General features: G+C 40.9%; 40 protein-coding genes and 1 other annotated feature. Of the genes, 26 read left to right on the top strand and 14 right to left on the bottom strand.

Annotation, left to right across the window (positions count from 1 at the left end; all coding sequences use genetic code 11):
* Positions 1-47 precede the first annotated feature (47 nt).
* On the bottom strand, positions 48-782 hold the full coding sequence (locus BA1_RS10130) for an alpha/beta fold hydrolase (protein WP_008358453.1): 735 nt from the start codon (positions 780-782) through the stop codon (positions 48-50).
* A 189-nt stretch (positions 783-971) separates the two neighbouring features.
* Between BA1_RS10130 and BA1_RS10125 the strand changes: the two genes are divergently transcribed.
* The 5 genes from BA1_RS10125 to BA1_RS10105 all read left to right on the top strand — a co-directional run bounded on the left by BA1_RS10125 (position 972) and on the right by BA1_RS10105 (position 5,528).
* Positions 972-1,820 (top strand): YitT family protein, encoded by an 849-nt coding sequence (locus BA1_RS10125; RefSeq protein WP_008358451.1) that lies wholly within the window; start codon positions 972-974, stop codon positions 1,818-1,820.
* Between the two features lie 49 nt (positions 1,821-1,869).
* Complete coding sequence (gene cccB / locus BA1_RS10120; RefSeq protein WP_008358449.1) at positions 1,870-2,199, top strand: cytochrome c551; 330 nt, start codon at positions 1,870-1,872, stop codon at positions 2,197-2,199.
* 381 nt (positions 2,200-2,580) lie between these two features.
* On the top strand, positions 2,581-3,267 hold the full coding sequence (gene ftsE, locus BA1_RS10115; RefSeq protein WP_008358447.1) for a cell division ATP-binding protein FtsE: 687 nt from the start codon (positions 2,581-2,583) through the stop codon (positions 3,265-3,267).
* Positions 3,260-4,150: a permease-like cell division protein FtsX gene (ftsX, locus tag BA1_RS10110; RefSeq protein WP_008358446.1), complete on the top strand. Its 891-nt coding sequence runs from the start codon at positions 3,260-3,262 to the stop codon at positions 4,148-4,150. Before ftsE ends, ftsX begins: the two co-directional genes overlap by 8 nt.
* Before the next feature lie 115 nt (positions 4,151-4,265).
* The gene (locus tag BA1_RS10105; RefSeq protein WP_008358444.1) at positions 4,266-5,528 is read left to right on the top strand and encodes a murein hydrolase activator EnvC family protein; all 1,263 of its coding nucleotides are present in this window, start codon (positions 4,266-4,268) and stop codon (positions 5,526-5,528) included.
* 48 nt (positions 5,529-5,576) lie between these two features.
* On the opposite strand, the gene BA1_RS10100 is transcribed toward BA1_RS10105, so the two are convergent.
* Entirely contained in the window at positions 5,577-6,317 is a 741-nt protein-coding gene (locus BA1_RS10100) for a sulfite exporter TauE/SafE family protein (RefSeq protein WP_008358441.1), read from the bottom strand.
* Between the two features lie 153 nt (positions 6,318-6,470).
* On the opposite strand from BA1_RS10100, the gene ctpB reads away from it, so the two are divergent.
* From ctpB to BA1_RS10070, 6 genes are all read left to right on the top strand, one after another.
* The gene (ctpB, locus tag BA1_RS10095) at positions 6,471-7,919 is read left to right on the top strand and encodes a carboxy-terminal processing protease CtpB (protein WP_008358438.1); all 1,449 of its coding nucleotides are present in this window, start codon (positions 6,471-6,473) and stop codon (positions 7,917-7,919) included.
* 344 nt (positions 7,920-8,263) lie between these two features.
* A complete protein-coding gene (locus BA1_RS10090; RefSeq protein WP_007500014.1) occupies positions 8,264-8,617 on the top strand; it encodes a swarming motility protein SwrAA in 354 nt (117 codons plus the stop codon).
* A 68-nt stretch (positions 8,618-8,685) separates the two neighbouring features.
* The gene (locus tag BA1_RS10085; protein WP_034739052.1) at positions 8,686-9,873 is read left to right on the top strand and encodes a PDZ domain-containing protein; all 1,188 of its coding nucleotides are present in this window, start codon (positions 8,686-8,688) and stop codon (positions 9,871-9,873) included.
* Positions 9,874-10,233: 360 nt separating this feature from the next.
* Positions 10,234-11,499, top strand: coding sequence for a pectate lyase family protein (locus tag BA1_RS10080; RefSeq protein WP_008358433.1), 1,266 nt, complete (start codon positions 10,234-10,236; stop codon positions 11,497-11,499).
* 440 nt (positions 11,500-11,939) lie between these two features.
* A complete protein-coding gene (locus tag BA1_RS10075; RefSeq protein ID WP_008358431.1) occupies positions 11,940-12,614 on the top strand; it encodes an NAD(P)H-dependent oxidoreductase in 675 nt (224 codons plus the stop codon).
* A 90-nt stretch (positions 12,615-12,704) separates the two neighbouring features.
* Positions 12,705-12,929, top strand: a binding site (T-box leader).
* 75 nt (positions 12,930-13,004) lie between these two features.
* Positions 13,005-14,354, top strand: a complete 1,350-nt coding sequence (locus BA1_RS10070; protein ID WP_008358429.1) for an amino acid permease — start codon at positions 13,005-13,007, stop codon at positions 14,352-14,354.
* 47 nt (positions 14,355-14,401) lie between these two features.
* On the opposite strand, the gene BA1_RS10065 is transcribed toward BA1_RS10070, so the two are convergent.
* The 8 genes from BA1_RS10065 to BA1_RS10030 form a co-directional block, all read right to left on the bottom strand.
* Positions 14,402-15,394, bottom strand: coding sequence for a glycosyltransferase family 2 protein (locus BA1_RS10065; protein WP_008358427.1), 993 nt, complete (start codon positions 15,392-15,394; stop codon positions 14,402-14,404).
* 29 nt (positions 15,395-15,423) lie between these two features.
* Complete coding sequence (locus tag BA1_RS10060; protein ID WP_008358425.1) at positions 15,424-17,568, bottom strand: ArnT family glycosyltransferase; 2,145 nt, start codon at positions 17,566-17,568, stop codon at positions 15,424-15,426.
* Positions 17,569-17,758: 190 nt separating this feature from the next.
* The gene (locus BA1_RS10055; protein WP_008358423.1) at positions 17,759-19,174 is read right to left on the bottom strand and encodes a HAMP domain-containing sensor histidine kinase; all 1,416 of its coding nucleotides are present in this window, start codon (positions 19,172-19,174) and stop codon (positions 17,759-17,761) included.
* Entirely contained in the window at positions 19,171-19,857 is a 687-nt protein-coding gene (locus BA1_RS10050; RefSeq protein WP_008358421.1) for a response regulator transcription factor, read from the bottom strand. Before BA1_RS10050 ends, BA1_RS10055 begins: the two co-directional genes overlap by 4 nt.
* Positions 19,854-20,837, bottom strand: a complete 984-nt coding sequence (locus BA1_RS10045) for a YncE family protein (RefSeq protein ID WP_008358419.1) — start codon at positions 20,835-20,837, stop codon at positions 19,854-19,856. The genes BA1_RS10050 and BA1_RS10045 overlap by 4 nt, the downstream gene beginning before the upstream one ends.
* Before the next feature lie 275 nt (positions 20,838-21,112).
* Positions 21,113-22,447 (bottom strand): MFS transporter, encoded by a 1,335-nt coding sequence (locus BA1_RS10040; protein WP_034739057.1) that lies wholly within the window; start codon positions 22,445-22,447, stop codon positions 21,113-21,115.
* Between the two features lie 41 nt (positions 22,448-22,488).
* A complete protein-coding gene (locus BA1_RS10035) occupies positions 22,489-23,061 on the bottom strand; it encodes a TetR/AcrR family transcriptional regulator (RefSeq protein ID WP_008358414.1) in 573 nt (190 codons plus the stop codon).
* 90 nt (positions 23,062-23,151) lie between these two features.
* Positions 23,152-25,683 (bottom strand): PEP/pyruvate-binding domain-containing protein, encoded by a 2,532-nt coding sequence (locus BA1_RS10030; protein ID WP_008358412.1) that lies wholly within the window; start codon positions 25,681-25,683, stop codon positions 23,152-23,154.
* Positions 25,684-25,966: 283 nt separating this feature from the next.
* On the opposite strand from BA1_RS10030, the gene BA1_RS10025 reads away from it, so the two are divergent.
* The 3 genes from BA1_RS10025 (at position 25,967) to uvrA (ending at position 31,373) form a co-directional block, all read left to right on the top strand.
* On the top strand, positions 25,967-26,212 hold the full coding sequence (locus BA1_RS10025) for a CsbA family protein (RefSeq protein ID WP_008358409.1): 246 nt from the start codon (positions 25,967-25,969) through the stop codon (positions 26,210-26,212).
* A gap of 291 nt (positions 26,213-26,503) precedes the next feature.
* Positions 26,504-28,489: an excinuclease ABC subunit UvrB gene (gene uvrB, locus BA1_RS10015; RefSeq protein ID WP_008358403.1), complete on the top strand. Its 1,986-nt coding sequence runs from the start codon at positions 26,504-26,506 to the stop codon at positions 28,487-28,489.
* Positions 28,490-28,496: 7 nt separating this feature from the next.
* The gene (gene uvrA, locus BA1_RS10010; RefSeq protein WP_008358401.1) at positions 28,497-31,373 is read left to right on the top strand and encodes an excinuclease ABC subunit UvrA; all 2,877 of its coding nucleotides are present in this window, start codon (positions 28,497-28,499) and stop codon (positions 31,371-31,373) included.
* A gap of 32 nt (positions 31,374-31,405) precedes the next feature.
* Here the strand turns inward: uvrA and BA1_RS10005 are convergent, their stop codons facing one another.
* Complete coding sequence (locus BA1_RS10005; protein ID WP_008358394.1) at positions 31,406-31,636, bottom strand: hypothetical protein; 231 nt, start codon at positions 31,634-31,636, stop codon at positions 31,406-31,408.
* 195 nt (positions 31,637-31,831) lie between these two features.
* Here BA1_RS10005 and BA1_RS10000 point away from each other — a divergent pair, with 195 nt between their 5' ends.
* The 5 genes from BA1_RS10000 (at position 31,832) to BA1_RS09980 (ending at position 37,807) form a co-directional block, all read left to right on the top strand.
* Positions 31,832-32,167: a magnetosome magnetite crystal formation protein family gene (locus BA1_RS10000; RefSeq protein ID WP_008358389.1), complete on the top strand. Its 336-nt coding sequence runs from the start codon at positions 31,832-31,834 to the stop codon at positions 32,165-32,167.
* Between the two features lie 11 nt (positions 32,168-32,178).
* Entirely contained in the window at positions 32,179-33,270 is a 1,092-nt protein-coding gene (locus tag BA1_RS09995) for a DUF4097 family beta strand repeat-containing protein (RefSeq protein WP_008358388.1), read from the top strand.
* Between the two features lie 6 nt (positions 33,271-33,276).
* The gene (locus BA1_RS09990; RefSeq protein ID WP_008358386.1) at positions 33,277-33,471 is read left to right on the top strand and encodes a PspC domain-containing protein; all 195 of its coding nucleotides are present in this window, start codon (positions 33,277-33,279) and stop codon (positions 33,469-33,471) included.
* Positions 33,472-33,858 (top strand): phage holin family protein, encoded by a 387-nt coding sequence (locus tag BA1_RS09985; protein ID WP_008358383.1) that lies wholly within the window; start codon positions 33,472-33,474, stop codon positions 33,856-33,858. It abuts the gene before it with no gap.
* Positions 33,859-33,952: 94 nt separating this feature from the next.
* Complete coding sequence (locus BA1_RS09980; RefSeq protein ID WP_008358381.1) at positions 33,953-37,807, top strand: lamin tail domain-containing metallophosphoesterase family protein; 3,855 nt, start codon at positions 33,953-33,955, stop codon at positions 37,805-37,807.
* 31 nt (positions 37,808-37,838) lie between these two features.
* Here BA1_RS09980 and BA1_RS09975 read toward each other — a convergent pair whose 3' ends face one another.
* From BA1_RS09975 to nagA, 3 genes are read right to left on the bottom strand one after another with little or no spacing between them, the layout of a single operon-like run.
* Positions 37,839-38,564 carry a GntR family transcriptional regulator gene (locus BA1_RS09975; RefSeq protein WP_008358378.1) on the bottom strand — a complete coding sequence of 242 codons (726 nt, stop codon included), beginning with the start codon at positions 38,562-38,564 and terminating at the stop codon, positions 37,839-37,841.
* 18 nt (positions 38,565-38,582) lie between these two features.
* Positions 38,583-39,308 carry a glucosamine-6-phosphate deaminase gene (gene nagB, locus BA1_RS09970; RefSeq protein ID WP_008358377.1) on the bottom strand — a complete coding sequence of 242 codons (726 nt, stop codon included), beginning with the start codon at positions 39,306-39,308 and terminating at the stop codon, positions 38,583-38,585.
* Positions 39,295-40,497 carry an N-acetylglucosamine-6-phosphate deacetylase gene (gene nagA / locus BA1_RS09965; RefSeq protein ID WP_008358376.1) on the bottom strand — a complete coding sequence of 401 codons (1,203 nt, stop codon included), beginning with the start codon at positions 40,495-40,497 and terminating at the stop codon, positions 39,295-39,297. Before nagA ends, nagB begins: the two co-directional genes overlap by 14 nt.
* Positions 40,498-40,674: 177 nt before the next feature.
* Here nagA and hprK point away from each other — a divergent pair, with 177 nt between their 5' ends.
* From hprK to BA1_RS09930, 7 genes are all read left to right on the top strand, one after another.
* Positions 40,675-41,607 carry an HPr(Ser) kinase/phosphatase gene (gene hprK / locus BA1_RS09960; protein ID WP_008358375.1) on the top strand — a complete coding sequence of 311 codons (933 nt, stop codon included), beginning with the start codon at positions 40,675-40,677 and terminating at the stop codon, positions 41,605-41,607.
* A gap of 11 nt (positions 41,608-41,618) precedes the next feature.
* Positions 41,619-42,443, top strand: a complete 825-nt coding sequence (gene lgt, locus BA1_RS09955) for a prolipoprotein diacylglyceryl transferase (protein ID WP_008358374.1) — start codon at positions 41,619-41,621, stop codon at positions 42,441-42,443.
* Between the two features lie 16 nt (positions 42,444-42,459).
* Positions 42,460-43,404 carry a nucleoside recognition domain-containing protein gene (locus BA1_RS09950; protein ID WP_008358373.1) on the top strand — a complete coding sequence of 315 codons (945 nt, stop codon included), beginning with the start codon at positions 42,460-42,462 and terminating at the stop codon, positions 43,402-43,404.
* Positions 43,401-44,051 (top strand): pyrophosphatase PpaX, encoded by a 651-nt coding sequence (gene ppaX, locus BA1_RS09945; protein ID WP_008358372.1) that lies wholly within the window; start codon positions 43,401-43,403, stop codon positions 44,049-44,051. Before BA1_RS09950 ends, ppaX begins: the two co-directional genes overlap by 4 nt.
* Before the next feature lies 1 nt (position 44,052).
* Positions 44,053-44,571 carry an acyltransferase gene (locus BA1_RS09940; protein WP_008358371.1) on the top strand — a complete coding sequence of 173 codons (519 nt, stop codon included), beginning with the start codon at positions 44,053-44,055 and terminating at the stop codon, positions 44,569-44,571.
* A gap of 69 nt (positions 44,572-44,640) precedes the next feature.
* The gene (locus BA1_RS09935) at positions 44,641-45,069 is read left to right on the top strand and encodes an Rrf2 family transcriptional regulator (RefSeq protein WP_008358369.1); all 429 of its coding nucleotides are present in this window, start codon (positions 44,641-44,643) and stop codon (positions 45,067-45,069) included.
* 87 nt (positions 45,070-45,156) lie between these two features.
* Positions 45,157-45,798: an NAD(P)-dependent oxidoreductase gene (locus BA1_RS09930; RefSeq protein WP_008358367.1), complete on the top strand. Its 642-nt coding sequence runs from the start codon at positions 45,157-45,159 to the stop codon at positions 45,796-45,798.
* Positions 45,799-45,893: the final 95 nt, after the last annotated feature.

The raw sequence follows: 45,893 nt of genomic DNA, 5'->3' as shown, positions 1-45,893 counted from the left end.
AAAATAAAGTTCATTTTAGCCCTTTGTCAACAATCCGAAAGCTCCCATTATGGGAGCTTTTTTGCTGGCTTTAACCATTCAAGCATCGTCTGAATGATATCTTTTTGTTGTGTCAGTGCTGGAATGTTTGCAAGCTGATCACCTTTTTGTTTGCCATACATGCCAAATTGCGCGTGGTTCCCGCCTTTTATCTCATGGTACACCGTTTGAGACGGCAGCAGCTTTTTCGATTCTTTGATTTTCTCTTGTGTCGCTAGCCCGTCCTTTTCGCCTGAAATAGATAGTACTTGAAAGGAAGCCTGTTTCAAGTCATCTGATGCTGGATAGGAGGCAAGGAAAAAGAGGCCGTCAAGCTTGCTCTGATTTTTCTCTGCGTACATAGCGGCAGCTGTCCCGCCTAGTGAATGCCCGCCAATGTACCAATGCTTAATGGCTGGATGATCCTTGATGATATCTTCTGCTTTCTTTGTATGGAAGATCGCAAAGGAAAATGGCATGTCTGGGACAAAGACCGAATAGCCTTTCTTCATCAGCGCATTCCCGAGATAGGCGTACGCAAGAGGTTCAACCTTTGCACCTGGGTACAGGATGATGCCAGTATCGCTTTTAGCTGCTTCAAATGCATAAACCCCGTTTTGATGATCAACCTGCTCGATGTTCACCTGCTTTTTTAATGCTTCAGATGGTCCATATGTAAAGCGGCTCCATGTATAGAAAGCACCAAAGGCTAAAATCAGCAGTGCGAGTAATGTGATACCAGTGATTTTTAATATTTTCTTCATCGCATGTCCCTTCTTTCTCATGTACATATTAAATATATCATCATTTCCTCTCATGCCAAGTAATGAGTACGCTGATCCGGCTGTGTGATAAAGTATTAATCCATTAGCACTGCATTTGGCTGTTATTTACAATCCAAATAAGAGGGCTTAAAATAGGTGTGCATTCAGAAGTAACGGAGGAAGAAAGACATGAAGCAGGGACATTCTCAATTTTGGATTGAAGCGAAAAACTATCTGTTTATTTTCATAGGGTCAGCCATCGTGGCTATTGGGTTTAATACGTTATTATTACCGAATCAGATTGCCGCTGGAGGTGTGAGTGGCATTAGTACCATTATGCAGTCATTCGGTTTCGAAGCAGCATATGTACAATGGGGCCTCAATATTCCGCTGTTTATCGCCGGCTTTTATTTATTGGGCGGAACATTTGGGGTGAAGACACTTGTTGGGTCTGTTTTTTTACCTTTGATGGTATTCTTAACGAGACATATTGCCCCTGTGACCCATGAAGCGCTGCTCGCAGCGATATTTGGCGGAGTGGTGATTGGAATCGGAATAGGGCTCGTGTTCCTCGGGAATGGTTCAACGGGTGGAACGGCACTCGCTGCCAAAATCATCAATAAATACACAGGACTGACGTTAGGTACATGTTTAGCAATGATGGATGGCCTCATTGTACTGGCTGCGATGACTGTGTTTGGTATCGAAGAAGGATTGTACGCTGTGATTGGCGTGTTTATTTCTAGTAAAACGATTGATGTGGTACAGGCTGGCTTCAGTCATTCGAAAATGGCCATGATTATTACTGGGCATGAGGATGAGGTGAGAAAGGCGGTTTTTGATCAAATTGATCGTGGTGTAACGAAGATCTCAGCAGTAGGGGGATACACCGACCATGAACGGCCGATTCTCATGTGTGTTGTAGGGCAGTCACAATTCACAAAGTTGAAACAAGTGGTCAAAGCAATCGATGCATCAGCATTTGTCATTGTCATGGATGCCAAAGAGGTGCTTGGTGAGGGTTTTAAAAGGGCGTAAACAAGGATATAATAAGCGTTGACCAAATGATCGTAAGGGAGGGAAATAGATGAAAAAGAGTGGATTAACGCTTTTATTTGCGGCCATGCTATTTGTACTTGCGGCCTGTGGAGGAAATTCAAGCAGCAGTGACAAAGAAGGCAGTAAAAGTGCATCAACTGTGAGCAGTGGTGAAGAGGTTTATCAGCAGAACTGTATTGGCTGTCATGGAAAAGACTTATCTGGTGGAGGCGGTCCAAGCCTGAAAGAAGTCGGGAAGAAATATAATGAAAGCCAAATTGCAGAAATTGCACAGAACGGTAAAGGGTCTATGCCAAGCGGGATGGTAGATGAAAAACAAGCAAAAGAAGTCGCCAAATGGCTTGCAGAGAAAAAATAAAAACTTTGTCTAATCGACAAGGTTTTTTTATTTTCTATATGTAGAAAAAGACTTTTAAACAGTATGAAAACGCATTATATTAAATTTTATTTAAAAAATAAGGGTAAAAAGGCATGTTTTTTGGTTTTGTTTGTTCGATTTACCTTTTATTTATAAGTTTTGAAATATAAATGTAATACCATTGCGTCGAATCATGACGTATAATTGGAGTTGTTGAAATTTAGACGATTCAATTTTTTCATCTTTTTGGATGAAAAGGACATAAATTGCTTTTGCGTATCGAAAGGTATGTGCGTGACCATACATAACGTTTTTGATGAGAAGTGTCAAAACATCATGATAAGCTGTTTGTCAGCGAATAAGAAAAGATTAGGTGATTACATGATTGAAATGAAGGAAGTCTACAAGATCTATCCTAATGGTGTAAAGGCGATCAATGGAATCAATGTCTCTATCCATCCAGGAGAGTTTGTGTATGTTGTTGGTCCGAGTGGCGCTGGTAAATCTACTTTCATCAAAATGATGTATCGTGAAGAGAAGCCAACCAAAGGGAAAATTTTAATTAATAACAAAGATTTAGGCTCTATTAAGGAAAAAGAAATTCCTTACGTGAGAAGAGAAATAGGCGTAGTATTCCAAGATTTCAAACTTCTTCCAACTCTCACAGTGTTTGAGAACGTGGCATTTGCCCTTGAAGTCATTGGTGAACAGCCTAGTATCATTAGGAAAAAAGTGCTTGATGTACTCGATTTAGTGCAATTAAAGCATAAAGCGCGCCAATTCCCTGACCAGTTGTCTGGCGGTGAACAGCAGCGAGTGTCTATCGCTAGATCAATCGTCAATCATCCTGAGGTTGTCATTGCAGACGAGCCGACAGGAAACCTTGATCCAGATACTTCATGGGAAATCATGAAGACACTCGAAGAGATTAATAACCGCGGAACAACAGTCGTCATGGCGACACACAACAAAGAGATTGTAAACAGCATGAAGAAACGCGTCATCGCAATCGAAGACGGGATGATTGTGCGTGACGAAGCAAGAGGGGAGTACGGAATTTATGATTAAAACTCTCTCGCGGCATTTACGTGAGAGCTTCCGTTCACTTGGAAGAAACACGTGGATGACATTTGCCTCAATTAGTGCGGTCACTGTCACATTGATTTTAGTTGGGGTTTTTCTTGTCATTATGCTCAACTTGAATAACATGGCATCGAACGCTGAAAAAGAAGTAGAAGTAAAAGTATTAATTGAATTAACAGCGAATCAAAAGCAGCAGGATGAATTAAAAGCAGAAATTGAGAAGATTCCTGAAATCAGTGATGTGAAATACTCATCTAAGGATGATGAACTGAAAGCACTGATTAAAAGCTTTGGTGAAAATGGACAATCCATGGGATTGGTTGATCAAGAAAACCCATTAAATGATGCGTTTATTGTGAAAACAACAGACCCTCACGATACACCAAAAGTAGCGAAGAAGTTAGAAAACCTAAAAGGGACGTATAAAGTCACTTATGGAAAAGAAGAGGTCAGCCGACTCTTTAATGTTGTCGGTGTGGCACGTAACGTCGGCATCGCGCTCATTATTGGGCTTTTATTCACAGCGATGTTCTTGATTTCCAATACGATCAAAATTACGATTTTTGCTAGACGTAAAGAAATTGAGATTATGAAGCTAGTAGGTGCAACGAACTGGTTTATCCGCTGGCCATTCTTCATTGAAGGATTACTGCTTGGTGTATTTGGTTCCATTATACCAATCGCTCTATTGCTTGGCACGTATCAATATGTTGTCGGCTGGGTAGCGCCAAGGGTACAAGGTTCATTTATTTCAATGCTTCCATACAATCCGTTTGTCTATCAAGTATCACTGATCCTTCTATTGATCGGTGCCGTTATCGGTGTGTGGGGAAGTTTAACGTCCATCCGTAAATTCTTGAAAGTATAAATCTATTTTATTTTGATGGCAGCACTCGAGGATTCTATAGAAGATGTGACCGGTTGATCCAATTCATCCGGTCGAATCTTTATGCAGGCAGTTGTCATGGGAGGGGAATATCGTTTTGAAAAGAAAGCTGATAATGGCTGGAATGGCAGCGTTTATTGGAACAACGTGGCTATACATTCCAGGGAACGAGAATCGTGCATTCGCATACGAAGACCTAGATCAAAAACGTCAACAAATCGAAGAGAAAACATCGAAGACTGAATCAACCTTGAAGAAAAAGAAATCAGATCTGGCAAAGCTTGAAAAGAAAGAATCAAAGCTGAAACAAGAGATTGAAAAGATTGACCAAAAAGTAAGTGCTGCAACTGAAAAAGTCGCTGAAAAAGAAAAAGAAGTCAAAAAGACGAAACAAGAGATCAAAAAACTGAAAAAAGACATTGAAGTCATCAATGAGCGAATTGAAAAAAGAAAAGCGATTTTCAAAGACCGCATTCGTTCTATGCAAAAAAGCGGCGGTACGATCAACTATTTAGATGTGCTGCTAGGTGCTCGCAGCTTCAGTGATTTTGTGAGTCGTGTTGGAGCTGTCACTACCATTGTCGAAGCAGATAAAGACATGATTACAGAACACGAAAATGATTTAAAGCTTGTGGAGCAAAAAGAAGCAGAGCTAAATAAACAGCTAAGTGGACTTGAAGCATCTCTGAAAGAGCTTGAGGCGCTGAAAAAGGATTTATCTAAACAGCAAAAAGCAAAAGCAAAAGTCCTTGGTCATGTAACGGAAGAAAAAGAACATGCACATGATGAACTGGGCAAGCTTGAAAATGAAAAAGAAATTTTAGCGAATCAGAAAGCGGCTGTAAAGTCTGAAGAGGCACGCCGTCAAAAAGAAGAAGCGAAAAAAGCACAACAAGCAGCTGCTGAAAAAAATGCACCTGCATCAAATGGCGGATCTGATCAAGTGTCAGATACACCAGCAAGCAGCTCAGGTTTCATTAAGCCGGCTGCAGGCCGATTCTCATCAGGCTTTGGCGGACGTTCTAGTGGACAGCACTACGGATTAGATATTGCGGCAAAAGGCACAGTATCTGTTGTGGCAGCAGCATCTGGAACAGTTACGAACTCAAGCTATTCGCCGAGCTATGGGAATGTTGTATTCATTACGCATAACATCAATGGACAGACGTATCAAACGGTATACGCTCACCTGTCAACAAGAAGTGTTTCAACAGGCCAGAGAGTCAAGCAAGGGCAATTCCTTGGATATATGGGGAACACAGGCCGGTCATATGGTCAGCACCTTCATTTTGAAATTCATAAAGGGTTATGGAATGGCGCAAAATCAAATGCTGTCAATCCAGCTCAATATATTCGCTAACAAAAAGCCGATAACACTCTGTTATCGGCTTTTTTCATCTAGATAAAATTAAAATAACAGCAGTAATCCGGCGATAATAGGTGTTAAAAGCACAGCGGATTTCAGTAGAAGTTTCGGTGCGAGGCGTGTGAATTTCGCCCCAATAAAAGCCCCTAATACTGTACCAATTAAGATTTGAATGAGCAGGATAAAGTCAACATACCCCTCTGAAATATAGCCAATTCCACCGCCAATAGAGATTGGAATAATGACAAGCATGGTCGTCCCAACAGCTTGTCTAATAGACAGCCTCAGCAAAATCAAAAGTCCCACTTGGATAAATGGTGCTGACCCGATACCGAACATGCCTGACAGCATACCTGATACAAGGCCTAAAATAATGCCCCTTATGAGCAATTGACGTGAAGAAAGCGGCTGTTGCTCTGCTTCTTCATTCAGGACAAATAATTTGATCATCATAAAAACAGCAGATAAAAAGAGCATACCAGCTGTTAAATAGTGCAGGCTTTCCTCAGGAATAAAAGGAGCAACCTTTGCTCCCGCAAAAGAAGCAATACAAGCTAAAGCACCGACAATCAACCCGGATTTCAGCTGAATATTCCCTTCCCGGTAGTGGCTGTATGCACCAGATAAAGTCGTAAATGCCATAGCAGCTAAAGATGTCCCGAGTGCTGTATGGATTGGTACATCAAAGAGTAACGTAAGCAATGCGATGACAAAACCAGCTCCGCCAGCTCCGACAAACCCTAGTAAAATTCCTAATAAAAGCATAGTCAAAATAATATACATAGCGAAGACTCCTTCTCGATCATACCAAAATAAAAATTACACCTAATGAAATGATTAGTCAAGCCTTCCGGGGAGAATGTCTTTACATGAAATCCCTTCTTCTGGCATATAATAACTCAGGTCATCAGGAAGAGTTGAAGAAGGAGGCAAAATATGAAAAAACAAATTGCATCTATCATGGCAAGTGTCGTTCTTATCATGAGTGCAGGGGTGATGACGTATAAAGACGGAACTCATGCGGAGTCACCGAAAGCGGCTGTTGCAGTGGCTGGACAAGCTCAATCAAATGATCGGGCGAAGGAAAACGGAATGGAGAAAATTGAGAAAGCCTATGACCTCATTTCGAATGAATATGTGGAGGAAGTGGATCGTCAAAAGCTGCTTGAAGGCGCCATCCAGGGCATGCTTTCAACTTTAAATGATCCGTATTCAGTATACATGGACAAGCAAACCGCAAAACAATTTTCTGATTCGCTTGATTCCTCTTTTGAGGGAATTGGCGCAGAAGTTGGGATGGATGAAGGGAAGATCATTATCGTCTCTGCCTTTAAAAAATCCCCCGCGGCTAAGGCAGGTCTTAAACCGAAAGATGAAATTATCAGCATTGACGGTGAGACGATGAAAGAAAAAAGCCTCAACGATGCTGTGCTGAAAATAAGAGGAAAAAAAGGAACGTCTGTCGCCTTGAAAATTAGACGAAATGGGATTGAGAAAGAGCTAACGTTCCATATCAAACGAGAAGAAATTCCGCTTGAAACAGTGACTGCTTCAATGAAAGAGGTCAATGGTCATAAAACGGGCTATATTGCGATCTCCAGCTTTTCTGAAGATACTGCGAAGGATTTCACTGCAAGCTTGAATCAGCTCGAGAAAAAGGGCATGGAAGGTCTTGTACTGGACGTGAGAGGAAATCCAGGCGGCTATCTGCAAAGTGTGGAAGACATTTTGAAGCATTTTATCACAAAGGATCAGCCTTATATTCAGATTGCAGAACGGAACGGCGATCGAAAACGATATTTTTCAAAGCGAAAAGAACCAAAACCTTATCCGGTCAATGTCTTGATTGATAAAGGAAGTGCATCGGCCTCTGAGATTCTTGCTGGTGCGATGAAAGAAGCAGGAAAGTATGAAGTGGTGGGGGACGTTTCCTTCGGGAAAGGAACTGTGCAGCAGGCAGTTCCGATGGGAGATGGAAGTAACATTAAATTAACGCTGTATAAGTGGCTGACACCAAAAGGCAATTGGATTCACAAAAAAGGCGTCGTGCCGACGATTGCGATTCATCAGCCAGATTACTTCACAGTTGGCCCGCTTCAGCTAAAAGAACCACTTCAGCTTGATATGAACAATGAAGAGGTCAGACAAGCTCAGACGCTGCTAAAAGGCTTGTCTTTCGATCCAGGCAGAGTAGATGGATATTTCGACGAAGAAACGAAAAAAGCCGTACTTGCTTTTCAAAGCACATACAATCTTGATAAATCAGGTGTCATTGATTTGAAGACAGCGAAAATGATGAACAAAATGGTAGATGAAGTGAAATCCTATGAAAAGAATGATCTTCAACTGCAAACTGCACTAAAAGCACTATATCTCAAAAAATAAAGAGGCGAATAAATGCCTCTTTTTTTTGGTTCATAAGTGTCACGAACATGTAATAATTTATTCTTAAAAATAAATTATATCGAGAAATATATTCATTTATTTTACAAAAAACATAACATTCCTTCGAATTTACCCGATAACATATTTATATAAGAGACTTTCTGTTGATTTAAACATGTCATGAAAATGAAACTTTTGAAAGTTGTATGTTACATAAATAATTCTTACAATAAAAAGTAGCACTCATTTTAAATTTTTTATTTTTTGCGGATATTCAGCTTAAGCATTAAGCTGTACCGAGGTTTGCGCTTTTCTTAAAAGAACTAGTAAATGGGGGTACACAATTGAAAAGGGCAAGTATTGTGAGAGAAAAAAAATATTACGAGTTGGTAGAGGAGCTTAAGAGTCGTACGAAAGATGTGACGTTTTCCGCTACAAAGGCATTAAGTCTGCTCATGCTGTTAAGCAGGTACTTGGTCAATTACACAACGGTAGAATCAGTCGACGAAATCGATGAAGACTGTGCTGAGATATACTTCAATTATTTAATGGATAATCATAAGAGACTTGGTATAAACTTAACCGACATCAAGAGGTCCATGCAGCTTCTCGGCGGCATACTAGATGTAGATGTGAATCACTATTTAAAGGATTTTTCACTGTCAAATGTCACACTTTGGATGAATCAGGAGAAATAAACCTGATGTCAAGCATCGATTTATTTGATAGAATAAGAGAAAATGCTTGACTTGGGCGGTGAACGATAATGAGCTCGGAGTGGATGGGAGCCGGATTAAAAGCGGTCGGTCTGTTTTTAATCCATCCTCTTTTTTATTTCATGATATTAATCAGCCTATTGTATGGCTACATCCGCGTAAAGCGGGAGAGAAAAGCGTTTCAAACAAGAATAGAAGATGTTTACGATGAACTAAAATTTACATATTCAAAGGGATGGATTCTAGGTATTTGTCTATCTGTCATTTCAGTAGGCTTAGGGATATCCCTCCCGCCTGGATTCATCGTGCTGATTGCAGCAATGACCATCGTTTTCTCTTTATTCTTTAAGGCGAGTGCGCTTTCGTCTGCATACACACTCGGTTTCAGTTTTGTTGCGGCATTTGGACTAATGTTCTTCCAAGTGAACCATTCTTGGCTGCCGCAGCTTTCAATGATGAATGCTTCAGCCGTAGTCATCCTGTTAGGGCTCCTATTAATGACCGAGGGAATTCTAGCATATCGAACGGCGCATTTACGTACATCGCCTGCAATGGTGATGAGTGCGAGAGGACTTCTGATTGGCCAGCAGCGGGCAAACCGTCTGTGGCTTTTACCGCTTGTTTTGCTGATGCCAGCAGGTGAATTCACTTCTACCCTGCCATGGTGGCCGGTGCTTCAAGTGCACGACCAAAGCTTTTCATTTATTCTGATTCCGTATATCATCGGCTTCGGCCAGCGAATTCAAGGCTCGCTGCCAATTGTCAGTATTCAAATTACGGCACGACGAATTCTGATGCTTGGACTCGCTGTTGCCTTACTAGGTGCTGCAAGTATTTGGTTTGAGCCTATTGCCCTGGGAGCTGTTGTAATAGCGATTGTTGGAAGAGCCTTTCTTTCATGGAAGCAGAGGGTCAATGACAATGCTGCACCGTTCTTCTTCTCTAAGCGGAATCAAGGACTGATGGTGCTTGGCATCATTCCCAATACCCCTGCAGCTGATTTAAAGCTTGAGATCGGGGAAATGATTACAAAGGTAAATGGAATCGAGGTCAAAACCGTTTCAGAATTTTATGAAGCACTTCAAACCAATCGTGCTTTGACAAAGCTTGAGATCATTGGCCTAAATGGTCAGACAAGGTTTGAGAAACGAGCTTCTTACGAAGGGGAGCATCATCAGCTTGGTATCTTGTTTGTGAAGGATGACCCGCAGCAAGAACCAACGGCGATTTCATCTTAAAATAGCTAAAAGCTGCTAGAGATAGCAGCTTTTTTTGATGGCTTCAAAAGGAAACAATAAATAAAAAAAGTATTTATTGTAAAATATATTGTAATTTTTTGAAAATATGTAATAATGATGTTTATAAAAATAGAGAGAGGTGAGAGGCTGAAGATATCATAAGTGAACATAGTGCCGTCTGCACGAGGGTGCTATATTTGTCAGTATATGAACGGGGGTGCATGAATAAACGCTGTTCTGTATCATCATTTGTTTTCTTCAAACACCAATGAGAAAGCAGTAGATGCAGGATTGCACAACTCTCTGCTGCTAAAAAATTAAATTATGTTCACGTGTGCAAAAAATAATAGGGAGAAAAAAATGAAAAAAATAATGTTAGTTATGATGTTATTGTCTTTATTCAGCTTTGAGAACATAGCTTTTGGAGCAGACATCGGACGTGAAACGCTTGCTAAAAATGATGGATGGGGCTCAAAGTCAACTGGAGTTACTGGAGGGTCCGCTGCTAAAGCTGCAAATGTTTATACTGTATCTAATCGAAACACTCTTGTGAATGCTTTAGGTTCTAAAACCAATACAACACCAAAAATAATCTACATTCAGGGAACCATTGATTTAAATGTGGATGATAAGCTCAAAAAACTTGGGTTAAACGATTATAAAGACCCAAAATATGATTTTGACAAATACTTAAAACAATATGATCCGAAAACATGGGGGAAGAAGGAGCCGACTGGTACATTAGAAGAGGCACGTAAACGCTCTCAATTGAATCAGAAAGCACGTGTTCAAATTGATATTCCGTCAAATACGACAATCGTTGGTGTGGGGAATAACGCAAAAGTAATCGGAGGCGTTTTTCTTATCAAAAGTAATAATGTAATCTTAAGAAATATTCAATTTCAAGATGCATATGATTTCTTCCCATCGTGGGATCCTACGGACGGTAAAAACGGAAATTGGAATTCAGAGTACGATAACGTTTCTATTAATGGGGGAACGAAAGTATGGATTGATCATTGTACTTTTAATGATGGCTCTAGACAAGATCATACATTCCCTTCATATTACGGAAGGAAATATCAACATCATGATGGCTTGTTAGATATCACAAACCAAGCGGATTACATTACGTTATCTTATAATCATTTCCATCATCATGATAAGGCTATGACCATTGGCTCTAATGATAAAAATACTATTGATGATGGGAAATTAAGAGTGACACTTCACCATAATCGGTTTGAAAATATCGTACAGCGGGCACCGAGAGTCAGGTATGGAAAAGTTCATATTTACAATAACTACTATAAAGGTAGTTTAAGCACGAAAGAGTATCCTTTCAGTTATGCTTGGGGCATTGGAAAGAGTTCGAAAATCTATGCAGAGAACAATGTGATCGATGTACCCAATTTGACATCTAAGAACGTAATTAGTATTCTTTCGGGTTCTGAATTGCGGGATTCAGATACTCTATTAAATGGTTCTTTAACACAGAAAATTGGTGCGAATCAAGGATTAAAAACAAGTGTTGGTTGGACGCCTACTTTATTTTTATCCAAAGATTCAGTGACGAAAGTAAAATCAAACGTTCTATCAAAAGCTGGTGTAGGTAAAATCAACTGAAAAACGTGACCCTGACTGGTATAGTCAGGGTTTTTCATATTGATAATTTGTTCTTCATAATGTTCGATGATCTTTCCAAGCCCCATTTCCCCTCTGCATCTTCTTGCAGAAAAGGGTGTCACATAGCTGACGATCTCAGAAAATCGCCAGCAACACAATGATATCTTTTTTATCGATTGGATAGTAGAGACTTAATTCCCTTTTTTGGAAGTGGTCATTCTGGTGTTTTTTTCCCTCTTTTTTTTATTTGTTCAACTTATGTTTTAAATGAAGATATGCTGAACGTGACAATGATAGAAATTGATTGAAAGGCAGTTTACTTGAATGCAGTTGTTATATCTTTTAACATAAACGATATGACATCACACCAAAGGGTGATTATTTTTCAAATATAATGGTAAAAAATAATATGCCAAAAATCATGTGAAAGGATGAACGATATGAGAGACAAAGAATTACTAAAAAAGGAAATCATTGAAGCATATAAGTTCCGCCATGCGACAAAAGAGTTCGATCCATCGAAAAAAATTCCTGAGGATGATTTTGCATTTATTTTAGAAACAGGAAGACTTTCTCCAAGCTCTGTAGGCTTTGAGCCATGGAAGTTCCTCGTTGTGCAGAATGAAGCTTTTAGAGAAAAATTAAAAAAATATACTTGGGGCGCGCAAAAACAGCTTCCCACTGCCAGTCATTTTGTGATCATCCTGGCAAGAACAGATGCCCGCTATGATTCCGCTTATGCAGAATATATCAACAAGCAAATCAAAGGCATGACAGATGAAACGTTTGAAATGGTCAAGGAACGCTACAAAGAGTTCCAAGAAAACGACCTTCATTTACTTGAAAATGACCGTACATTATTTGATTGGGCGTCAAAGCAGACGTATATTGCCCTTGGAAATATGATGACAGCTGCAGCACAGATCGGTATTGATTCATGCCCAGTTGAAGGATTTAGCTACGATGAAATACATCGTATCCTAGAAGAAGAAGGTTTACTTGAGGATGGTCAATACGACATTTCTGTGATGGTAGCCTTTGGTTATCGTGTCACTGAACCGAAGCGCGGCAAAACGCGCCGTCCGATGGATGAAGTAGCCGTTTGGATTCGTTAATCGCCGTTTGTCTGAAAAAGGATGTTGACAATTGCGTGGTTAGTCAGTATATTTAAAAAATAAAATCTTTGGTGAATATACAAATTGACGATAAACGCTTTGACTTGAGAATAGTAGATGAACATCCGTTTTTTAAGAGAGCTGCGGGTCGGTGCAACGCAGTAAAACGAATCATTGAACTCGCTCAAAGAGCGGTAAGACTGAATGAATGGTAAGTCTTTACGTGTGACCTCCGTTATCGGGTTTTAAGTTGGATTCAGCACGTGCTGAATCAATTAGAGTGGTAACGCGGTTGCAAGGTCAGTCGTCTCTTCAAGGAGATGGCTGGCCTTTTTATATGCTTTTATCTTATATTTGTCTGAAGATTCAAATTTAAAGGAGCTATAGAAAATGGAAAAGGAACATGTGCAGTTAAAACGAACAATGACGTCAAGGCATATTATGATGCTTGCGCTTGGCGGTGCAATCGGCGCTGGTCTATTTAAAGGAAGCAGTTCTGCCATTGATATTGCAGGTCCTGCTGTCATTTTGGCATATATGATTGGTGGTCTTATTTTATTATTTATTATGCAAGGACTTGCCGAAATGACCGTTGCACGACCTGGAGCAAGAACATTCCGTGATTTAATAGAACCTGTCTTAGGTAAATATCCAGCCTATTTCTTAGACTGGATTTATTGGAAAATGTGGGTGCTGAACATTGCAGCAGAAGCCATTGTGTCTGCGATCTTTATTCAATACTGGTTCCCTCACGTGCCGATTTGGACGCTTGTGTTAATCATTTCACTTGTTGTGACATTGATTAATGTGTGTTCAGTCAAAATGTTTGCTGAGACGGAGTACTGGTTAGCTTCTATTAAAATTGCTGTCATCATTTTATTTATTATCATTGGGTTAACGATGCTGTTTGTCTCATTTGGACAGCATGCGGCACCGGGACTATCTAACTTAACCGGCCACGGAGGATTTTTCCCTAATGGAACTGGCGGCTTAATTGCGGCAATGCTGGTTGTGGTCTATTCATATGGCGGGACTGAGATGATTGGGGTCACACTAGCGGAAACAAAAAATCCTGAAAAAGTGATTCCAAAGGCCATTCAAAGTACGTTTGTCCGAATTATCGGTTTCTATGTACTGCCGTTCTTTATCATTGTCAGCTTAATCCCTTGGAATCAAGTAAACAATGAGCAAGTAAGTCCATTCGTCACAGTGTTTGCAACGATTGGTGTGCCGTATGCCAGTGATATCATGAACGGCATCATCTTGCTAGCGATCTTGTCTTCTATGAACTCTGGACTGTATGCTTCATCAAGGGTACTCTATACGCAGGCAATGGATGGACGTGTATGGAAAGGCTTCTCTAAGCTGTCAAAACAGCAGGTACCTGTCAGAGCCATCCTTGTATGTACATCCACATTGTATGCAGCTGTATTGATTTCTCTTTTTGTGGGAAGTCAAACGTTCAATTATTTGATGGGGTCTTTAAGTTATACCGTCCTGTTCATCTGGTTTATCATTGCAGTCGGTCATTTGAAATCTCGAAGTGTCGCACAGCCAGGTGGATATCGCGTGAAGCTGTATCCGTTCACGACATGGTTTTCTGTCATTGCGATCATTGCTATTTTTATCGGCGTTGTATCAACAACACCAATTGTACAAACGATGGTCACAATGGGAATTTATCTACTCATTACACTCTCTTTTTTCATCAACAGAAAGCGGTTTGAAACTGCCGTTTAATCTAAAAAGCGTGCAAGATCTTTTTATAAGGTCTCACACGCTTTTTTTTAATGCTGTTTATATTGCTTGAAATGAACAGGGGATTGAACCGCGTGAGGCTTTGCCTGAAGCCCATAGCTTTCCCTGACGATATAAAGCGGCCGGTCCTTTGCTTCATCGTATATTCGGCCAATATACTCTCCAATCATTCCTAACATAAAGAGGATGATACCGCTAAAGAATAGTTGGATGACAATTAATGAACTCCAGCCAGTGATGGTGCTGTTTGTGAAAAGCTTTAAGTATAAAACAACAAACATAGAAATGAATCCAATAGCAGAAAGGGTAATGCCTGCCACGCTGGCTAGCTTTAAAGGTTTATAGGAAAAGGATGTGATTCCATCCATTGAGAGTTTGAGCATCTTTTTGAGAGGGTACTTTGTTTCTCCTGCTAGACGCTCATCTCGAACGTATTCTACCGCAATTTGTTTGAAGCCGACCCAGCTGACTAAGCCGCGGACAAATGGATTTTTCTCACGAATTTTTCTCATTTCATGACATACCTTACGATCCATTAATCTAAAGTCGCCGGTGTCGATAGGAATATCTACTTCGGTGATTTGACGCAGCACTCGGTAGAAAAGGGAAGCAGTGTATTTTTTGAAAGCCGTTTCTCCTTTTCGTTTGGTGCGGACTGCGTAAACGACTTCATAGCCTTCCTTCCATTTCTCAATCATGTCTAAAATCAATTCAGGTGGATCTTGTAAATCCGCATCAATCACCACGACGGCTTCTCCCTTTGCATAATCCATTCCCGCCGTGATCGCAATTTGATGTCCAAAGTTACGAGAAAAATCAATGAGTCTCACATTAGGATCTTCCTGACAGTACCCTTTAATCAGTTCAGCTGTTCGATCCATACTACCGTCATTGACGAAGAGAAGCTCATATGCTTCTCCCGTCGAATCCATGACAGTTTTGAGGCGCTGATACGATTCATGGATCACAAGTTCTTCATTATAGACTGGGACAACAATAGAATACTTTATGCTTTTTTCCATCAGTCATTTTCCTCCTTTTAATAGATGAATTAATCAACGGATAGTTCGTAAAGGGTGCCGCTCTCCGTTCCGCCCATTCGTCCATTTGACTGATTATTTTGTTCCGATTGCTGGCTGTCTGAGCTGCCTGTTTGCTGATTCGTTTTAGATGTAGTGCTGTTCTGCCATTTAGAAGCAGAAACTTCTTTCCCATTTTTTTGAATCCAGCTCAGAATGTCAGAGCTTCCGCCTCTCATCTCAGAGAGATAGAAGTATTTGATTTTGCCGTCTTTGACGAGCTGTTTGAATTCACTAAGCGTAAGGATGTTATCAGATCCACTAAATCCACCTAATGCCATAACAGCTTTTCCTGTCTTAATAATGTAAGGCGAAGCAGTGGTTGCATCTGTTGTACCAAACAGGAACTCTTCCCCTGTATTGTTTTTCTCAAGGTAACTGATCAGCTTTTCATTGACTTGTGAACTCATGCTGCCACTTGAAGTTGCAAGCTGAGGACCAGCCTCTGGCAGCATACTGTTTCCTCCATAAAGAAGAGGTGTGCTTGCCCAGTACAATGGTGCGATCAGCATGCCAAGGATGGCGATGAGAGACATCAATTGTTTTAGTTTTTCTTTCCCTTTTATCAAGAGCAGTGCAAGGGTGGTTCCAACGCCAATGACACCAACTGCAATGCTTAATCCAAGACCAATCGTGCTTGTAAAGGTAGATAAGATAAAGATTTCAAATGCTGTCGTCACTATAATAGCAGTTGGAAGCAGCCATTTTTTAAAGCCGGTTGCTGTTTGGAACAATTGAGTCATAGACACCCATCCTGCTCCAGCTAATACAGCAATTGGCGGTGCCAGCATGATTAAGTAATAGTGATGGAAAAATCCTGCTACACTGAAAAATGCAGCGACCGGTATAAGCCAAGCTAACCAAAATAGTGTTTCTTTTTGTTTTGTATTGAGACGTCTTCTTTCAAATGCTGTTGAGAAGAAGATACCAATTGCACCAAAGATTGCAAATGGAAGCAGCCAGCTGATTTGATCGGATAATTCAGATTGGAATAAACGTAATGGCCCTTTTGTTCCTGTACCAAACATGCCAGAGCCGCTTCCCATCTTGCCGCCTCCACCATTTGGTGGGCTACCGCCATCTCCTCCGTCTCCTCCAGAAGGCATTTCAGATGCAGTTGAGCCGTTCGCGCTGCTTGGCGGCCCTTGCATAGACGGCTGTGTTTGACCTGAAGATTGATCCGAGCTGTCTGAGCTGCTTTGATTTCCATTAGATGGCGGCTGAGGCATAGTGGATGAATCATTGTCGTTTTGCTGTTCACCCTGCTGTGAAGGTGGTTGACCTTGACCCTCACTTGAACCACCGCTCATCCCACCACCGCCGCCAGACTGTTGACCAGTCAGCCGCTGAAGGCCGTTGTAACCAAAGGCTAATTCTAAAGCAGAATTGGATTGACTCGAACCCATATAAGGGCGATTGTCTTTTGAGGTAAGATCAACTGCTATAGACCAAGATGCAGATACACCTAACAGGACAATCATTGAAATCATGAGTGAAAGCAATTTCTTCTTCCATGTCGTTCGATAGGCAATGATGTAAAACAGGATAAGAGCAGGTACGATCATATACGCCTGCAGCATTTTTGTATTAAATCCGACCCCAATCATCGCAAATGAAGCAATGGCCCACAGCACTTTTTGCTGTTTTACAGCCTTGAACATCATGGCTGTTGCTAGTAAAAGTATAAAGACGAGTAAGCTGTCAATGTTATTTGTACGAGATACGGCAACTGCGATAGGTGTACAAGCCATAATCAGTGCGGCAAGTCTTGCAGCAGCCTGACCGAAAGTAGGTTTAACAAGTCGATAAATTAAATAAACAGATCCAATGCCAGCTAAAGCTTGAGGCAAGATTACACTCCAGCCATGCAGTCCGAAAATTTTGGCACTGATGGTTTGCAGCCAGAAGGCAAGAGGTGGTTTATCCACCGTGACATAACCTGCTGGATCAAACGAAGCAAAGAAGAAATTATGCCAACTTTGCATCATACTTGTGACTGCCGCCGTATAATAGGCATTCACCGTATCATCTTTCCAAATGTTATAAATGTTTAAAATGGCAGATAAGATCAATATGAAAAATAAATAGATATCAAATTTCTGAAAACGTCTCACCAAAAGTGTGTCACTCCTTTTTCTTTACTTGAAAAAAGTGTAACAAGCAAATATGAATAAATTGTTAATAAAAAAAGGCCAATTCTTTATTTTTCTGATGAATAAAAACAGCTCTTGAAATGAGCTGTTCTGTTTCACATTTGTATATAGATGTGAAGGATTTATAAGGTGAAGGAGAGTGTAACTGTATTTGTTATTGAGCAGGCAGATTTTCGCTGAATGCAGCACTTGGTAATTGAATGATAGCTGTCGTACCGAGTCCTGGTTCAGATTGAATATCAAACGTGCCATGATGCTTTTTCATAATTTGATAAACAATGGCTAGTCCAAGGCCAGAGCCTCCATCTTTTCTTGTACGGGCTTTATTCACTCGGTAAAATCGCTCAGAAACATGATGTAGGTCTTTCTTTGGAATCCCGCTGCCTTCATCTATCACTCTCAATTCAGCCGTCTTTTGGTGAACAGTTAATTCAATCGAAATCGATTTCCCAGAGGGGGTATAATGAATGGCATTGTCCAATAAATTACGCACCACTTGTTGAAGCCGATCGCTATCACCATATACAATACAATCCTCTTCAAGGGTCCGTGTGAACGATATCCCTTTTTGATGAGCGATGAATGTCATCTGATCAAGAACATCATGAATAAGCTGTGCAAAGACGATGGGCTCCATCGTTAGTGGGTAAGACTCCCCCTCTAATTGTGCAAGGTCTAAAAGATCATGCACAAGCCTGCTTAAACGTGCAGCCTCATCTTGGATGATTTGCATTCCTTTCTTTTGTTCAATGATGCCCTCTTCAATCCCTTCTGCATAGCCTTTCATATAACTTAAAGGTGTCCTAAGTTCGTGAGAGACATTCGCCAGAAACTCCCTGCGGTGCTGCTCAACCTTTTCTAAGGTAGAAGACAGTTTATTAAAGGAACGGCTCAGCTGATTTAACTCATCCCCTTTTTTTGTCACAGCCATGCGCTTTGAAAAATCACCAGATTCCATCTCCATTGCAATTTCTTTCATTTGATTAATCGTCTTTACGATTTTATTTGAGCTCTTATATCCGATAAAGAAAATCAGCAGCAGGATAAATAAAATGGATAGGCCAAGTGTCAATCTAATCTGAACAAACGGTTCATACACATCGGATAAAGGCATCGAGAGAAAAATCGTCCCTGATAGATCATCTTTGTTTGAAAATACAGGGATGGCAATCCCGAGAATATCTTGATGAAACTGGGGATGTTCTCTAATTAACACAACTGTTTTCCCTTGAAGTAGCTTTTGGCGTTCCTTAAACGTAATGAGATTATCATTTGTATTCGTATCAAAAGGAATACCACTTGAAAGCTCCATTGGATCATCAGTAAAAATAACACGCGCCTGACTTGAATCATTTGCCCATTTCATTCTGTCGGTAAAATACGTGTCTTTTCCGTGTTTGTGATAGACTTCTGCCAGCTTCTTTCCTTGTAAACTTAAGGAGTCAATCTGTTTATCTATATATAAGTGCTGGTATAAGTAATAGGTTAGTGCAAGAGCTGAGGTGGCAACGATTCCTATAACGGAAAGGATTAAGAAAAGTACCTTCTTTTTAATGGATAATGGCTTCATTCGTTCTCCTCAAATTTATAGCCGACACCCCACACGGTCTTAATATGCCGTTCGGCTCCTTTTAATTTCAGCCGCAATGTTTTAATATGTGTATCGACTGTTCTTAAAGAGCCGCTAGTTGAGTGTGACTCCCACAATTTTTGATAGAGCTGCTCACGGGAAAACACCTGGCCTTGATTAAGCAGAAGAAACATGAGTAAATCAAATTCTCTTCTTGTTAAATTAATAGGCTCTTTCTTTAGATAGACTTGTCTTCCATCTTGATCTATCTCCATGTCACCAATCTGCACCCGGCTGCGCTTTAGTGAAAGTCCTCTAATTCTTCTTAAGGTCGTTTCAATTCTTGCTGAAAGCTCACGCAGACTGAAAGGTTTCATGATGTAGTCATCTGCTCCTATTTCCAGCCCTTTAATTCGATCCTCCTCATAACTTCTAGCTGTTAAGAATAAAATGGGGATTTGGGAGGTTTGCCTGATACGCTGGCAGACTTCAAATCCATCCATTTCAGGCATCATGATATCTAATACAATAAGATCTACCTGCTCTTTTTCAAACTGACGTAAGGCATCCTTTCCATTATTGGCAGTCATCACGTGAAAGCCTTGCTTCTGCAAAAAGGCTCCGATTAACTCAAGCATATCTAACTCATCATCTACTATTAAAATATTCATCTGTTCTTTCATTTCTTTTCCTCCAACACGATAGCGTAAGGCCCTGATGGGATATTCAGCCGATTTTTTAACATGAATGTATGTTTATCAATGACTGATACTGAATTGTCATCTAAGTTGCTTACATATATGGATGAGGAATCGGCAGTAATATAATTCGGATTTTGACCGGTTTCAACAGAAGAGAGCTGCTGATTCCTCTTCGTATCTACTTTGTAGAGTGTATGGTCTCCATGACATAGTACATATAAAGTAGAGGCGTTTTTTTCTGAGAAAAATGCAACAGGCATGACGCCTAGTTTGATTTCCTGCTGTTTTTTTCCTGTTTTAGGGTCGTAAGCAAAAATACTTTTATTTAAGGTGCCAGGTTTACCGTGTCCTCCAATCCAAATGGAATGCCCATCAAAATGGATACCAGAAGGTCGTTCTAATACAGAAATGGTACGTATATTTTTTTCTTTTTCAATATCAATGACTGAAACGGTATGACTTTCTGCATTTAAAACAAACAAAGTTCCTGCAGAAGAAAGAGTCATAGAAGAAGGTAATTTTCCTGTCTTCACAGTTGCTTTTATTTTTTTGCGCTGCGTATCAATAAAATACACGGCATTTTTTTCTGAATCTGCTGCAAGTAAAGTGCGGGAAGCTGCATCATATGTAAGTGACGTCAGCCCTTTTTTCACATTCATATAGTCTGTTGCTGTTCCTTTTTTTAAATTGATTTCTATTAGAGATTGTCCTTCTTTACTTGAAGCAATGATGACGTCTTTGTTGATTTGAATAAGATCAGTGAGAGGATGTTTTAAATCAACGGAAGAGACAATTTTTTTCTTTTGTAAATCAACTATTGAAAAGGAGGCTTTTTTTAATTGAGAAATCACAGCAAACGATTGAGAGCTGCTAGGTGGCGTAAATTGCTGTTCTTTTCCACAGCCTGACAGGAAAAACAGTAGAGCTGATAAACAAATCAAAAAATATTTCACACGTTCCATCTTTCTGCTCCTTTGCGTGCTCTATTTTCAAAAAGCATAACACAAAAATTGTGAAAAAAAATCGAAGTTATGATTGCTGGAAGATATGAAAAAAAGCTTTTAGGTAGGGAAGTGGGGTGAAATTTGAGCTGAAATCCATTTTTCTTCTGAACATATGACATTTTTTCATGTTTAAAAGATGATTTTCACGGTTTGATCAATATGTTCTTCATAATGTAAAGTGACAGATAATCATAGATCCCCCGCCCTAAATGAACCTAGAGCGAAGGAAGTCATTAAGCAGAGTGTCCAGATGAATGAGAGGTGGACTTTGTTTTTAAGCGATGAGATAGGAGGAAACCAAGAATACCGGCGCCCATTAATACAATAAATAAAGATTGAAAACCACTTATAATTCCAATCAATGTAGATGAAATGATACTTCCGAAATATCGAAAGGTAGAGAAAATCCCAGATGCCGAACCTGATAAGCTCTGATCAACAGAGGTTAAAGAAGCCATCTGCATGCTAGTCATGCCAATACCGGATGAGATTCCCCCTGCGACTAATGTGATGATCAGGAGAGGTACATTTGGGTAACTGCTTAGTGTGATCAGCAGGATGCCTGATAAAGTAAGACAGAAAAATGAAAATCGAATCATTTTCTTTGCGCCTTTTACTGGATGGAGTTTTGCCCCAAGCAGTCCGCTAATAGACATACAGAGTGAAAAGATAGAAAGAATGATCCCGCTTTGTGTATGAGACAGCGTAAGTTGTTGTTCCATAAACAGCGGCATAATGAGAAGAATAGCGTACATCACAAAATTACTAAGCATGATGGAAAGGTTAGCGTTTGTAAAAGCACTATTTTTAAATAGGGCCAAATCAATGATCGGATTTGTTACTTTACGTACATGTTTGAAGAATAAAGGAATGGCGGTCAATGCAAGTATCCCATAGACCATGTATTCATTTAATAGTTGGCTTTTGGTGAACAGAATAAGTGTGGCGATCCCGATCGTTAAGTATAACGAACCGATGATATCTACATTGGCTTGTAAGCGTGTATGCTCCATCTTCGGAATCAGCAAGACGCCGGTCACAAGTGTGAGGAATAAAAAAGGAATATTCACTAGGAAAATGGAATGCCAGTCAAAGCTCTGAATAAGCATCGAGCCAATAAAAGGCCCAAGTGCAGCACCAATTCCTGCTCCAAAACCAAAGAACCCCATTGTTTTAGAGAGTTTTTCAGGTGATACCGTTGCCCGAATTAATGCAATGCTGTTCGGTGTTAATATAGCGCCACCTGCTGCTTGGATGGATCGAAAAGTGATGAGCAAAGCAAGATTAGGTGCGAAAGCACAGCCAATGGAGCCAATCAAAAAGAGTGTCACACCGGCTAAATACATGTTGCGGTGGCCGTATATATCTCCTAGCTTACCCGCAATAGGCTGAGTGACTGCCATCACAATAAGATAAATCGTAACAACCCAAGTAATGTTTGAAATGGATTGGTCGTAATAAGTTGATATAGATGATAGAGCTACTGCGATCATGGTTGAGTTGACCGGAACTAAAATAGCACCAAGTAACAAAGAATAAATAATCAAGCTCTCTTTTTTTAATTTCAATGTGTATACCACCTTTTTGTAAAAAAGAAGAATTTCACCCTTCAAGCGGGAGAAATTCCTCTCATGAAAATGTGTGTGCATGTCTCAATAAAATCTTCTTTCTGTGTTAAAACGAGTTGGAAGTCTAGCTCCAGCTGTTGAATGAAAAAACCGAAATACGTACTAATAAAAATGTCCGAGTAGATTTCTTCATTTCCTTTTAATACTTGATGCCGATCACTCATCTTTTTGAAATATTGTATCAGCATTTCCCTCAGTTCTTGAGGATAAATTTTTTCATGGTTTGCTAAATCCTTAAACATAGCTGGTTCTCTCATGCTGATATAAATAAATTCTTTTTTGGAAGTCAAATGTTCAAGGAAATAGGTACCGAGAAATTTTAAATCCGTGTATAAATCTCCTTTAAATTCTGCTTCTAGGGTTTTTGTCGGTGTTGATTTCATTTTCATCATGGCAGCAATCACGCCGCGTTTGTTTTTAAAGTTACGAAAAATTGTCGCTTCACTCACATTCGCTTTTGACGCAATTTCTTTAGTGGTTGTTTTTTGATAGCCCTTTTCCGACAATAAATCCATCGTTGCGCGAATGATTCGTTGATTTGTTGATTTTAACAAGCATACTCACCTCAGGTTATGAATGTGTTTGCAACAAAGTAAGTATACCGATAAAATCCATGACCGCCAATATGAACCAAAAAGTTCCGATTATGCCCTTGAATGTTGTTTTAATAACTGAATACGCCCATTGGCACCATCTACTGTAACAAGATCACCTGATTTTAGTTTTTCGGTGGCGATTCGTGTTCCTAGGACAGCAGGCATCATATACTCTCTAGCGATAATAGCGGAATGAGACAAAATGCCGCCAGAATCGGTGATCACGGCTTTGGCGTCTCTAAATAAGCTGGTCCATAAAGGCGTCGTTGTTTTGCAAACTAAAATGTCATCCTTTTGGAATTGTGAGAATTCATCAGCGCATGTAATGACTTTTACCCTTCCAGATACAATGCCGCTAGATGCGCCAATTCCGTGGATTACATCATTTGTGTTATTTTCATTTTCTCTTAACGAACCGAGCATTCTTTCTACTTGCTGTAATTCAGCTTCAGAGGGGCTGCCTGTATAAGCTGGCGGTTGAATCGCTTCATTTTCTTTCATTTCAATTTTTCTTTGCTGGATGACCGAATCGTATGTGATAGAAGTTGTAAGTGCTTTGTGTACTTCATCATCGTAGAGATACCAAAGGTCTTCTTGATGAGGAATGGCTCCTTTTTGGACAAGAAGTTCACCAATTTTCAAGAGATATAGTCTAGCTTTTGCATCTAACATGGCATCAATGTAGAAGTGATGATCATCTCGAATATTGGCTGCCTGAAGCGCAAAATGATAAAGTTTTTCAAATTTTGTTTTAAACGCTTCATCCTTTACTTGACTCATAAATTGCTCATAAGTTTCTCGTCTTTTGAGCACTGCTTGTGCAAATTCATCGTCAAAATCAGATTGGTACTGAATGTTATTTCTAATGATATCTAAGACAAAATCAGGGTTCTCTACCCATGTTTCATCTGTAAAATCATGACTTTTGACAGATCGCCAGCCATAGATTTGGAGAAATTCTTCTATTTTAGAAATGAAGTTCTTTCCTTTATCCGTGTGATTGAGCGCATATAATCGTTCTGGATTCGTTGCATGGTTTGTAAATGCCTGAAGAAGTTCTTCATCTTGAAGGACTTCTTTTGCCAGGTAAGATAGCTTTTGATCTGTTTCAAGAGACTTGTTCATCACACCTATCATCATTTCATGCAGCAAGACGACTTGTGTTTGATCACCGGTATATGTGACAAGCATATCTTCGATCATTGCTGATAGAATGACTTGTGGGATGACGATATCAAAATGATCGTCGTACGCTTTTAGATAAATATCTTTTAATTCTTTGAGGCCAATGATGGCTTCATCAGTTGTCAGAGGCTGATTGATTTGCCGATCAAGTTTTTCGTATAAGGGAAACAAGTTTTGCTCCAAAATGTGATACATTCTTTCGCTTAAACGGGGAAACAGCTCAAATAGACTCTCATCAAAAACTGGTTCAGTATCCGTTCCTGCTTCTGGCATAGATGGTGAAGAATACAGATGGCCTCTATAAAGCTTGATATCTTTAATATTGAGATCAGGCACTTGATACTTTTCTCCGCTTTTCTTCATCCCGCTTTTTAAAGCAGGGATGATTAGACTTGAAAAGAGAGGACTTGTTGGTCCAGGCATATGATCGTCCATTGAAATCCAGAAATCTTGCAGCTCTTCTGGCTGTATTTGAAAAGAAGCTCCTGCCACTTCATTGGCTGTTTTTGGAAGAACAGTGGTAATGGGTCTCGCTTGAAGTAAATAAAAAGTACCATTTGAAATTCCAAATTCAATATCTACTCCATGTCCGTAAAGTGCTTCGACTTGTTTGGTGATTTTCGTGATTTGTAACAATTGATCATCATGCAGACAAAACTGACCAGCCCTTTCCTTAGATACAGGCTGTTCAATGACGCCCTCTTGACAGGGGACAATTTGCAGATCTTTTGTTCCCAGTGATTTCTCAATAGAGTCCGTTTCTTTGTCTACAATAAACGTGTCTGGTGTCACAAGGCCGGAGACGATGGCTTCTCCTAGTCCGTAGCTTGCTGTCAACATGACTTCATTTGTTTTTCCTGATACCGGGTTCTCACTAAAGATGACGCCGGAGACGTCAGAATGGATTAATCCTTGAACGACAATTGCCATGAGCGGCATATCTTCCTCGGTTTCGACCATTTCTTCCTTATATTCTGTGACTCTTGCTGCAAAATAAGAAGACCAGCATTCTTTCACAGCCTGTAAAAATTCTTCATTGGTTTTGATATTCAAATAGGTCTCGTATTGTCCTGCAAATGAGGCGCCTTCGAGATCTTCCGCCACAGAGGAGGATCGAACTGCAACGGAGGGATATGTTTTGAGCAATGATTGAAAGGACGAAAGTAACTCTGTTTCCATTTGTGAAGGAAACGAAGCATTTTTGATTTTTTGTTCAAGCATTTGTTCAGTTGGATGCAGGTGGTGATAGGAAAGAAAGCTTGCAAAGCTGTTGGTTTTAATAATAAACCCATCTGGAACTGGCAGCCCGTGATTGTTTAATTTAATTAAATTCACGCCTTTTGCCCCTGCGAGTGATGCGGATTCTTCAGCCGCATGAAATAATACTGAATACATGGGAAAGCCCCCTTATTCAAATAGCCAATTGTTTGTCTGTGTCTCTATATTCTCAAGATGATAGTGCGCACTATCATTTTAATCATAGAATTTATTGGATGTAATTGTCAAAGACGTAAAGACCTATCTTTGGAAAGGGGACGTTCTCACTAATTCTCCTCCTCATCTATATCAAAAGTCTTCATTAGAGAAGAAAAAAAGCTGAAATTGAAAACTGTGAATTGTTCATTATGCCAATCTTTACTATAATCAAGGGAGTAGACCATGTAGAGGGAGGGTTATTGTGATTACAAAAGCCATATTTGCACTTATTTTTCCTTTCCTGCTTGTCATTTTATTTTCAAAGGTTACTTATAATCATTACGTTGGCATTGCTTTAACCGCGGCCCTTTTATTTGCCTCGTATATGAAAGGCTATACAGAAACTTACTTTATTGTAGGATTAGATATTATTTCTTTAGTAGCTGGGGCATTGTTTATGGCTAAGAAAGAAATTGAAAAGAGAGAGAAGGCTGAAAAACATCATTGATGTTTTTCCTTGTGATCAATCGAAAGAATACGTTTTGTACTGAGCTGTGCTTACGATTTTTAGTGAGTGCAGCTTTCTTTTTTGTGATCTTTCTGTTGATCGAATATCTCGCTCCAAAATGTTCCATACTGAAAGGAAGGTTTCTTGAGGTGGTTATTTGCCTCGGCAGAGAGGGTATGATGGTATTGGAAATAAAAATCAAGTGAGAAGCGAACTTTAGTTCGTATTTTTGTGTTCTTTTATGATAATATATTCATTAGATAGATTTCGTAACGAAACGGAGGCTTTGATGTGAGTGACCGCTTTGAATTAGTTTCTACCTATCAACCCCAAGGGGATCAGCCAAAAGCGATTGAAAAGCTTGTGGAGGGCATCCATCAGGGGAAACAGCATCAAACGCTGTTAGGTGCTACAGGTACGGGAAAGACTTTTACTGTATCAAACCTGATTAAAGAAGTGAACAAACCGACACTTGTCATTGCGCATAATAAGACACTTGCTGGTCAATTATACAGTGAGTTTAAGGAATTTTTTCCGAATAATGCTGTTGAATATTTTGTGAGTTACTATGATTATTACCAGCCAGAGGCGTATGTGCCTCAAACTGATACATTTATTGAAAAGGACGCCAGCATCAATGATGAGATTGATAAGCTGAGACACTCCGCCACATCCTCGCTATTTGAGCGGAGAGATGTCATCATCATTGCCAGTGTGTCCTGTATTTACGGCTTAGGTTCGCCAGAGGAATACCGGGAGCTTGTCCTGTCTTTGCGAACGGAAATGGAAATTGAACGTAATCAGCTTCTGCGTAAGCTTGTGGATATTCAGTATTCTCGTAATGATATAGATTTTCAGCGCGGTACCTTCCGGGTTCGAGGCGATGTCGTTGAAATTTTCCCAGCTTCACGAGATGAGCATTGTATCAGAGTGGAGTTTTTCGGTGATGAAATTGAGCGTATTCGTGAAGTGGATGCTCTGACTGGAGAAATACTCGGTGATCGTGATCATGTCGCTATTTTCCCAGCATCTCACTTCGTCACAAGAGAAGAAAAAATGGAAAAAGCCATTATCAATATTGAAAAAGAGCTTGAGGAGCAGCTTGAAAAGCTTCGTGAGAACGGAAAGTTGCTTGAAGCGCAGCGTCTTGAGCAGCGGACAAGGTATGACCTTGAGATGATGAGAGAAATGGGCTTTTGTTCAGGAATCGAGAACTATTCCAGACATCTAACCTTGCGTCCTCCGGGTTCGACGCCTTACACACTGCTTGATTATTTCCCGGATGATTTTATGATTGTGGTCGATGAGTCACATGTGACCATCCCGCAAATTCGAGCCATGTACAACGGGGACCAGGCAAGAAAACAAGTGCTGGTAGATCACGGATTCCGTCTGCCGTCAGCGCTTGACAATAGACCGCTCACTTTTGATGAATTTGAAAAGCATATTAACCATATTGTGTACGTATCCGCAACGCCTGGACCGTATGAGCTTGAGAAAACGCCAGAGGTCGTGGAACAAATTATCCGCCCAACTGGTTTGCTCGATCCAATCATTGAAGTGCGTCCGATTGAAGGGCAAATTGATGACTTAATTGGAGAAATCCATGCAAGGGTTGAGAGAAATGAACGGGTGCTTGTGACGACTTTAACGAAGAAAATGTCTGAGGATCTCACAGATTACCTAAAAGAAATCGGAATCAAGGTCAATTATTTACATTCAGAAATTAAGACCCTTGAGCGAATTGAGATTATTCGTGATTTACGTCTCGGTAAATTTGATGTACTCGTCGGGATCAATCTTCTACGTGAAGGTTTGGATATTCCAGAGGTGTCACTCGTAGCCATTTTGGATGCGGATAAAGAAGGTTTTTTACGTTCTGAAAGATCTCTCATTCAGACGATTGGCCGTGCTGCGAGAAATGCAGAAGGCCGGGTAATTATGTATGCGGACAATATGACGAAATCAATGGACATTGCGATTCAAGAAACAAAGCGGAGAAGAGAGCAACAAGAAGCGTATAACGAGAAATATGGAATTACTCCGCAAACGATTCATAAGAAGATTCGAGATGTCATCAAGGCAACGAAAGTACATGAGGATTCGGAAGAATACGAAACAAAAGCAGCGCCAAAGCTGTCAAAAATGAGCAAAAAAGAACGAGAAAAAGTGATCGAAAAAATCGAGATGGAAATGAAAGATGCAGCAAAAGCGCTTGATTTTGAAAAAGCAGCAGAATTAAGAGATTTATTGCTAGAGTTAAAAGCGGAAGGATGAATGCCTGATGGCTATGGAACGAATAGAGGTGAAAGGTGCTAGAGCCCACAACCTTAAAAATATTGATGTCAATATCCCGCGTGACCAGCTAGTGGTGATGACGGGATTATCTGGTTCAGGAAAATCGTCGCTTGCCTTTGATACTATTTATGCTGAAGGACAGCGGCGATATGTTGAATCTCTTTCAGCCTATGCACGTCAGTTTCTCGGTCAAATGGACAAACCTGATGTAGATGCCATTGAAGGTCTTTCACCAGCGATTAGTATTGACCAAAAAACGACCAGCAGGAACCCTCGATCAACAGTAGGGACTGTCACAGAAATTTATGATTACCTGCGCCTTTTGTATGCTCGAGTCGGAAAACCGATTTGTCCTATACACGGGATAGAAATTACGTCACAAACGATTGAGCAAATGACAGACCGTATTTTAGAATATCCAGAGCGTACAAAACTGCAAGTGCTTGCGCCAGTCGTCTCTGGCCGAAAAGGAACACATGTCAAAGTGCTTGATCAAATCCGAAAGCAGGGCTATGTTCGAGTGAGAGTTGATGGCGAGATGGAAGACCTGTCAGAAGAGATCGAGCTTGAAAAGAATAAAAAGCATTCCATTGAAGTCGTGATTGATCGAATTGTCGTGAAAGAAGGCATTGCTGCACGCCTGTCTGATTCTCTTGAAACGGCGCTTCGACTTGGTGAAGGTCGGGTCATGATTGATGTAATTGGACAAGAAGAGCTGTTATTTAGTGAGCACCATGCTTGTCCGCACTGCGGGTTCTCTATTGGGGAGCTAGAGCCTAGAATGTTCTCATTCAACAGTCCTTTCGGTGCTTGCCCAAGCTGTGATGGTCTCGGCTCTAAACTGGAAGTAGATCCAGAGCTTGTCATTCCGAATAAGGATTTGACTTTACGGCAGCATGCCATTGCTCCATGGGAGCCGCAGAGCTCACAGTATTATCCGCAGCTTCTTGAGGCCGTATGTACACACTATGGAATCGACATGGACATACCAGTCAAAGATATACCGCCGCATTTATTTGATAAAATTTTATATGGTAGCGGCTCTGAGCTGATTTATTTTAAATATGAAAATGATTTTGGCCAGGTACGTGAAAATGAAATTGAGTTTGAAGGTGTTCTTCGGAACATTGAACGCCGTTATAAGGAAACCAGCTCCGATTATATTCGTGAACAAATGGAAAAATATATGGCCAATCAGCCATGTCCGACCTGCAAAGGATACCGTCTGAAAAAAGAAACGCTTGCGATTCTCATCAATGGCAAGCACATTGGAGAAATCACCGATTTGTCTGTATCTGATGCCCTTGATTTCTATGAGAAAATCGAGTTATCTAAGAAAGACTTGCAGATTGCCCAGCTTATTTTACGTGAAATCAAAGAGCGCTTGTCCTTTTTAAATAATGTGGGCTTGGATTATCTGACATTAAACCGGTCTGCTGGCACATTATCAGGCGGAGAGGCGCAGCGGATTCGACTGGCGACTCAAATCGGGTCAAGGCTGACAGGCGTACTTTATATATTAGATGAACCGTCGATTGGTCTGCACCAACGGGATAATGACCGGTTGATTGGGACATTGAAAAACATGCGTGATATCGGAAACACGCTGATTGTTGTAGAGCATGATGAAGATACCATGCTTGCTGCTGACTATTTAATTGATATCGGACCAGGAGCAGGGGTTCATGGGGGAGAAGTGATTTCAGCTGGAACGCCAGAAGAAGTCATGAAGGACCCGAAATCCTTGACGGGACAATATTTATCTGGTGAGAAATTTATCCCGCTTCCGATTGAGAGAAGAAAGCCTGACGGCCGCTACATTGAAATTAAAGGTGCAAAAGAAAATAATCTGAAAAACGTCAATGTCAAATTCCCTCTAGGTGTCTTTACGGCTGTGACTGGTGTGTCAGGCTCAGGGAAAAGTACGCTTGTGAATGAAATTCTACTGAAGTCCCTTGCGCAAAAGCTTCACAGAGCGAAGGCGAAGCCAGGACAGCACAAAGAAGTGAAAGGAATGGATTATCTAGACAAGGTCATTGATATAGATCAATCTCCCATTGGCCGTACACCAAGATCCAATCCGGCTACGTATACAGGTGTATTTGATGACGTGCGGGATGTCTTTGCGCAGACCAATGAAGCGAAAGTGCGAGGCTATAAAAAAGGCCGATTCAGCTTTAACGTGAAAGGCGGACGCTGTGAGGCGTGTCGTGGAGATGGCATTATTAAAATTGAAATGCACTTTTTACCTGATGTATATGTGCCTTGTGAGGTGTGTCACGGGAAACGTTATAACCGTGAGACTCTAGAGGTCACGTACAAAGGGAAAAACATTTCCGATGTTCTTGAAATGACTGTTGAGGATGCCCTTCAATTTTTCGAGAATATCCCGAAAATTAAGCGGAAGCTTCAAACGATTTTTGATGTTGGTCTAGGATACATTACACTTGGACAGCCTGCGACGACATTGTCTGGTGGAGAAGCGCAGCGTGTGAAATTGGCATCTGAGCTTCACCGCCGTTCGAACGGAAGGTCTCTTTATATTTTAGACGAGCCGACAACAGGTCTACATGTGGATGATATTGCCCGGCTGTTAAAAGTGCTTCAGCGCTTGGTTGAAAATGGAGATACGGTTTTGGTCATTGAGCACAACCTTGATATTATTAAGGCGGCCGATTACCTTGTTGATCTAGGACCAGAAGGCGGTGCAGGCGGGGGAACGATCATTGCCTCGGGGACACCTGAACAAATTGCAAAAGAAAAAGCTTCTTACACCGGTCAATACTTAAAACCTATTTTAGAGCGTGACCGTGAACGAATGAAACAGTTAGTCAAAGAAACAGAAAGTGTGACATCCTCATAAAGGAAAACCCCTCCGGTCGAGGGGTTTTCCTTTTATTGCGCATCTTCCTTTGGCATTAAGTTACTGAGGTGCGTTAAATCCTTTAAAATATGGGTACTGCTGCTGTCGAGCAATACTTTTAAATAACGGATATCACCATACTTCGGATGAGACGGGTGAATGGTCTCCAGCTCCTTGATCATATCGCTGTTCATGCTTTTCTGTTTCTGTATAAGGTCTAAAAGCGTTTGCGCCGTGTGATTAGAATTATGATGATCTGTCAAAATAATTACCCCCTATAATGATAATCACCATCTTTTCAACATATTTTAAAGGGTAATCCATGAAGAATCTACACTTACGGGGAAAAAGAAATAATTTGTGTCTAAGGTCATATGTAAATCGAATGAGTTTGAAACTTTTTATACGCAAGAAACGTATGAGTTAGAAAGGAATTTTCATCATGAAGGAGCGAATATATGAATAGAGATCAGTCGATCATTGCATCTATTTGTTATTTTAGTGTGTTTTTTATGCCGTTTATCGTACCGATTGTGGCATATTTTGTAGTAGATCAAAAGGAAACAAAACGTCATGCGGTGCGGGCGCTATGGTCACACCTGCTGCCGATTGCAGCGTGCTGTATTCTCATTTTTGGGTCTATCCCATTTTTACTTGCGACGCAGTCGACCGATTCGGTCATTCCAGTCATGACGGTGTTTATCTTGACCTTTATCATTGCCATTAGCTTTTTGATCTCTGTCATTTGGAATATCATTCAAGGCATTAAAGTACTTCAAACCATTAAATCGTAGGAGGGCTTTGTATGAATGAGAAAGAACGAATTTTAAAATTAGTAGAAGATGGGACATTATCGGCAAAAGAAGCGATTACGTTATTAGAAAAGCTGGAAGAAAGTCAGTCTGTCTCATTAGAAAAGTCTACAGCCGATCACACCTTTCATGAAGAAAAAGCGGGAGCAGAAAGCAAAGGAAACAGCAGTGAGAATCTTGGAGCAAAGCTGTTTGGCTGGTTAGATTCTGCCGTGAAAAAAGTCAAAGATGTTGATCTTGATTTGAACTTCGGACAGTCCGTCGACGTTGAACACATTTTTCAATTCAAAGACGCCTCACTGTCTCATCTAGATATTCAATTGGCGAACGGCAGTCTCAATGTGATGCCGTGGGACGATGGGGACATTCGAGCAGAGTGTCATGCGAAAATTTACCGTGCAGAGGATGGAGAGCAGGCAAGACAGCAATTTCTCAATCAACTGGATTGCGGGCTTGAAGGGGATAAATTTTTTATCCGAACTGAAAAGAAGACAATGAAAGTCAATGTCACCCTATATGTACCGCGTATCCAATACGAGAAGATCAAGGTCAAGCTGTTTAATGGCCCAATTCGTGGGGAAAAGCTAAAGACAAAAGAACTGGCTGCAAAAACCACAAATGGCGTTGTCTCTTTTGCCTCTTTACAAGCAGAAAAGGTCGGAATTGAAACAGCAAACGGACAAATTAAACTGGCAGATCACGAGTGTGGTATGATTGAAGTAGAAACCATCAATGGGCTCATTGACCTGCGTGGGAAAAGTGAATCAATTGATGCACAGAGCTTCAACGGGAATATTGCTGTCCAGCTGTCAGATGAGAAGTGCCGTTCGATTTATGCAAAAACCACAACAGGCAGTGTGGACGTTCACATTCCACGTGCATGTGCAGTGACGGCGGAGCTCAAAAGCAATCTCGGTTCAATTTCTCACGATTTGCTTGATGCCAATATGATTAAAGAGAAAAATGAAACGCTACAAAAAGAAAAAATGATCAAGGCCAATCAACAGGCAGAGCATAGTATCTCTATTTTTGCAGAAACAAAAACAGGCTCAATCCAAGTAAAGCACCAATCAGACAAGGAGTGATTCTACATGAAGAAGCTGTATCGTTCAGCAACAGATAAAAAAATAGCGGGTGTTGTTGGTGGACTTGCTGAATATTTAAGTGTTGATGCATCCCTGCTTCGCATTTTAACAGTGATCATCGGTTTTATGACAGCATTTATGCCGATCTTTCTCATCTACTTCATCTGGTATTTTGTTGTTCCGGAAGAAGGCACTAGCTAAATGTTTAGATGGATTGCCAGTATTTTAGTGAATGCACTACTTTTAATCGTCATTGCTGGATATTTTGATTCGGGCATTCTGCCAGGACTCGGCAGCGTGTATGTGGAAGGGTTTGGCGCAGCCGTTGTGGCAAGTATCATTTTGTCCTTGCTCAATATTTTAGTGAAGCCGTTTTTGATCATTTTAACGCTGCCAGTGACAGTACTTTCACTAGGATTGTTCCTATTTGTTATTAATGCCATCACACTGATGATGACGTCAAGCTTTATGGGAGATCGTTTTCACATTGATGGGTTCGGAACGGCCATTTGGGTGGCTGTCATTTTATCCATTTTCCATCTGCTCATACAAAAAGGAATCGTGGAGCCGTTAGCGAAGAAAAGCTAACGGTTTTTTTATGCGAATTTATCCCTTTTCCCCGTTCCATCTGTCATAAAAACCGCCTTTAGGAGACACAATATCCGAAGGGAGGCGGTGCACGATGGTGAACGTGAGCAGACAAATGATTCTTTTACCTTTTTTTATCATTCTTTTTTGTTTCAGTCAGCCTGCTTCAGCAGGTGCCTACATTCAAACCCAAGTGAATTTACCAAACAAGCCCTTTTCACCTTTTATCTTTGACCAATTTCATGTGGATGTCCGTCCGGTTCAAGGAAAAAGCCGTGATCTTCAGTTTCGGGCATCTATTAATCAGTCAGAGCACATTTTGTCTGCAAACTTGTACTATAAACAAAGTGACGAACTTGGATACCGCTTGATTCCAATGGAACGGTTACCAGGGATGAAACCAGAATTCACAGCGAAAATCCCGTCAGATCAATTATGGAATCCAACGGTTCATTACTATACAGAATTCCTAACGCAGAAGTCTGTGATCAAAACCACAGAACAGTTTGTTCACGTAAACGGATTTGAAGAGGATCTTTCACATATTCCGGACTTATTTATCACGGAGATCGTCGCCAATTCAAAAAACAGAAAAGGCAAGGATGCATTTGAATTTATCGAGGTGTATAACACAACACAAGCACCTATCTCTCTTCAGCATTATCAGCTTCGCTATCGCAATCCTGCACAAGGCTTAGAGATGGATGATATTTATTCATTTCACACCAATCCAGTCACTATCTCTCCTGGAAAACCACATGTTTTCTGGCTCAGAAAAAAAGGGCAGGAGCATTTAACGGTTGCGGACTTTAATGCAATGTACAAAAGCCATTTAAAAGAGGGCGAGCATCTATCACTGATCGAGAGCAAAGGGCTGTCCAATTCCAAATCTCGTCTTGTCTCTATCACAACAAATATAGGGGAAGAGATTTCATCTGCCTCATATCGTTTGAAGCCTTCATTATTTAGCGAGCACAAATCTTTATTGTTCAAGTATCCAATGGATGGGACGACGCAAATGAAGCTGATTTCAAAAGTGGAGGAAGAGCCTACACCTGGAAAAGTATTAAAAGCACAAATTCCATCTGAAAAAAAAGAAATCTCACTAGATGTTCATAAACCTGTGATCGAAGATATGACAGACAAGAAACCGGTAAAACCAACTGAGGGTATTGAGGTTAAAGCAGATGTACAGGACGATCAATCCGTCAAAACCGTCAAACTGCGATATCGGACGAATCGTAAAGATGATTTTAAAGAGGTTCTACTTCAAAAGGATCATAATGACCGACTGTTTCATTACATTATTTATTCACCTGAGCTGATTGGTAAAGAACAATTGGAATACGAGCTGGAAGCGTCTGACGGTGAAAATCAAGCAATGACCATGAAAAAAACAATTGATGTCGAGCAGGTCAGCAAAGCCCACGGCCTTCGATTCAATGTAGAAGACGGAGATACGGTTTCAGGCATATTCTCCTTAAAAGCAACAGCGGATCAGAAAAAAAACATTCAATTGATGATAGATGGAAAGCGGATTCGACAAGCATTTCCTGCGCTTGAAGCAGATCCATATATTGCATTTGATGTCAAAGGAACAAATTTATATTTTAAGAATGGTGTGTCTATAGGGAAACGCTTACTTTCTATTTTTGATGATTCGACAAAAGTGTATCGCACCTATACAATGCGAATACCAGAAAATCAGTTGGAAAAGGAAGGTCCGCAGACAATCTCTTTTCATGCTGGAACAAAGTCATCTCCATTTGACCGATTTCCTGGAGAAAATCACGATGATTTTGAGTTGAAACATGTCAGGATGATTTTATCGAATGGAACTCAAATTCCCTCGACAAATGCCGATCCGCAAAAAGAATGGAAGATGGGAGACGGTGGCAATGCAAAGAAGGTCAGAGCTTTCCAATTTCAACTTCCAAAACAAGCATATGTTTCAACCTATATTCAGTGGGATACAAGAAGGCTGAAAGAAGGGACGCATTTCATTCAGGCCAACACCGCAGACGAATCTGCATCAGTACGGGTGAAAGTCGATAACACAGGTCCGAAAATCAAGACAAATATAAAGGCAAATGACCAATATAAAGGCGCCTTTACGTTAAAGGCAAAGGTGACGGATCAATGGAGTGACATAGAGGAGATGAAGGCATATTTAGATGGCAAACCAATTTCTTTGCCTTATCAGACATCCTCTAGCGAATTAAATCCAGGTCAGCATACGTTTACGATCAAAGCAAAAGATGCCGCAGGGAACATGTCTATATTGAAAAAAGAGTTTAAAACGGTACATGAACATCCTGAAACACCAGAACGAGTGGCAGATAAGACAAAAATGAAATCATCTAAGCAAACGGTGTTAACCAAAGATCCAACAAATGATCAGTTAGATTACTCATTTTATCGTGCCTATCAATATACATCGCTGCATCCATCCATGAAGATCTTTCAATATGCAGCAGAGACTGAACCGCCAAAGAGTCTTACCGAATCAGGTGAGATGCTATTTTCCGAGCAAGAAAGGAACCGAATTGCATTTGCTGATGGGAAAGCAGTCGAAACGAGGGATTTACAGCGCTTTCCTTATCATCGTTTTCAAATCAAGGTGCATCACGCTGTACGTGAAAAGGATGTCGTCGAGGCTATGTGGAAAGGAAGTTCATTAACTGGGAGAAAGGTGACAATGTACGCTTGGAATCATCAGCAGGAAAAGTGGGATAAAATCACTCATCACTTTGCTAAAGATGAAAAGGAATTTTACCTGAAAGGACTGCTGTCAGTGAGACAGTACATGAAAAATCAAACATTTGATTTGCTTGTGCAGGATGAAATCAGCAAGACGCAAAAGCCGTATAAAATGGTATGGATGTCTGACACTCAATATTATGCTAAAAGCTATCCTCATATCTTTAAACAAATGGTCGAGTGGATTAGAGATCAAAGGGATCAGCTAAATATTCAATACGTGTTCCATACAGGCGATATTGTGGATGATTCAAAGGGGAAGCAATGGAATCGTGCCGATACATTTATGCGTGTGTTAGATGAACATCAAATTCCTTACGGTGTCTTAGCTGGAAATCATGATGTCAGGCACAAAGACGGCCTTTATATGGAATATGGGAGATACTTTGGAGCGAAACGCTTTGCAGAAAAACCTTACTACGGTGAATCCTATCAAAACAATCGAGGACATTATGATCTCATCTCTGCTGGCGGTAATGATTATATGATGGTATATATGGGCTGGGGGTTGAAGCAAAATGAAATTGATTGGTTAAACCGAGTGATTTCTGAGCATCCAGATCGTATTGTCATCTTAAATTTTCATGAGTATTTGCTAGTGAGCGGCAACCGAAGCCCGATTGGAGATCTCATCTTCCATCAAGTGGTGAAACGTCATCCTAATATTGTGGCAGTATTTAGCGGTCACTACCACGGAGCGAGCCGGAAAGTAGATGAGATTGATGATGATCATGATGGAAAAGTGGACAGAAAAGTATATCAAATACTGGCAGATTATCAATCAGGTCCTGAAGGTGGTCAAGGCTTTATGCGATTGATTACAGCAGATCAAGAAAAAAATCAACTTCACTTTACAACCTACTCTCCTTATATGAATCAAGAGCATTTCTATGATCCTAAAACGTATGGAGACCAAGACGAATTTTCCATTGATGTGGATTTGACACCAAAAATGAAATCCGTCAAAACCAATTATTTTGAACTCAATGTCTACACAAATGTTCTTCTTGGGGAAGCTAAAGGTGTGAAAAGTGGTAAAAAAGCAAGCTTTGAATGGAAAGGTTTAAAACCAAACCAAGATTATTATTGGTACACTGTCGCAAAAGATCGTTTCCAGGGGAAAGCTGTTTCACCTATATGGAAAATTCATACAAAAAATGATGGTCAATCAAAATTTCTTAGGAAATAAAAAAACTGTGCTTCTATTTTAGGAGCACAGTTTATCGTTCCATTGTATGAATGAGCTTATAACGATCTCCTCTATAAACGGAAATGACATACTCGAATGGAAGGTCGTTTTGAAAATAAGTCGTTCTTGCAATGGATAGAACAGGAGCGCCTGTTGCAATTGACAGCAGGTGCGCTTCTTCTTTTGAGGCAACATTGGCTTCAAGCTCCTGCTTTGCATGAGCGATCGCCAGGCCCGTGTGGTTTTCTATATATTCATATAACGATCCTGTTAAATGTTCCTTTATGAGATCCCCTGCAAATTTTTCAGGTATATAACTCTTTTCAATGGCCATCGGTTCATCATTTGCAAGCCGTATCCGTTTCAGTTCATATACAGCATCGCTGCTGGACAGCTGTAAGACTGGCAGTAAGTGCTCTGGACATGCGATTTTTTTAAAATCAATCAGCTGGCTTGAGGCTTTGAGACCCCGTTGGCGCATATCTTCTGTAAAGCTTGTTAAGCCTTGAAGCGGCTGTTCAAACTTTTTTCGGCTAACAAAGGTGCCTTTTCCTTTTTGGCGGTATAAATATCCTTCGTTCACAAGGTTCGATAAGGCTTGTCTGACAGTCATTCGACTAATACCAAAGCGTTCAGCATATTCTCTTTCAGAAGGAATAAGTGTATCAGGGGCTAACGTTCCATCCTCAATCTGCTTTTTCAAGTTCTCCATAATCTGATGGTACATGGGAATAGGTGACTGCTTATCAATAAACATGTGAAAATCCTCTCGTGTTTAGCGTAGTGAACCAGCTTCTCGATCAATAAAAATCGTCACATCTTGATGAAGTTTCAAGGCAGATGCAGGGAAGTCTGGATGAACATCCGTCTGTTCTAAATATTGTATCACTTCCGCCTTTGATTTTCCTGATGCAAGAAGCAGAATTTTTTTGCTTGAAAGAATGCTCGCAATACCCATTGTGATCGCATGTGTAGGCACTTCATCAATAGAAGAAAAGTATCTTGCATTGGCCTTGCGGGTATGTTCATCTAATTGGACAACGTGCGTTTTTGAATCGAAGGGAGTACCAGGTTCGTTAAACCCGATATGTCCATTTTGCCCAATGCCAAGAAGCTGAAGATCTATGCCCCCTAAATCTTCAATGAGCTGATCGTATCTTAAGCACTCTTCTTCCAATTGAGATGCAGCGCCATTAGGAAGGAAATACTGATCCTTTGGGAGGTCAATGTGGTCAAATAAATGACGCCTCATGTAGGTCATATAACTATTTTCATGATTTGGATCAAGTCCTACGTATTCATCCAAATTCACTGTTCTTGTTTGTTTGAAAGACAATTTTTCTGCTTGATGCAGCCGAATTAACTCTTTGTAAGTATCGATAGGAGTACCGCCAGTTGCCAGACCGAGCACCGCATCTGCTTTGGATTTAATGGTACGTGCAATGAAGGCAGCAGCTTCTTTTCCTAATTGATCTTTATCCGCAAATTCAATGATGTTCATCAGTCATTTGCCTCCTTTTTTCAAAGACAATTTGTCCTCGGCAGATCGTCATCATCAGTTCGCCAGAATCATCCCAAATGACCAAGTCTGCCAGTTTCCCAACTTCAATTGAACCGAGCTGATCTTCAAGACCTAGCTGACTGGCTGCATTTGTCGAGGTCATCTTAGCAATCTCTGTCCATCCGCAATGCGTGACCTGTCTCATCTGTTTGACTCCATCTTTCATACGTAAGATCGATCCTGCAAGTGTACCGTCTGCCAGCAATGCTTGTTCACCTCTGACTGTGACAGTTTGACCGCCAAATTCGTATGTTCCTTCTCCTAGCCCTTTTGCGCGCATGGAGTCTGTAATCATGATCAAACGTTCACTCCCTTTTGCCAGATATGCTAGCTTTACGGAAAGAGGATGTGAATGAATGCCATCTGTAATCAGCTCAGTAAAGAGTTTCTCGTTTGTAAGAGCAGCACCTGCCGCGCTTGGTTCACGATGCTGAAACGAACTCATCGCATTATAAAGATGCGTCACATGGCGTGCACCGTGCTTTGCTGCTCGTTCAATCATGGCATGATCAGCATTCGTATGTCCAATAGAAGGAATAATGTTTTTTTCTTGCAGCATGGAAAGGAAAGCAAAATCAGTATCTTCCTCAGGTGCAAATGTGACAATTTGAATCAGCTGTTCAGATGCATGAAGCCATTTTTCGAAAAGCGGGAGATCAGGCTGTTTAATCCATTGGGCAGGCTGTGCCCCAGCTTTATCTTTAGAAATAAAAGGACCTTCCAAATGAATTCCTAAACATTGTGCCTGACTTCCGGCCTGCTTCTCGTTATCGGGTTTCCACAGAGCGACATTTTTAAGAGCATGCTCAATCTCTTGATGGTTTTGTGTAATGGTTGTCGCTAAAAAGCTTGTCGTTCCCTCTGAGGGTAAGTGATCAGCAAGTGTATTCATGGCTTCTGGTGTCGCATCCATCATGTCTGCACCGTAACCGCCGTGAATGTGAATATCAATCATTCCGGGAAGTAAATAAAAGTTTTCCCGGGAAATATATACTTTTTCATAATTTCCTGTCGGTGGAGATGTTGAAATATAGTCGATCTTGCCATCGCGTAAACCGACAAAACCGCGTTCAATGATTTCTGTCTTTGTCACAATATGAATATTGGAGAGCAATAAAGAGCTGCTCATGTTTGTGCCCCCTTATTCGTTGTCTTTAGCTTTAGTGTACCCTTTTTAAGTATAGTTGTCTATACCAATCGAGCTTGTGAAACAGGAACAGGATAAAATACTGTTTTGGGTTCATCATTGAAAGTGATAAAATAGAGCTGTATTTCTGAAACGCCTGTGATAAAAGGAGGAAGAAGCGTGCCGAAAGTTCGTACGAAGGACATAATGGAACAATTTCATCTTGAGCTGATAAGTGGGGAAGAAGGGATTAATCGTCCCATTACAATCAGTGATCTTTCCAGACCAGGTATTGAAATGGCTGGATATTTTACATATTATCCAAAAGAAAGAGTTCAACTTTTAGGGAAGACAGAGCTTTCCTTTTTTGAACAACTCCCAGAACGCGAACGAAAGCAGAGAATGATGTCTCTTTGTACAGATATTACCCCTGCCATCATTTTGTCACGAGATCGTGAAGTGCCGAAGGAATTAATTGAAGCATCCAATGGAAATGGCGTGCCGGTTTTACGATCAAGCTTAAAAACGACAAGGCTTTCGAGTCGATTAACAAACTTTTTAGAAAGCAAGCTTGCACCAACGACCGCAATTCATGGTGTCCTTGTAGATGTATATGGTGTGGGTGTTTTGTTAATAGGTAAAAGCGGTGTAGGAAAAAGTGAAACAGCCTTAGAGCTTGTGAAAAGGGGACACAGGCTGGTTGCAGACGACTGCGTGGAAATCCGTCAAGAGGATCAGGATACGCTAGTTGGGAGCGCACCAGAGCTGATTGAGCACCTTCTAGAAATCCGTGGATTAGGCATTATTAATGTGATGACCTTATTTGGAGCAGGCGCTGTCAGAAGCTATAAGAGAATTACGATTGTGATGAACCTTGAACTGTGGGAACAAGGCAAACAGTATGATCGTTTAGGGCTTGAGGAAGAGAAGATGCGGATCATCGATACGGATGTACCAAAGCTGACGATCCCTGTACGTCCAGGACGAAATTTAGCGGTCATTATTGAGGTAGCTGCGATGAACTTCAGGTTGAAACGAATGGGGCATAATGCAGCGGAACAATTTACAAGTAAACTTGCCGATGTCATTGAAGACAATGGCCAGGATGAATAGGAGTTGTCTATATGAATGAAGCAATTCAACCAATTGATCCGATTGCTTTTCAGCTCGGACCTATTTCGGTTCATTGGTACGGTGTGATCATAGGGGTTGGAGCCTTGCTTGGCCTCTGGCTCGCACTCAGGGAATGTGAAAAAAGAGGCATCAATAAAGATACGTTTATTGATTTAATTTTATTTGCCATTCCTATCGCCATTATTTGTGCACGAATTTATTATGTATCCTTTGAATGGGATTACTATCAGCAGCATCCAAATGAAATCATAAAGATTTGGAATGGCGGAATTGCCATACATGGCGGACTGATAGGTGCAGTGCTGACAGCGATCGTCTTTACAAGAGTGAGAAAAGTGTCCTTTTGGAAAATCGCCGATGTGGCAGCGCCTAGTATTTTACTAGGGCAGGCGATTGGACGCTGGGGGAATTTTATTAATCAAGAAGCGCATGGTGAGGCTGTTTCAAGAGCCTTTTTAGAGAATTTACACCTGCCTGAGTTTATTATTAATCAGATGTATATTGATGGAACCTACTATCACCCGACGTTCTTATACGAATCATTATGGAATCTTGCCGGCGTTGTAATTCTCATCTTATTACGCAGAACATCGCTGCGCAGAGGCGAAATGTTCTTGTCTTATTTAATCTGGTATTCAATCGGCCGTTTCTTCATTGAAGGCATGAGAACAGACAGCTTAATGCTGACAGAGCACCTTCGAATTGCGCAGATGATTTCAATTGTCATATTCGCCGTGGCCGTTTTGTTGATTGTGTATAGAAGAATCAAGGGCTACGCATCTATACCGTATAAAGAGAACAACTCATCAAATTAAGCAGGGGGGATAAGAGATGAGAGAGACATGGAAAAATGGCTTGAAAGCAGGGCTATCGACGACTTGGACACTTGGAAAAGTCATTTTTCCGGTTACCATTCTCGTCAGCATCTTGCAGCATACGCCTGTCATGGATTGGATCATCCAATTTATCCGTCCGTTTATGGGGCTATTGGGCCTTTCAGGGGAGGCAGCTATTCCGCTTGTATTAGGAAATATGCTGAACTTGTATGCGGGTATTGCAGCTATCTTGACATTAGAGCTGCCTGTGAAGGAAGTCTTCATTTTAGCGGTCATGCTATCCTTTTGTCACAACCTGATGATTGAATCGACAGTGGCGGCGAAGGTTGGACTACGGGTGTCTGTTATTTTGTTAGTCAGAATCAGTCTTGCCGTTGTTTCAGCGATTGTCATTCATCTCGTTTGGCAGGGAGGCCAGGAGCCGGCGCAATATGGTTTGCTTACAGCAGCTCAGACAGCTGATGTGCCTTCAAGCTGGCATATGATCGTTTTCCTTGCTTTACAGAAAGCCGTTCTTGGTGTGCTCCAACTGGCTTGTATTGTCATCCCTCTCATGATCATCATTCAATTGATGAGAGACTTAGGATGGCTTCATACGCTGTCTAAGTGGCTGTCTCCATTTACTAGAATGCTTGGAATGAAAGAAAATACGTCTATGACGATGGTGGCTGGTTTAACCATTGGTTTGGCCTACGGGGCAGGCGTGATGATGAAGGCAGTGGAAGAGGACGGCGTCAGCAAAAAGGATTTAACCCTTGCTTTCATTTTCCTCGTTGCTTGTCATGCGGTGGTCGAAGATACACTGATTTTCATTCCATTAGGTATTCCAGTATGGCCGCTGCTTCTGATCCGCCTGATTTCTGCTATTTTATTGACAGCTGCCATTAGCTATTTTTGGCGGAAGCGGGAACATGCAGCTGTTAGAAAGGAAGCCATATGAACGAATCAACCATCAACACCGTGCTATTTGATTTAGATGGCACGTTAATCAATACAAATGAATTAATTATTGCATCATTTCAGCATACGCTGGATCATTATTACCCTGGTCAGTACAGCCGTGAGCATATCCTTCACTTTATTGGTCCATCGCTGTTTGATACATTCTCTGCGATGGACCCGAATCTGACGGATGACATGATTCAGATGTACCGGACGTTTAATCATGAACAGCATGATCTGCTTGTGACGGAGTATGAGACGGTTTTAGATACGTTAAAAATTCTTCAGGATCGAGGATTTAAGCTCGGAATTGTGACAACGAAGATACGTGATACGGTCTTAATGGGATTGAAGCTGACAGGTTTGGAGCCATTCTTTGAGGTGATTGTCACACTTGATGATGTACAAAACGAGAAGCCGCATCCAGAACCAGTCCAGCTGGCGTTATCCAAGCTTGGCAGTGACCCGCATGAGGCCATAATGGTCGGTGATAATTATCACGACATTTTGTCTGGACAAGCGGCAGGAACGAAAACAGCAGGTGTCGCTTGGTCTATTAAGGGAGAAGAAGCCCTTTTAAAGCATCGTCCTGATTACATGCTGCAGAAAATGAGTGATCTCTTGGCGATTGTTGGAGCTGATTAAGTTGAGAAAAACAGATCGTTATCCTGTCAAAGGGGTCAATTCACTTAGACAAGTCTATCGGACGGTCCCCTTTCTCAAGGTGATAAAAAACTTTATCTTTATTCAAATGGCACGTTATACGCCTTTTATGGGGATGAAAAATTGGATTTATCGAACCTTTCTCCGCATGAAAGTCGGAGATGATACAGCGTTTGCCTTAATGGTGATGGTCGATCTGATGTTCCCCGAGAAAATCACGGTTGGTCGAAATAGTGTGATTGGCTATAACACGACGATCTTGGCACATGAATATTTGATTAAAGAGTATAGGCTTGGGGAAGTCTATATTGGTGATGAAGTCTTAATTGGAGCAAATTCAACCATTCTGCCCGGAGTGACGATCGGTGATGGTGCTATCGTATCGGCGGGTACGCTTGTGCATCAAGACGTCCCGGCAGGCTCTTTTGTTGGAGGTAATCCAATGCGCATGATTTATACGAAAGAAGAAATGGAAGCACGTCAATCTACGTCTGCTGAGTAGCTCGGCAGACTTTTTTATTGACATTCTGACATGGTGTAACTATAATGATTACAACAGAGGTGAGAAAACATGAAAATCAGCAGCAGATTTACTGTCGCTGTCCATATTCTGGCCTTGCTATCACTTGAAAAAGGATCATTACAGACATCGGAGGATATCGCAGGAAGTGTCAATACAAATCCAGTGGTCATTCGCCGTATCATGAGTAAATTAAAAAAAGCAGGCCTGATCTCAACGAGTCTTGGCAAAGGTGGTTCACAGTTGAATCGCAGTGAAGAAGACATCACACTGCTCGATGTGTATAAAGCGGTTGAAGTTGTGGATGAGGGAGAATTGTTTCAAATTCATGAAACCCCGAACCCTGACTGTCCGATCGGTGCAAATATTCAAGCGGTGCTTGAATTAATTCTGTGCCGTGCCCAAAGTGCGATGGAGCAAGTGCTGGCTGAGATCAAATTGAGTGAACTAACGCAGGTGTTAATCAAAAAAATTGGATGATTTATTCAATTTTTTTTACCTCTGTTGTAACTGTTTTTGTTACACCTCTAGATGTAAAAATTAAACCAGATTGTAGGAGGAATTCACATGAAAATTGGAATCATTGGCGCAACAGGTAAAGCAGGACAGGAAATTTTAAAAGAGGCTCAATCAAGAGGACACGAAGTAACTGCAATTGTTCGAGATGCACAAAAGATGACAGGTTCATCAGCAGCCGTTTTAGAGAAGGATGTGTTCCACTTGGAGGCAGAAGACATCAAAGGTTTTGATGTCATCGTGAATGCATTTGGTGCACCAGCTGGACAAGAGCACCTTCATGTAGAAGCTGGAAAAAAGCTGATTGATATATTGAAAGAGGCACCAGACACGCGTTTAATCGTGGTAGGCGGTGCTGGCAGTTTATTTGTTGATGAGGCGAAAACCACAAGACTTATGGACACACCAGAGTTTCCAAAGGAATACTTCGCTACTTCGTCAAAGCAAGGCGAAAACTTAAAAGATCTTCAAAATTCCAAAGGGTTAAAATGGACATTTCTTAGTCCAGCAGCATTCTTTAATCCAGAAGGCAAACGAACTGGTTCTTATGTGAAAGGCAAAGATCATCTCATTGTCAATTCGAAGGGTGACAGCTATGTGAGCTATGCTGACTACGCCATTGCGCTGGTTGATGAAATTGAGCAGGCTGCCCATGTTGGAGAACGATTTACGGTTGTATCTGAAGCTGAATAAGAAGAGAAAAAACCCCGCTGAAGAGCGGGGTTTTCAGCGTGAAGACAAACCCTCGCATTCTTTGTCAGTCCTGCGTGCCGGTGCTCACGAATGTC

This window comes from Bacillus xiamenensis (assembly GCF_000300535.1).
Classification (GTDB): Bacteria; Bacillota; Bacilli; order Bacillales; family Bacillaceae; genus Bacillus; species Bacillus xiamenensis.
Note: the sequence above shows the minus strand (reverse complement) of the source record. Positions and strands in the feature narration are given on the sequence as shown.

Bases quoted from the DNA above. Each gene is read 5' to 3' on its own strand.
- BA1_RS10130 (WP_008358453.1), bottom strand. From the start codon at position 782: ATGAAGAAAATATTAAAAATCACTGGTATCACATTACTCGCACTGCTG.
- BA1_RS10125 (WP_008358451.1), top strand. From the start codon at position 972: ATGAAGCAGGGACATTCTCAATTTTGGATTGAAGCGAAAAACTATCTG.
- cccB (WP_008358449.1), top strand. From the start codon at position 1,870: ATGAAAAAGAGTGGATTAACGCTTTTATTTGCGGCCATGCTATTTGTA.
- ftsE (WP_008358447.1), top strand. From the start codon at position 2,581: ATGATTGAAATGAAGGAAGTCTACAAGATCTATCCTAATGGTGTAAAG.
- ftsX (WP_008358446.1), top strand. From the start codon at position 3,260: ATGATTAAAACTCTCTCGCGGCATTTACGTGAGAGCTTCCGTTCACTT.
- BA1_RS10100 (WP_008358441.1), bottom strand. From the start codon at position 6,317: ATGTATATTATTTTGACTATGCTTTTATTAGGAATTTTACTAGGGTTT.
- ctpB (WP_008358438.1), top strand. From the start codon at position 6,471: ATGAAAAAACAAATTGCATCTATCATGGCAAGTGTCGTTCTTATCATG.
- BA1_RS10085 (WP_034739052.1), top strand. From the start codon at position 8,686: ATGAGCTCGGAGTGGATGGGAGCCGGATTAAAAGCGGTCGGTCTGTTT.
- BA1_RS10080 (WP_008358433.1), top strand. From the start codon at position 10,234: ATGAAAAAAATAATGTTAGTTATGATGTTATTGTCTTTATTCAGCTTT.
- BA1_RS10075 (WP_008358431.1), top strand. From the start codon at position 11,940: ATGAGAGACAAAGAATTACTAAAAAAGGAAATCATTGAAGCATATAAG.
- BA1_RS10070 (WP_008358429.1), top strand. From the start codon at position 13,005: ATGGAAAAGGAACATGTGCAGTTAAAACGAACAATGACGTCAAGGCAT.
- BA1_RS10065 (WP_008358427.1), bottom strand. From the start codon at position 15,394: ATGGAAAAAAGCATAAAGTATTCTATTGTTGTCCCAGTCTATAATGAA.
- BA1_RS10055 (WP_008358423.1), bottom strand. From the start codon at position 19,174: ATGAAGCCATTATCCATTAAAAAGAAGGTACTTTTCTTAATCCTTTCC.
- BA1_RS10050 (WP_008358421.1), bottom strand. From the start codon at position 19,857: ATGAAAGAACAGATGAATATTTTAATAGTAGATGATGAGTTAGATATG.
- BA1_RS10045 (WP_008358419.1), bottom strand. From the start codon at position 20,837: ATGGAACGTGTGAAATATTTTTTGATTTGTTTATCAGCTCTACTGTTT.
- BA1_RS10030 (WP_008358412.1), bottom strand. From the start codon at position 25,683: ATGTATTCAGTATTATTTCATGCGGCTGAAGAATCCGCATCACTCGCA.
- uvrA (WP_008358401.1), top strand. From the start codon at position 28,497: ATGGCTATGGAACGAATAGAGGTGAAAGGTGCTAGAGCCCACAACCTT.
- BA1_RS10000 (WP_008358389.1), top strand. From the start codon at position 31,832: ATGAATAGAGATCAGTCGATCATTGCATCTATTTGTTATTTTAGTGTG.
- BA1_RS09995 (WP_008358388.1), top strand. From the start codon at position 32,179: ATGAATGAGAAAGAACGAATTTTAAAATTAGTAGAAGATGGGACATTA.
- BA1_RS09990 (WP_008358386.1), top strand. From the start codon at position 33,277: ATGAAGAAGCTGTATCGTTCAGCAACAGATAAAAAAATAGCGGGTGTT.
- BA1_RS09985 (WP_008358383.1), top strand. From the start codon at position 33,472: ATGTTTAGATGGATTGCCAGTATTTTAGTGAATGCACTACTTTTAATC.
- BA1_RS09980 (WP_008358381.1), top strand. From the start codon at position 33,953: ATGGTGAACGTGAGCAGACAAATGATTCTTTTACCTTTTTTTATCATT.
- BA1_RS09975 (WP_008358378.1), bottom strand. From the start codon at position 38,564: ATGTTTATTGATAAGCAGTCACCTATTCCCATGTACCATCAGATTATG.
- nagB (WP_008358377.1), bottom strand. From the start codon at position 39,308: ATGAACATCATTGAATTTGCGGATAAAGATCAATTAGGAAAAGAAGCT.
- nagA (WP_008358376.1), bottom strand. From the start codon at position 40,497: ATGAGCAGCTCTTTATTGCTCTCCAATATTCATATTGTGACAAAGACA.
- lgt (WP_008358374.1), top strand. From the start codon at position 41,619: ATGAATGAAGCAATTCAACCAATTGATCCGATTGCTTTTCAGCTCGGA.
- BA1_RS09950 (WP_008358373.1), top strand. From the start codon at position 42,460: ATGAGAGAGACATGGAAAAATGGCTTGAAAGCAGGGCTATCGACGACT.
- ppaX (WP_008358372.1), top strand. From the start codon at position 43,401: ATGAACGAATCAACCATCAACACCGTGCTATTTGATTTAGATGGCACG.
- BA1_RS09935 (WP_008358369.1), top strand. From the start codon at position 44,641: ATGAAAATCAGCAGCAGATTTACTGTCGCTGTCCATATTCTGGCCTTG.
- BA1_RS09930 (WP_008358367.1), top strand. From the start codon at position 45,157: ATGAAAATTGGAATCATTGGCGCAACAGGTAAAGCAGGACAGGAAATT.